The following is a 56,707-nucleotide window of genomic DNA, read 5'->3' on the forward strand; positions in this document are numbered from 1 at the left end:
CCACGCCTTACGGGCCTCGAAGAGCTGGAAGAACGACGCCCGATTGAGAAGATGGCCGTCGCCGAGCCCGCACAGCAGGCACACGATCCGGTCCACGAACACCAGCCCGGCCTCCTCCGCCAGCCGGTGGACGTGACCGGGCAGGTCGACCAGCTCGCCACGCACCCGGTAGGGCCGCACCGTGATCGCCACAACGCCGCCCGGCCGCAGCAACTGCACACAGCCGGCCAGGATGCGGCCGAACCCGTCCAGCAGGTGCGGGAGCTGCTGGTGGGCCAGGTTGGCGCGATCGTGCGAGTAGCGCTGGTTCCACTTGCGCACGCCCGGCTCGCCGGTATCGCGGGTGGAGCGGATGTGCCCGTGCGTGGCCGCCCCGTACGGCGGCGAGGTGAGCACCAGCGCTGCCCGCCCGACCAGGTCGGGCAGCAGCTGGGCGATGTGCCGGGAGTCTCCGGCCACCACCCGCCCTACGCCGGGCGCCCCCTGTATGCGGGCGTGGCCGAGATTGGCGACCGCCAGGCGCGCCCACTTCTCCTCGTACTCCACTCCCACGGCGTGCCTGCCCAGATGGGCAGCCTCGACCAGGGTGGTGCCGATCCCGCACATCGGATCCACCACCAGCTCACCGGAGGCGGTGTAGGTGGCGATCACTTTGGCGGCGATCGAGGGCAGCATCTTGCCTGGATGCCGCATCGACTCCGGCACATACCGGCCCCGACGCTGAACCCGCGACGGCTGCTGACCCGTCGCCCAGACCGATGTCGTCACCTCCGTCATCAGCCCTCACCCCCGACCCGCTCGGCGCACCCGGTGGGCTCGGTGGCGCCAGGGGCGGTGAACAGCAACACGTCCGCGTGCACCCGGGCACTCGCCGGCAACCCGGCGCACTCCGGCAGATCCTGGACCGCAGCCAGAGCCCGGCGGGAGAGATCCGCATCGATGCGCTCACCGCGAGCGGGATGCCGCAGGGCGATGATGTGCTGCAGATACACCAGCCCCGCCTGCCGGGCACGGGCGATGATCTCGGGTACCGGATCGGCCACACCGCCTTCGCGGTACAGGCCGGTGATCACCACCAGATGCCCGCCCGGTTTGACCAGCCCTGCCGCACGAGCGACATTGAACACCTCAGGTTCGATCTCGGGTTCGGCCTCAGAGTCCGGTCGGCCGGGGGCGTGACCCACGGGCTGCTGGCAGGACTGCTCGGCTACGACCAGCCCCGCGCTGCCCGCGAGATCAGCCAGCACCCAGGCGTCATCGCCAGGCTCGGTGACGCGCAGGTCGGTGACCTCCAGGTCGTAGCCGGGATGGGTGCGGGCCAGGCAACTCCAGGACACGCCCGCGCGGGCGACGTCGGTGAAGACGGCCACCGGCAGGCAGCCCGCCGTCAGCGCGGCCGAGACGAGCTGATGATCGCTCGCGCCGAGATGGACCACGGTCTCGCCCAGCCGCGTACACGCCGCGACCAGGTGGCGGGCCAACGGGCCGCTGACCGGATGGCAACAGCCCGCCCGGCAGGTCGCGGCCGATTCGGTGTCGGCTGCCGTCAGCCACACCGACAGCGGCAAATGCCCCTGGCCCGCATCCTGACCCTCCCGGAACAGCCGAAGACCGGGCTCGCCGGGCTGGGCGTTGGGTCCGGACGCGATGGACGAGGAGCCGGCCGGGGCTGGCCCGGGAGCGGCAGAGGAACGGGTGGACGTGGATGCCGTTGAGGTTGAGGTGATGATGGGCTTGGTCATGTGGGTGTGGCCCAAAGTGCCGGGCCACCGATCCCTGTCACTATTCCAAATACCTGCCGCGAGAGCCGAATTCGGACAGGCCCTCACGTAAAGATTCGGCAAGACCAGCGGTGTGCGGGTCCCGCGCCCACGGCTGGACGCCACCGGCCAGGACAGCCCGGCTCCTCATCCACAACCTGTGGACAAGCGTTGCCGGTCAGCCCCTGGCCAGATCGCCGGCTGTCTCGCCTGGAACGCTCACGACCGTGCCCCACCTGCGCAATTCACCCTCCGCACCCAACTGGTCACGCCCATAATGGTGCGGCGTGCGGGTCGGATGCTGGGAGGGGGTCCGGCCCGTACAAACGAGTGTGCCAACCCGGCGTACCGTCCCCTCCGGGCCTGCGCCCACACTCCCGCACCTCCTCCCTCCCACGCACACCCTGAAGAGAGTTTCCGCAGGTCACAGCCGTCTCGGACACTTTCCGGGCAACGCTCGTCACCGGCTCCACCACGGTCGGCCGTCCTTAACGAATGCCACCTAATCTGGGAGGAGGACACCCCGAGACGTGTCAGCGGGAGGCGATCTGCATGCCGAGCCAGAAGGACGAACTGGCCGAACGCCGCTTCGCCAAGCTCGTCGATCAGGTCAAGGCGATGATGTCCGCCAGCCTCAAGCCGGAGTACCGCGGCTTCTACGGCCAGCTCGTCCTCACCCGCGAAGCGGTCGCCGAGCTGGGCGAGGTGGCCGAGGTCCGGCGAGCCGCGCGGGCGGCGGGCCGCCAGCTCGGCTGGAAGGCCCGGACTCATGTCACCGACGACGGGACGCTGTTCATCATCGATGACCGCGACGCGCCCCAGGAGATCCGGGAACTGGCGGCCCGCCGTTGCGCCGAGGCCGTCTCGTCCGTCATCGCCAACGCCCAGGCCGAGGGCCGCATGCTCCGCACCAGCGAGCCCAGCACTCTCCCCACCCGCCTGAGCGACCCAGACGAGAGCCTCTGACCGGCCGCGCTGCAACCCGAAACCGGCAGAGGTGAGCCAGAACCCACACGGTGCGCTTCGGTCCACCCGGTTGACGCAATCTTGACCCGAGACTTCGGCCTCATCCCGTTACCGCAGGTCAAGACCGCTTCCGGGGGCGGCGTCATGGACCGTACCTGTCTTCAACCCGACACGCGCAAGCCCGTCATTCTGGCGTTTTCGCAGGTCATCCATGGTTTCGGAGCGTGACCCCAAACTGGCGTGATCTTTGCCGCGCCCGATGTCTGATCATTTCCTGCCCGATTCCTGTCCGGCCTCTCTGGCGACATGGCGACGTCCGAACCGAACGCCTCATCGGGAGCCTCGCCATGTCTCACCCATCGGTCCACCTCGCCACGGACGCCACCACCAAGCCAGCCACCACCCGCACGATCCTGACCAGCCCGGCCGCCGACCGCGCCGACCTGAACGGTGCGCCCACAGCCCGCTCGGCCGAAGCGTTGCCCACCATCGACCTCGACGCGGACACCACGCAGCCCAACGAGGCGCCCGACAGTCTCGGAGGCAACTCATGCAGCCGGGGCGGGTCGCGGCCGCTGGATGTGGCCGAGCACGCCTTCACCCTGCTCATGCGCGGCCCCGCCCCGCTCTCGCTCGACGGCGCGCTGCTCGGTCATGGGCTTCCGGCCCGGCCCATCCCGCTGAACGAGCTGCAGGCGATGCTGCTGCACCCGTCCTGCTCCCGCACCACCCGTGACCACGTGTGGCGACACCTCATCAGCCAGGCCCGCACCCACCGGGGAGCGTGGATGGTCGCCGCCGTCGCCCTGGCCATCCCGATGCTGCGCCGCCTCATCACCGCCCTCGCCGACAAGACCGTGGTCGAGCGGGTCGACCGCGAGGACCTGGAAGCCGACGTGCTCACGGCCTACATGGAGGCCCTGTGCCGGGTGAACCTGGCCTGGTCACACCCGCTGCTCCGGCTCTCCCGGCTGACCCACATCGCCGTCGTCCGTGCCCACGCCATCGACCGGCCCGGCCCGCTGGCCGACCCCGACCTGTCCGACCGAGCCGACAGCGGCCAGCAGCCGCTCACCTACCCGGCCGGCCACCCCGACGTGCTCCTGGCCGAGGCGGTCGCCCAGCAGATCATCACCGAGTTGGAGGCGGAGCTGATCTGTTGCACCCGGCTGGAGGGCGTGTCGCTCAGCTCCTACTGCCGCCGCCGCGGCCTGCTCTACTGCGCCGCGCTCAAGCGCCGTCAGCGCGCCGAAACCGCGCTGTACCAGGCGCTCCAGCGCGGCGACCTGTAGCGATCGCACCGGCGGTCGGCAGCGAGCAGCCAGCAAAGACTGCGCAAAATCCGCTGGCCCTCATGTCCTAACTCGGCCTTTCACCCAGGTCTTTTAACCACTGAGAAGGCAGCGCGGAGGACGCCGCGGCTCCGGCAGCGAAGGCCTGTACCTGATCACCGGTCCCTGTCACCCGGCCCAGCCCACCAGCACCCACCCGCTCAAAGGAGGACGCCCACCGGCCCCGCGACCGGACCCGGCACCTCCGCGCCGCCTCTCACCCGCACCGCCACCACACCCGCCCCACCTACGCACCCATCGACACCCAGCCCGACCGACACCCTGCCCGGGAGGCAGCCGTGATCCCACGCACCCGCTCCACCACCCGCAAGGCCCTGCTCATCACCGCCGTCATCCTCGCCACCGTCACCTGCGGCACGCTCGTAGAACTCGCCCTGGCGCACTTCGCCCAAGCCACCACCACGACCACCACGGCCACCGTCACGGCCCTCGCCGCAGACGGGGAGGGCGCCGGAAAGGGCGCGGGCTCGCTGAACCAGGTGATCGACAACCTGCGCAACGTCATCATCGGCCTGCTGGTCGCCCTCGCCACCCTGTTCCTGACCGTCGGCGGGGTGCGCTACATCCTGGCCGGCGGCGACCCCGGCGAGGTGGAGGCGGCCAAGAAGACCCTGCGCTACGCCGCCCTCGGCTACGGCATCGCCGTGCTGGCGCCGCTGCTGGTCACCGTCCTCAAAGGCATTGTCGGAGCTTGACCGTGACCCGCCACCCACCACCGCGCCTGCACGGGACGGGCACACTCCCGGCCATCGCATGGCGTGGCATGGCGCAGCTCCTCGTGATTGTCGCCATCACGTTCACCGCCATGACCACGTCGGCTGTCGCAGAACCCGAGCCGCCCGTGCCCTCCCCCACGGCCAACTCACAGCCCGCACCGCCCATGCCCGCGCCGAAACCGGCCTCGACGCCCACGGCACCGACCGGACCGATGCTGACACCACCAGTCCAGCCGATCCCGAGCACCGGGCCAACGTCTCCCGCATCACCTGCGCAGCCGACACCGAAGCCGGAGCTGCAGCCGGGCGGCGAAGCGGAGGAGTGCGGCTGGCTGGACTTCGGCTGCAAGATCAACCGGGCGTTGAACGGCTGGTTCGGCTCGATCGTCACCGAGGCCATCCAGCCCGCCTTCCAGACCGTCGGCACGCTGCTGCTGTCGGCGCCGCCGCCGTCCATGGTGGAGCGGGTTCAGGAGCTGTCCGCGCATGTGCGGGTGGTGGCCAATGCGCTGCTGGGCCTGTTCGTGCTGGCCGGTGGTGTGATCGTGATGGCGTACGGCAGTGTGCAGACCTCCACCACCGCCGCCGAGGTCGCACCCCGCCTGGTGGTCGCCGCGATCACGCTCAACTTCTCACTCACCGTTTGCGAGTACGCCATCGAGCTGGCCAACGGCCTCGTTGCGGCGCTGCTCGGCCAGGGGGTGGACGGGCGGCGGGCCGGCGACCTGATCGCCAATAAGCTCACCAACCCGATCGGCCAGTTGCAGAGCCCGCAGATGTTCCTGATCTGGATGATCGGGCTCGCCGTGGTGATGGGCCTGATCCTGGCGTTCATCGCGATCGTGCGGGTCGCGTTGCTGCTGTTCCTGATGATCGCGGCGCCGCTCGCGCTGCTGTGTCACGCGCTGCCGCAGACCGAGCACATCGCCCGCCTGTGGTGGCGCGCCTTCACCGGCGTCCTGATCATGCAGGTGCTGCAGGCGCTCGTGCTCATCTTGGCGTTCAAGGTGTACTTCACCGACGCCACCGACGCCTTCGCCACCCCCGCCAGCGACCCCACCCTAGCGGCGGTCAAACCGGCGGTGATGCGGGCGATCGACACGCTGGTCCTGATCGGCCTGCTGTTCATCCTGATCAAAATTCCCGGCTGGGTGGCCCGCTCGGTCTGGCAGAACGCCCAGCCCCAGCTGCTCAGCCGCCTGGTCAAAGCGCTGATCGTCTACAAGACCCTCGGCCTGGCCAAAACCGCCCTGACCAGAGGCGGCCGGGCCACCCGAACCGCCACGAAGAGCGCGAAGACCGCGCACCGCCATCGCCGCCCGCCCGGCACCGCTGCAGCAGGACGGCGCGCTCCAGCAGCGCCCCGGCCGCGTAGCGGACCACGAGGACCACAGCCGACGGGCGGCTCCACCACGGGAGGAACACCACCGGTGAACACGCCCACCCCGGCCGGACCGCGCGGCCACCAGCAGCTCCAGCTCCCCCTCAATCTCCCACCTGCTGCATCGCCATCGGGATCACGGCGAGCAGGATCCGCCACCGGGCGAGGCCATCAGCTGGCGTTGCCGTTCCCGGTCACCCGCGTACCGCGCCCGCCCACACCGCCCACACCGCCCACACCGAGTGGTCCATGGATCCGGCCGAAACCGCCCTGGGCGCAGCCGATGCTGCCCGGCATGCCCACCCGAGCGGCCCGGCCCCGGCAACTGCACCTCCACCTTGACCCGCCACCCAGCCGAACCCGCAGGAAGGACGGCCGATGAACGAATCCGAACCATTGATCACGACCATTCCCGCTGATCTCCATGCCCCTGACAAGATCGTCTATGGGCTGAGCTTCCGGCAGATTCTTATCGTCGCCCTGACCGGCGGTATCGCCGCCGCCGTCTACTACCTGTTCCACCAGCTCCTGCCCATCGTCATCCTGGCGGCGATCGTCCTGCCGCTCGTGGCGCTCGGCTTGAGCATCGCGCTCGGGCGCCGGGACGGGCTGAGCCTGGACCGCTTCGCCCTGGCCGCCCTGCTCCACACCCGCGCCCACAAGAAGTTCGTGTCGGCGCCCGAGGGGGTCGCCGAGCCGCCCCGGTGGTGCCGCCTGCGGGGCACGCTGCCCGCCCCGCTGCGGCTGCCGGTGCGGGCGATCCGCACCGACGGCGCCCTCGAACTGTCCGACGGAGGGGTCGCAGTGCTGGTGGAGACCAGCACCCTGTCCTTCCACCTGCGCACCACCCGCGAGCAGGCGGCCCTGGTCGGGGCGTTCGGCCGGTGGCTGAACTCCCTCGAAGCACCCGTGCAGATCCTCGCCCGCGCCCGCCCCGCCGACCTGACCGACCTGATCGAGGCGGTCGAACACCAGGCAGAGGTGCTGCCGCACACCGCCCTGGCCGCAGCCGCCCGCGAACACGCCGACTACCTGGCCGAGCTGAACAGCTCCCGCGACCTGCTGATGCGGCAGGTACTCGTCGTGCTGCGCGACCACCCGACCGCAGGTCGGAGCCGCCGTTCGATACGCCGGAATGCCTGCGCGGCCGTCGTCCTGCGCCGGGCCGCCGAGGCCGAGCGCAGCCTCGCAGCGCTCGGCGTGGCGACCCGCGTCCTCGACGCCGACACGGCCAGCCAGGCACTGGCCGAATGCCTCGACCCCGGCGGCCGGCACCCGCTCGGCCAGGCCCTGCCCGACGAACTGATCACCTCAACCACCGGGAGCACGCCGTGAAGCTACGCCGCCACCACCGCAGCCATGACCACCAGCCCTGCGCTCTCACCCATCCGGGGTCGGCGCACGTCGGCGCCCGGACCCTGACCCTGCCCAGCGCCGTCTGCGCATCGTTCACGGTCACCGGCTACCCGCGCGAGGTCGGCGCGGGATGGCTCGAACCCTTGCTCACCTACCCCGGCCACCTGGATGTGTCCCTGCACATCGAGCCGATCCCGCAGCAGGTCGCGGCGATGCGGCTGCGCCGCCGGCTCGCCCGCCTGGAATCGGCCAGCCGCTCCGACGCCGCCCACGGCAGACTCGCCGACTTCGCCGCCGAGGCCGCCGCCGACGACGCCACCAGCCTGGCCGACAGCCTCGCCCGGGGCCACGGCCGCCTGTTCACCGTCGGCCTCTACCTCACCATCCACGCCCCTTCGGAGCCGGAATTGGCCGCCGAGGTGGAGCGGGTCCGGGCGCTGGCATCGTCGCTGCTGCTGGATGCGCAACCGGCGACGTTCCGCGCCTTGCAGGGGTGGACCACGACGCTGCCCTTGGGCGTCGACTCCCTCAACAGCACGCGCACGTTCGACACCACCGCCCTGGCCGCCGCCTTCCCCTTCACCTCACCCGACCTCGCCACCACCGTCGGCGAAACCGGAGTGCTGTACGGGCTGAGCGCCACCAGCAACGGCGTCGTCGTGTGGGATCGCTACGCCCAGGACAACCACAACTCCGTCGTCCTGGCCCGCTCCGGCGCGGGCAAGAGCTTCTTCACCAAACTCGAGGCCCTGCGCCTGCTCTACCAAGGGGTCGAGGTCGCCGTCGTCGACCCCGAAGACGAATACGCGCGCCTGGCCCACGCGGTCGGCGGCACCTGCCTGCACCTCGGAGCCAGCGGCGTGCGATGGAACCCCTTCGACCTGCCCGCCAGCCACGGCCCCCACGATGACGTGCTGTCGCGGCGGGCCATGTTCCTGCAAACCCTGATCGCCACCATGCTCGGCGGCACCCCGCTCACCGCGCAGACACGAGCGACGCTGGACTCGGCGATCATCGCCACCTACCAGACGGCCGGGATCACCCGCGATCCCGCCACCTGGAGCAGGCCCGCGCCGCTGCTCGCCGATCTGGTCACCACGCTTACCGGAAAGACGGCCGGTCAGACCGGCGCGGACCTGGCCGCGCAACTCGCCCCCTACGTGAGCGGCTCTTACCGGGAGCTGTTCGACGGCCCGACCACCACCACACCAGCCGGACATCTGACCGTCTTCTCCCTCCGGGACCTGCCCGAGGAGATGAAAGCCGTCGGCACCCTGCTGGCGCTGGATGCGATCTGGCGGCGGGTGGCCAACCCGCGCGACCCCAAGAAGCGCCTCGTCGTCGTCGACGAGGCCTGGCTGCTGATGAAGGAACCCGAAGGCGCCCGCTTCTTGTTCCGGATGGCCAAGGCAGCCAGGAAGCACTGGGCCGGGCTCGCCGTCGTCACCCAGGACGCCGCGGATCTACTCGGCTCGGAGCTGGGGCAGGCGATCGTGGCCAACGCCGCCGGCCAGATCCTGCTGCGCCAAGCGCCGCAGGCCATCGGCGCGGTCGGGGACGCCTTCGACCTGACCGACGGCGAGCGCCAGTTCCTGCTCACCGCCGAGCGCGGCGAAGCGCTCCTGGTCGCCGGCCCCGCCAGCCGAGCCGCCCTGACCATCGTCGCCTCACCTTCTGAGGCGGCGCTGGTCACGACAGACCCGCAGGTCCTCGCCGAACTCGACCGACACGATCAACATCGCCCGCTGCAAGCGCACGCTGCGCAACCACCCGGCCCGCCCGGTTCCGCCGAGACCACCACCAGCAGCCAGGACGACAACGAGGAGAGCGACCCGCTATGACGATCAACCCGGCACCGAGCCAGGACGGGCCGTGCCTGCTGTGCGGCATCGACGAGCGTGATGTTCACGAAGCCCTGGACTTCCTCACCGAGCTGCCCGCCCGCCTGCCCGAACTCACCCTCACCTACGGCCCCCGCCTCGCTACGGCCGTGGGGGTGGTGTGGGCCGTGGCTGCTGTGGCGCGTCACCTGCTCGGCTGGCTTCGTCACGCCGACATGACACCCCAAGCCCGGCTCATTGACATCTCCAGCCCGCCGCGCAGCGATCCCGAAGGCGCCGTGGTGCTGTGGCGCCAACTCGTCGGCCTGCTCCGCCCCGCGTGGAAACGTGCCTTCGCCGGGCAACCGCACCTGGTGTGGGAATACCACGGCAGCGACGCCGGAGTCCGCATCCGCCTGTGGGTACCCGGCACGATCCCGGCCGGAATCGTGGAGAAGGCCGTCCAAGCCGCCTGGCCCGGCGCGACCACCACCACAAGCCCCGCCACCTCCCCCCTCCCGATGAAGACGGAGGTCGCAGGCGGGCGACTCGTCCTGGCCGCGCCCGAGCACTTCCCGCTCAAGACCGACCACGACCACGACCCCATCCGCTCCCTGCTGGAAGCCATGAGCGGACTCCGCGAAGGCGAGCACGCCGTCGTGCAGGTGCTGGCCCGCCCGACCACCGGCCGCCGCCTGCGGCACGCCTACCAGGCAGCCGCCCACCTACGCGGAGGAGGAAGCCGCCACACCCTCGGCCGCGTCCTCGATGAGATCCTCCCCCTGCCCACAGCCGCCCGCGACCACCACCACACCAGCAACCTGGCCCGCGACTTCCCCGAACGCACCGAACAGATCCGCACCATCCTGGCCAAGGCCGGTCAGCCGCGCTACACGATCGCCGTCCGCTACGCCGTCGCCACCAGCCACCAACCCCTCTCCGCCCACGCGCTGACAAACGCCCGCCCAGGCGATGCGACTACTCCTCATCTGGTCCGTGGATGGCTGCGAGGCCACGCGCACACCCTGGCAGGCGTCTTCGCGCTGTTCACCGGCGGCCACCAGTACCTGCGCCGAGCCCGTCTTTGGCGGCCCGGCCGCACGATCGGCTCGCGCCGCCTCGACGGCGGCTACCTGCTGTCCGTCGCGGAGCTGGCCGCGCTCGCGCATCTGCCGTGGGACATCGACGCGCCCGGCATCACCCGCGCCGGAGCCCGCCCGGTAGCGCCGTCCCCGGCCGTACCCCGCACCGCGCAGGGCGGGGCCGCCCGCATCCTGGGCGACGCCGACAGCGGCCCACCCCGGCCCGTAGCACTTCCCGTACGGGACGGGCGGCATCACACCCACGTCCTGGGCGGCACCGGCGTCGGCAAATCCACCCTGCTCGCCAACATGGTCCTGGCTGATGCAGCGGCAGGCCGGGGTGCCCTGGTCATCGATCCGAAGGGTGACCTGGTCACCGACATCCTCAACCGGCTCCCGGAGCGAGCCGTCGGCAAGACGGTGGTGTTCGACCCGCAAGACGCAGCCCCGCCACCGTCGATCAACATCCTCGCCGGGCATGACCCTGCCTTCGCCGTCGACTCCGTCGTGACCATCTTCCACCGCTGCTTCTCCACCGCCTGGGGGCCACGCGTGGACGACCTGCTCCGCTCCACCTGCCTCACATTGACCAGCGTCCTGGGCCGCAAGGCGACCCTGGCCGATGTGCCCCGGCTGCTGACCGACTCGGCGTTCCGTGCCCGGACCACAGCCGAGCTGCGCGATGAGCTGCTGGCCGGGTTCTGGGACTCCTACCAAGCCCTCACTCCCGCCGGGCAGGCCACCGTCATCGGCCCGGTGATGAACAAGCTCCGCGCCGTCCTGCTGCGCCCGTTCGTGCGGCAGGCACTGGCCAGTCCGGAGACCACGGTCCCCATCGGCCAACTTCTCGACCGAGGCGGGCTGGTCCTGGCCCGGCTGCCTAAGGGCATCTTGGGTGATGACGCGGCCCGGCTGTTCGGCTCCATCCTGCTCGCCCACACCTGGCAGGCCGCCACCCGCCGCTCCCACCAGGCCGAATCGCAGAGGCCGGATGCCTCCCTGGTGATCGATGAGTGTCATAACTTCTTGAATTTGCCCGGCCACGTCAACGACGTGCTGGCCGAAGCGCGCGGCTACCGGCTGTCTCTGGTACTGGCTCACCAGCATCTCGACCAGCTTCCCGCCGATCTGCGCGAAGCGCTCTCAGCAGATGCGCGCAACAAGGTCTACTTCAACGCCTCCCCAAAAGACGCAGGCGAGTTGAAGCACCACACCGCGCCGCTGATCAGCCCACACGACCTCACCCATCTGGGCGCCTACCAGGCCGCCGCCCGCCTCATCATCGACGGCCAGCAGATCTCCGCCTTCACGCTGCGCACCCGACCTCTGCCCGCCCTGGTTGAGGGCCGAGAGGCAGAGATTCGCCAGGCATCTCACCAGCGGTTCACGGGACTGGCGGTTGCCCGGCGAGCAGGCCAGGCACCCGAACCAACCGCAAGCAGAGCGCCCGGCCCTCCCCCGCGCGACGTAGACCCCGGCGCACCCTCAGCCTCCACCCGTCACTGACCGACCCACGCCCTAGTCCGACTAGTCCGACCACGTCACGGAGGTTCACCATGTCCGACAAGCCCTGCGGTTGCTCGTGCACCTGCCAGCCGGCCAAGCAGCCCGCCACCCGGACAGCGGCGGCTCGCAAGCTGCCCCGGTTCACCATCCAGCCCATCCCGGCAGCCCAGCCCCGGCTCGATCACACCGCGTTGATGATGCTTGCCGCGCGGCTGACCGAGCGCGACTACCAGATCCTCGAGCACCTGCACCGCCACCGCGTCCTGACCACCCACCAACTGCAGCGCATGTTCTTCACCATCGCGCAGGCGACCCGCGCCCGCATGACCATCCTGTTCGAGCTCAACGCCGTCACCCGCTTCCGGCCCTGGGCCGGATACGGCGCGGGCTCGGCCCCCATCCACTGGGCCCTCGGCAAAGCCGGAGCCGCCGCCCTGGCCGCCCGCCAAGGCATCACCCTCAAAGAACTCGGCTACAACCCCGACATCCCCGTCGCCGTCTCCTCACGCCTGGCCCACCAGATCGGCGTCAACGACTTCTTCTCACACCTGCACAGCCATGCCCGCCACACCCCGCAAGCCACCTTGAAAGCCTGGTGGTCAGAAAGGCAATGCGCCACCAAATGGAGCGACCTGGCCCGCCCGGACGCCTACGGCTGCTGGCACGAGAACGGCCGCCAGATCGACTTCTTCCTCGAACACGACACCGGCACCGAAACCCTCAAACGCGTCGCCGACAAGCTCCACGACTACCGCAACCTCGCCGACGCCACCAACCACACCACCCCGCTCCTGTTCTGGCTGCCCAACCCCACCCGCGAAACCAACCTGCGCAAACTCCTCACCGGCAGCGACCTCCCGATCGCCACCGCCGTCCACACCACCCACGGCGACGGCCCCGCCGGACCCGTCTGGCTGCCCATCCCCTCCGGGGCGGGACAGGCACGCATGCGGCTGGCCGACCTCGACAACGGCTGGCCCCATCTCGCCCTCGGCCGAAACTCCCAACAGCACACCGCCGCCGACGACAACTACGACGAATTCCTCGACAGCATCTTCCAGGAAGACAACAAGAGCAGGTGAAGACCGCCGCGGCCGGCGCCGCCCTCCTGCTGCTCATCATCTGCGCGTTCATCGCAGCCGCGACCAGCATCCTCACCGGCTCCGGGACACCCGGCGGCCTGGGCTGCGCGATCACACCCGCGACAACGAGCAGCACAGCGAGCGAGCCGATCGCGGCCGGTGCATCGACCGGCGTGGCCTCTACGCTGACCTTGGACATCGAGCAGCAGACCCACGCCACCCTCATTATCCAGATCGCCATAGAGCGCGGCCTGCCCGCGCGGGCAGCCGTCATCACGGTCGCCACCGCTCTGCAGGAGTCCCAGCTACGCAACTTGCACTACGGCCACCTCGATTCGCTGGGCCTGTTTCAGCAGCGCCCCTCGCAAGGCTGGGGAACCCCGGAAAAGGTCCTCGACCCTCGATACGCCATCAGCATCTTCTACGATCGCCTTGTCAAGGTGCCCCGCTGGGAGCAGCTCCCGCTCACCCGGGCCGCCCAAGCCGTCCAGCGCTCCGGCCGCCCCGACGCCTACGCACCGTGGGAGCCCCTCGCCCAACGCACCGTTGACGCCCTCACCGAGACCTGCGTCCCGCTCATCCCCGGCGAGCACATCGCCGCCGTACTCGCATACGCGCACGCCCAACTGGGCAAACCGTACCTTTGGGGCGCCGAGGGACCTACCGCCTTCGACTGCTCCGGGCTGACCATGCGCGCCTACCAAGCCGCCGGAATCAGCATCCCCCGCGTCGCCGCCGACCAATGGCGCCACGGCCCACCCATCCCAGCCGGTCAGGAACTGCCCGGGGATCTGGCCTTTTTCCACATGGATGCAGACGGCCCCGGACACGTCGGCCTCGTCATCGGAAACGGCCAGATGATCCACGCACCCAACCGGCGCAGCGTCGTCAAAATCGACAGCTATCAACGGCGGGACTTGATCGAGTTCACCCGCCCCACCGCCCACGCCGTCACCAGCCAACCCGACCCCCGCTAACCGCAGGCCACACCCCGCTGCAACGCCGCTAGCGCCGTTAGCACCGACCCCCGGGACACCTTACGGCCGCCATACAGCCCTCACGGGCCGTGGACAGCCGCCACCGCATCCCGGGGCCACAGCCACGGCGGATCGCGCGGGCTGACGGACCCAACCATGGCTGTCACCGCACCCGCCAGAGCGTCATCCAGCACCGGCGCGGTACCTATCCGGCGGGTGAGCTGCTCGTTTCTTCCTGCAACTCGCAGTCACGCAGAGGAATGTGTCCGATACTGTCCGGGAACATCTCCATGGGTTCGCAGGTGAAGGAGGCACCTCGTGTGCGCGATGCGGTTTGCCCCGTCCCAGCTCGTGGTCAGCCTCTCCTACGACCTCAACAACCCGATCAAGATCCGAGCCAAGCACAAGGTCGCCGGCATGCTCCTGCTCGACCGCGACCACGCCAACCGCCTCGAAAAAGGCTGGAACGTCCCCGGCGCCTACCTCCTGCTCGACCGCCCCGACACCCACGGGCGGTGGGGAGCCTACGTCGGCAAAGCCACCAACCCCGGCCTCCGCAACCGCGTCCTCCAGCAGCTCAAGGACCGCGACCACTGGTACCGGGCGCTGCTCATCCGCTACGAATCCAACGACGACGAAACGCTCAACAGCAGCGAAGCCGGATGGCTCGAAGGGCGCCTCTACGACCACCTCGCCAAGGCCAGGCAGGTCGATCTGCGCAACCGCAACCGGCCCCAGGACCCCACCCTGTCCGACGACGACGAGACCAGCCTCATCGACTACCTGCTCCCCGTCGAGTCCGTGCTCCGGCTTATCGGCCACACTCTCTACCCCCGCCCAGCAGGTGCCCCCGACGGCGGCGGACCTCTCGTCAAAAGGATCAAGTCCAGGCCCGAGGCGAACAAGCCCGCCCCCCACCTCAGCCCGTACCGACCGACCCCCGACACCAGCCCGCCGTTGGGCCCGGTAAAAGACGTGAAGGAGATCATCGCGCAGATCAAGGCGGGCACCTATGTGTATAGGGGAGCGCTGAGCCGCTAACGTCATGAGACCCGGTGGTGGAGGAGGTGTGCCCCGGCCAGCGCACTTTTCCTGTGCTGGACGGGGCGCACCCCCTATGCCACCGGATCAGGCGCTACCGAACATGTCCTCGTCCGTCGCCTCTCCCTCTGTCTCTTCCTCGTCGTCCTCTTCGCGGTCGAAGATCCGGCAGGCGAGCTCCTCCTCTTCCGTGAGAACCACGGCGAACAGCTCCTCAACCCCGAGGGAAAGGGCCCTGCACAGGCGGTGCCAGCCGTCGATGATCAGCATGCCGCCGTTCGGGACCGTGGCCATGATCAACGGCTCGGACAGATCCACCTGGGCCGCGTGCTCGGCGTCGATGGCGACCAGCTGAATCATGCCCGCCCACCACCGGGTTTGGATCCGCCCATCCGGGGCCCGGCCCTGAGTGAGCTTCTTGGCCTCGGTGATGTCCCAGCGCCAGCCGAGCATCTGGAAGACCTCCACCCGCGTGCTATCCCGGTCCGATCCGGACCTGCGGGCGGCCGGTGGCTGCGGCGCGGTGGGCGCGGGCTCGCCGGTGCTCGTGCTGGTGCCGTTGTGGTGGGGGTGGGTCATGCCGTGGTCTCCTGGCCGGTCGAGGCACTCGGAGACTGCTGCGCGGAGCAGGCCGGCGCGAGTATCTCGGCTTGGGCGAGGAAGATGCGGGCGGCGCCTTGCCGGATGAGGGCGAGGCTGTGGTCGAGGTGGGCCAGGGCGAAGTCGAGTTCGCCGTTGCGTCCGGGTGCACGTGTGGTCACGTTGGGGTCTGGTGGGGTGGGGTCATCGAGGTACGGGGTGATCCAGGAGACGAACCTGGATACGGCCTCAGCCGGACGCACGCCTCCGCCCTCGGCGTACTCGATGTGCCGGGCCAGCAGCCGCCACCATGTGCACAGGGTCTGCGCGCGCAGGGTGGTGTAGATCTGCTCGGCGCTCAGCCGCTCACCCCGGCCAAGACGCCGGACGATGTCGTCGAGGTGCTGCTGGCGGGCGCTGCGGGCCTGCTCGATGACCGTCTCCAGGGCGGCCGGAACCTTTCCTGAGGGTGCGGCGGGGGCTGGATGCTGCGGGGAGGTGTTCATGACATGGGTGTCCCTTCGGGGGTGTCGCCAGCGCCGGGATGCGCTGGCGGGGTCGGGTGGCCGGTCATGGCCCCGCCACCGTCGAGGCGGGCGGGGTGGGGCTGTCCGGTCGGGGGTGGTCGTGGTCCACGGGCGTGGTCGCGATCGGATGGGCGCTCTGCTGGATGAGGTGCTGGGTGAGCAGGTGGCCGCTGTCGTGAAGGAAGTCGCGGGCGGCCATGCGCGCGGCGTGGGCCAGAGCGTGATCGAACAAGGTGCCCGGCCGGGCCACCGGAGGCTCCCCGGTGAGGTAGTGGCGGGCCCAGGAACGCACCCGCCGCACCGCGTGATCGGAGGTCAGCTTCTTACCGGTGATCTCCTCATCGACCAGATCCCACCAGGCGCGCCATGCCTGAGCGTGGGCGGCGGCGAACACCTGCTCACCGCGCAGCCGTTGCCCGTTCTGCAAGGCGAAGATCGCCTTTGCCGCTGCCGTGTAGAAGGCGTGGCGGACGGCGGTGATTTTCTCGGAGGTCAGCTGCTCACACGAGCGCCGCGCCGTCTCATCCTGGGATGCGGTGCCGTCCCGGGCGGGAGGGGTGCTGCTCGGTTCACCGGGCAGAGGGCCGGGCGGGTAGCGGTGATCCATCGGGTGTTGTCCTTTCGTTGGGTGACAGCGGACCGTTGAGGGTGAGGGTCATGGGGTGGCCGCCCGGCTGACGGCTCGGCACATCGCCCCGCTCGAGCCGAGCAGGGCGCAGACCGGTGAGGCGGGCAAGGGGGCGGACGGTGGGACGCGCCCCCGCACACGCCGTCACGGGCGATGTTCCGAGGCCGAGGTCCGCTCGGTCGCGGTCGCGGGGCTGCCGGTGTCGGCCGGGCGGGTGTCGTGATCGGAAGGCAGGGCCAGCGCCTCGGCGAGCTTCTCGGTCGCGTCCAGGAACGCCCGTGCGCCGCCCCGGCGGCACTCGGCCATCGCCAGGGCGAACAGGCCGCCGTTGGACACCGGGCGGGCGTTGAGCAGCAACTCCTGAGCCCGTTGCCGCACGGCCAGCAGCGCGGTCGCGCCGTCAACGGTGTCTTCGCGGCCGTGGGTGAGGTCGGTGACCTGCTGCCACCACGACATCCGCTGGTAGGCGTAGGCGATACGGGCCAGGTCCTTGTCGTGCAACGTGCCCTCCTCATCGAGGCAGGCGATGCGGTTGAGGGCCTCGCTGAGTTCCCAGCGGGCGGTGTTGGCGTGACGGACGGCCTGGTCTTCGAGTCGGCCCATGACGATCTCCTTCGTGGTAGCGGTGGATGACGTACGCGGGTGGGTATCGGCCCTGGTTGAGGCTTTGGGTGGGGCCCCGGCCCGGCCCGCCGCGAACCCCGGGGATCCGGGGCGGGCGGCCGGTGTGACCGGTCGGGGGTTGGCCGGTGTGGTGTCCGGTACGGCCCCCGTGCGGGGGCGGTACCGGACACCGGCGCTGTGGGCGCTGTGGGTTAGGCGGTGGCCAGGAGCCGGAACGCGCGGGCCTTGAGCTTGGCGTTGTCGTGGTCGTCCAGCAGGGCCCGCTCCGCCCGCACCGTCGCCACGTCGCGGCTGCCGAACACCGGGCTCTTGTGATCCAGCCGCTCGGTCACCGCGTTGTAGGCGGCCCAGCGCGTGTTGCGGATCGGCTCCTGCGTCGGGGCCTGCGCGAACAGGTACTCCAGCTCCCGCATGGTCAGGTCGTGATTGCGCTTCGCGAGTTCCTTGGCGTCGGCCGGGAGGGGGTGGAGCCGGTTGGCGAACTGCCGGAACTCCTTCACCTCCATCGGCATGGCGAGGAGTTTCTCGGCCTCGGCGGCGAACGCTTGCCCGTGCTTCCAGGTCAGTTTCAGCGCCTCCCGCGCCTCGGCGATGCGCCCGGCCACGTTGCCGGTATGCCGGACGGTGAACTTCGAGGCGTGGTTAGCGAGCGCGGCCCGTTCGGTGTTCGCGCACACCACCCGGACCGGGGTGGCGACGGTGACGAACGACCCCCACCCGTCATGCCGGGAAAACGCCGCCAGATACAGGTCGACCTGGTCGAACCCGCCGACCATGAGCGGCTCGGGCAGCCGCATCGTGACGAACACCCGGCGTCCGCCGTTCAGCGACCCGCCCGTGTCGAAGATCGCCCCCGATTCGTCCACCAGCGTCTGCAGGAACCCGGTGACGTCCTCGTTCTGCAGGACCTGATAGTCCCTGCCGACCCGGCCGAGCCGTTCGGGCGCTCCGGTGACCGGGTTGGTGCGCACCACCAGGAAGTCCTCATGCGTGACGACCGGCAGGCCGGTGTCGGGGTCGGTGACCTGGCCGACCGGCACCTTGCGCACGTTCCACCCGGCGAGTTGGGCGTTGGACAGCAGGTCCTCGGCGGTCATCGGGCCGGGCGCGGTGTAGCCGAGCCCGTGCCAGCCCGGCTTACCGGCGGCGGCGAACCCGGCCGAACCGTTGGCGAAGACCTCGATCTCGTGAGCCATGACAGTTCCCTTTCTGATGTGCGGTGCTGATGCGTGGTGGTGATGTGTGGGCATGCGAAACAGAAGCGATGGGGTGTGGTGGGGTCCGGTCCCGCCGTGTCGGGGGCCGGTACGCCGGTGATCAGTGGGTGACAGGGGGTGTCGCAGCCCGGCGCGGGGCCGAGGCGGCGGGTGGGGCGGGCCGGTTGGGGCGGCCCGCCCGCACCCCGATCAGTCGCGGTGGGTGTCGGCCCTCACGGTGTTCTCGGCGTCAGCGTCGGCGGGGACAGCCGGAACCGTGGCGGGGGTGGCGGGGGTGGCGGTGGGGGCGAGGGCGAAGCGGCGGGGCCGCTCACAGGACAGCACCGCATCACCGAGGTTGACCAGCCGGTCCAACGCGTTGGCCACCGCGCCGGACGAACGGTCCAGCGCCCGCCCGATCTCATACGGGGTGAAGTCCTTGTCCGGGAACTCGATCAGGTGCGCGTGCACCATGTCTCGCAACGCGCTCGGCCGGACCCCGTCTCCCGTACCCGCGCCGCTTGCGGCGCCCGGCCGGGCCGCCGCCGGGCGGGCCGGGGCGGCGGTGGTGCCGGTCAGCACCGCCCGGGCGTTGCGGTGCGCCGAGGCGACCTTCGTTATGGCCATTTCCAGGTACCCCAACGCCATCACGGCGTTCCCCTCGCCCTTTGCCGAGATCACCCCGCCGAACAGTTCGATCAGTTCCGTCAGGTCCGCTCGCGCCTGCGCCCATGCCGAATCATCGTCCACCGGCTCAGACACCGGCTCGGACATGTCGGTGTCGGGAAGCGAGTCGTGTTCGCCGCCCGGCTGGTCTTCTGAGCCCTGACCGGCCGTGTCGTCGACACTCAGACCCTCCGGCTGGCCGCCCGGCTCCTCAGCCAGGTCCGCCTCGTCGGTCGGCTCCTCCGCCATGGCGGGGTCGGCCGAAACGATGGGTGACAGGAGCGCCTCCTCGTCCGAGGCGGGTACCGCCTCCGTGTCCGGGGTTTCCGTGTCCGGTGCGGTGATCGCGGCGGGCGCGACATCCGTCGGAGCCGGAGCCGGAGCCGGGGCCGGGGCCGGGGCCGGGGCGTCGGCGGTACCGGTCGGCACGGGGGTGTCGATGGTGATGGGGAACCACCGGTCAGCGGCGCGGCCCCGCGTCTGACCGTCATTCACTCCCGGCTCACGGCGGGCGCACCCCTCGGTCTCGAACTGGTTGAGGATCTTGCCCGCCACCATCCGGTTCAGCCCGGCCGCCGCCCCGATCACCGTGGCCGACGCGCCCGGCTCGGCGGTCAGCGCGGCCCACACCGCCGTCACACGCCCGTCCTCGTCCGTGGCGGGGCCGGTGTCCGGAGTAGCGGCGTCGGGGCCGTCAGGGGCCGTCACAGGCGCGGCGGCGGCGGGAATGATGACGGCGGTTTCCGCGTCAGCGGGAACGGTTTCGGTGACGGTCATTTCCGGGGTTTGAATAGCCATTTCGTGACGCCCTTTCCGGTGGCATCATCGGCCCCGTCCGGGCCGGTGCTTTTCGTTTGCGTCACGACCATCCCTCGCAAGCAACGCGGACGGCAAGTCGACCGGGCCATTTTCTATGTCACCCCAACGGCTGGAGAGGCTGACCTAACAAACCAACCACTGATCTGCGGAAACATCTCGCGAGAAGCCCATGGGATCGGCTTGACATGAGACGCGCGTCCAGCTCTTCACCTATTTCACCGGACGACGGAAAACGATGCCCGAATGCCCGAATACCGCGCGAAAGAAACTGCGGGGTTAATGCGCATCGCGGTTGACAACATGGCTGGATCGAGCGTCCATGGAATGAGGCGGTAAACACCGCCGGTCACGGCACCGGAATAACACGCCGGGGAAATCGAAAGGCACCGCATGACACACGCCAACACCACCACCGCCCGCCGTATCGTCAGCCCCCGGCACGCCCGCGCGCTCATCGACCACGGCCCCGGATGGGCGATCATGTGGGACGACCGCGACGTTCAACCCGTCATCGTCCGCCCCGAACGCGGCGACGACGGCAGGCTCCTCGAAATCTGCACCTACGAGGAGCTGTTCACCCTGGGAGGCTTTTGCGACCCCGGCGAAGACGCCCACGCCTGCCAGGCATGCACGCCGAGGGCACAGCCCGACTTCGACGTGATCGCCGCCCACCTGACCGACACCCTCGGCGACGTCTACCTCGACCGCGCCGACATCGCCGCGTGCATGCCCCTGACGCTGCCCTACACCCGCGCCCTCGCCGAACACGGACTGAACCGCAGGTTTCAGGGCGTACGGCGCGCTCATCTGTTCGATCAGCTTTACCGCTCACCTGATGGCCACCTCATCGAGCTGACCATCCCCCTGCCCACCACATCCGATCATGTCCCCGCGTCCACGCTCACGATCGAGTGGGCCTACCTGTGCACCCACTCCGCCGCCCCCGGCAATCCCGGCCCGGACCCCGTCGCCCCGGCCGACACCCCGCCCGCCGACATCGCCGCAATGATCGCCACCCACCTCGCCATCCACCCACCCGCATCCACCACGGACAGCATGGTCAGCACGGACAGCGCTGACATGCCCGGCACGCCCATCCCCGCCTGACCGGGCCAACGGGGAAGGGAACGGCCCCGGCACCGCCCCTACGGCGGTACCGGGGCCGCGTGTTCCCCCCGGGCCGGTCAGCCCGCGTCAGCGAACCCGTACCCCGTGGCGTCATCCAACGCCGCCAACCCCAGACAATCCCATCCGCACGGTTCCCCCGGCCCCGCATCACATCCCTCACACGCCCGCGACGGGTCAGCCGGACGGAAGACGTCGATCACGCCGCCGGGTAGATCCGCCGTGCCCGCCACGTACCGGGCCGGGTTCAGCACCACATCCGTCGACCGGATGTCAGCCGCCGCAACCGCCATGAACTCGCCGTCGAATTCGCCCCCACCATGCGCCATTTTCTTTCACCTTTCGCCTTTTTCCCGCTAACATTCTTATTTTATCTCGATAACGCCGCCACCTATAGCGCGCGGGACTTTTCTAGCGGCTATTAAGGTAAAGTTTTCCGGGAGGCTTCCCGGCGCCACGCGGGACGCCTCCCCGGACGCCGCACGGGCCCCGGCCGGGCCGCCCCACCGCACATCAGCCATCACGCGACCACCCCAGACGAAGACACTGCTCGCCGCTCAGGCCGAGGTCAGCGCGGGAGCCGGCCACGCGCCAGGCCACGGGCCGGCCGGATGCTGCTGGCCAGCAGCAGAGGGAACAGGAGAGGGAAGAGGTAAAAGAGGGAGACAAACCAACGGGTAGCGCCGTCAGGCCACGAGAACACACGCTCACACATATTCAAAGGACTCGTCCTTAGACGAGTCGGGCCGCCCACCGCACTGTCCGAAACCGGGAAGACCTGCGAAAACAACACCTGTGCGGGGTAGCGGCCTTAATCGCGGGAGGGAACGCCACCCCTATTTCCGGTACGGAGATCTACCCCCATCCGACACGCCTCCGCCGCCGCCGCCCATACCCCGATAGCCCACGCGGGACCCGAGGTTGACGCAGCCACCTCCCCAGCCCCGGGGGTGGTTCGCCTCGCCTCCGACGCGAGGCGAGCCCACCCAGGTCCGCCCGCCCAGCACCCCCTCCCCGCCGGACGGGCGGAGGGGTATCAACGCCCACCTGCACCCCAGGTGTCAAGCCCGCACCCCCGCCCGTCACACCCGACGCCCATCACCGCTCAGGCGGCAACGGCAGCGGCCACCACCGCTGCGGCAGGCTTGGAGCGGACCCGCCGATGACGCGGCCTGGCCCCGCCAGCAGGAAGCCGGTCGCGGCCCGCCCGTCTGTCGCCTTCCCCGGCCCGCGTTTCCAGCCGGGAGCGGTCCCGCCGCCTACCCCACGACCACCACGACCACCCGTACGGCCACCACCCCACCCGCGCCCCGTCAGCGGCAGCAACCGCCCACGTGCCCGTCCCCGACCGTTCAGCGGTCAACGCCCCCGGCAGCGGCGCAACCGCCGCCACAGTGCCGCTCAACCCCGTACCGGCACCCCCACACACCCCACCACTACCGGTGTCAGTCGTCCACGCCGAGCCCGATGACGGCGACCCGCTCACCCCCGCCCAGCCCACACCAGGCCCCGCCACCAACAGCTCGGCCAACCTCGGCAGCACCGGGCCGAGCTCTGACACACCGCCCTCGACCAGACCCAGCACAGCCATTCCGGACCTCGATGACGGCCCGGTCACGTTCGGCCCGGTCACATTCGGCTCTGGAGGGATGGAGGGCAGGGCCTGACGGAGTTCCTGCGGCCCAGCCGCGCTGATCACCACCTGCTTGCCCCGCATCGCGAGCCACCGATACCCCACTACCAGGAAGGCCCAATCCGGCCAGTCCCGGCGCAGCCCGGCCACTGCCTGCCGTGCCCACGGCTCCTGACCGAACGCGGACGCCTGGCCCGCCCTCTGCCTCACCACCTCTCCCGCACGCACACGGAAGGGTCCAGGCCAACAACCGCCTCCCCCCTGCCGGAGCCCGGTCTATCCACTGAAACCGGAAGACCACCCACCAGGCCACCCGGCTCTTCACCGCAGACCCCCTCACAGCCCACTGGCGACAAGCCGCTACCGGCGACGACACGTCCCGCTTCCTCGGCGACCCCACCGGAGCCCACCGGCATCGGCTCGCGCGAACCGCCCGGTTCTGGCTCTCCCGCACCAGCAGTGGCCGCAGTGGACGATGCGGCCACTGCCGGTGCGGGCGCCGCTGGTGCGGGCGCCGGAACCGGCTCCCCGGACAGGGCCAGCTCGACCCACACCGCATGCCCGGTACTCGCATCACCCGCAGCCCCAAATCGGACCGCCAGCTCAGCCACCCCGGCCAGCCCTCGCCCGTGCTCGGCCAGCCCCAGCAGCGAACCCGGCCTCTGAGAGAAGTCCGGAACCGAACCCCCGCCCAGGTCATACACCACGATCCGGGCCACGCCCGCCCCGCGCAGCACCTCCACCACGAAGAACCCCTGCGCCCGTCCCGAACACGAATGACCCGAACATGAGTGGTACAGCGCGTTGGCGACCAGCTCGGCCGTCACCCACTCCGCGTCCTGCCTCCGGCCGGTGTCCGCCAGCAACTGGCCCACCAGACGACGCGCCGGAGCCGACTGATCCGCCCGCCCCGGAAACGCCTGCCGCCAGGCCATCCCACCCCACACCGGCCGAGAGCCGAAGGTCGACATCACCAGTCCCGGCGCCAGATCCGGGAACTCCTCCCCACGCGGCTGCCCGTGCGTACGCGGTGCGAGCAGGCGACTCGACTCGCTCGAAAGTGTGTACTGCGTGCGGTTGTCCATGCTGGCCGTCCCTTTCCGGTCCCGCCCCGGCCCGTCCGGGAGCGGCCAGCACCATCGCCCACCTCGCCGCCCCAATCACACCCCCAACCGCAACCCCATGCCCACCCCGCCCCCGACCTGTGGCCATGCCGCGAACCACCCACCAACGGTCCCCATGACCGCCCGGACGATCACCCCACATGGAGACTGGAGCCCCTCCCCAGAGCCCGCCTACCGTCCCCGCACCACACGCACCCATGGCGGTCCGCGCGCCATAGGAAAGGGGATGTCAACGCATGTCCGGAACCGGATACCAGACACTGCTCGACTGCCGCCGTCGCAGCCGATACCTGCGCCAGCACGGCTTCAGCATCGACCAGATCGCCGTCATCCTCGCCCTCGACCACCCCGCCACACCGCTACGCCTCTACCGCCACGCCGCCGGACTCACCGCCGCCCAGGTAGTCACCGCCTTCCACCACCTCTCTGACACCACCGGCGCGGGACTGCGCGAATCCCGCCTCTACGAGCATGAAAACTGGCCCGAGACAGGCCGGCGCCCCTCCCTCTACACCCTGCGCCTCCTGGCCCGCATCTACGGCACCCAACCTTCCCACCTGCTCACCCCCGCCATGCTGGCCACCTACACCCCGCGCGACCAGCAGGCGCTACACCGAACAGTTGGATAAGTCCCCTGTCAGAGCAGGAGCTCCCCGACGCCCGCTTCTCGCCAGCAGGATCGACGGGCTAACGCACGAATCGCTCATACACCTGCCGCGCCTGCGGACTCGGCACCGCGTCAATCTCCGCCAGCCGCTCCCGCAGCAGCTCGAACGAGCGCCGTACCGCAGGCAGGCGCCCTAGTTCGCCTTGAACCGACATCAGCAGACACCACAACGTCTCGCTGTACGGATCGATGCACTCGACCGCCAACCGCAGCACGTCCACCGCCCGCCCTGGATCATCGGCCCGCACCAGCTCGGCCATCCGCTCAGCGGCATCCGCCGCCTGCCGCTGAGCGGCCTGCCGCAACGGGAGCACCCACAGATCATCGCGCCCAGCCAGCAGCGGCCCCCGGTACAGGGCCAGCACCTCATGCAACGCCGCCACCCGCACAGCGTCCTCGACCGCGATCGAGGCCAGCTTGCACGCGTCCTCGAACCGCCAGAAGTCCGCATCGAACGCTGCCGCCGGCAGCAGTCGCCGCTCCCCGGACTTCAGCACGAACCGTATGCCAGACGCACAACCCACCGCCTGCCGCATCGCCCGGTTGATCTCCCGCACGGCCGAATCCAACCGGCGCCCGCCAACCTCCCCCGGCCACAGCGTCTCGGCAATCCCCTCCGCCGAAACTCCGTCCCGCGACACCGCAAGCAGCGCCAACAACTCCCGGGCCTCGGCACGACCGAAACAGACCTCGGCCCCGCCATACGACAGCCGCGGCACCCCCAGCACCTCGACCTTCGCCTTACCCGCCGCCGCTACGAAACCCGATCCCAGCCTGGCCAAAACGCTTGATACGAGGGGCACCTCAGCCTCCGTTTCCGCCTCTGAAACCGCCGAGCGAAAGCCGGGCTGGTCAGGCTGGGACGGAGTCGCCGCCATATGCTCACCGCGGTCGCGCTTGGCAACCGACTCCGCCATCCCGCAGGTGACCGTAGGCGCCTGCACCTCAGCGAATGACAGGACAACCGCCGAGGATGCTTCGATTTCCTCACCGTTGCGACCATCGATACCGCGTGGACAAGCAGCACCGCCAAACAGACCCGCAGCAAACGAGCTCGCGCCCGCCTGCGCCGACCAGGGCCGGAGCCGACCGATAAGCGCAGTGGTCAGGACCATGAGCATGAGCCCGAATGCCAGCGCGCCACTCAGCGGACCCATCGCCTCAGACCGAGACTGCGACCGCGGTCTCACCGCATCGACCAGAGCGGGCGCAGAGGAACCCGCTGTGGGCACAGGAAACGGTGTCGAGGTCGATGCCAAGGGCGTTTCCGATGGAGCTGGTGATGGGGGGACCGTCTTGGACGATGGCTGCCTACCGTCCTTGTGTGGGTGTTGCTGACGGTGGCCCCTTGTCTGACGATCTCGGTTCAAAACCCGAGCCCGGCCAGTTTCTCCGCTGCTCTGAACAGGCGGTCGCGGTTCGGGATCCCGCCTGCGAACTTGGGCTGGGTCGGCTTTAGGCTGCTTTATCGTCGAAATCACATCGCGTGGCTTCGACACCTTCTGCGGTTCAGAAGTAAGCGTGGTATATGCCGGATTGCGCTGCGACCGCGCCAGATACTTCAGGAGATCCGAAAGGGCCGGCATTCGACCTTCCACCAGGTCGCCATACACCAACGCACACACCTTCTTGATGTCGTACACCTGCTGTGGTACCTGACCCACGGCAGGACAGTAAGGCCTCGCATTGACCGCACTGGCTGGTGAATTCGCGGCCCACACCACCGACGCCGCAACCACTGCGCCCAGCTTCTTCACCACATCTCCTACGAGCTGCCGCCGCATAGTGCCTCCCTGCCGCTCATGAGCCTTCGCACTGATCAGACCGTGCGCGGCCCTTCGACAGGGGTGGTGAAACCCTCCACGCCACCTACTGACCGAGGCGACGGCGTCCAGGGCGGCGAGAACCCCCATGACAGCGGGCTCTCCGGCGCAGAGCACGCGATGGTGAGAAGTCACCATCGCGCGGAACCACCCATCACCCGACACGGCAAGAAGGACCGTCACGGAGAGCCTCGGCACCATTACTCTCTGATCGGAGGTGGCGGTGGACGGACAGGATCAGGTCAAAGCGCAGCGCCTATTGGAAGGCGTCGTCCCGGATGAGATTTTCGTGTCGTACTCCATACTGCTCACGGAGGGCGGCTGCCCAGAGGACGACGCCGCGTCCCTGCTGGGAAGCAAGGAGCACGTCACGGAGCTTACGGCTCGCGGGATGGCGCATCGCCGGCCGGACGGCCCCGCGATGCCGCCACGCCTTGTGCCCGCTCCCCCAGAACTCGCGTTGCAGGGCGTCCTGACGGATCTCTCACGCCGTCTCGTCAGTGATCAGGAGCGGCTGCTGGCAGGACACAAGCGACTGAGCGAGTTCCACCAGACGCCGACCGCGGCATCCTCAAACTCGGCCATGGACCGGCTTGTGCACATCGTCACCGACCGAGACGAAATCAGTTCCCTGTCCTACGCACTGATCAACGCCGCGCGGCACGACTGGCTCACGCTGGACAACTACGTCCTGGAGGCGCCCGTCGAGGACTCCACCGGGTACGTACCGCTACCGGTCTTCGAGGGCCAGGTGCAATGCCGGGCGATCTATGAGACCCGCTGCGCAGAGCATCCGATCGGCGCCAAGACGATCGAGGCTGCGGTCGAAGCCGGGGAACAGGCGCGGCTACTGCCTCGCATCGGGATGAAGATGAAGCTCGCAGACGAGACAGTCGCGCTTGTTCCCCTGACACCGACAGGCATGGGAGGGGCGCTGCTTGTACGCTCCCCCGTCATCGTCGGAGCGCTACGGGAGTACTTCGAGCTGCTCTGGGAGAAGGCCATCCCGTTCGGCAGCGCGAAGGCCGCCGCCCCGCTCACGCCCGGGCAGTTGCAGGTGCTCAAGCTGCTCAACCAGGGACTATCCGACGAGGCGATCGCCCGGCGGATGGACATCAGCGTCAACACCATGCGCAGACACTGGACCGCCATCCGCGATGAACTCGGCGTGGAAACCCGCTTCGCCGCCGGAGCCGCAGCAGTACGCCGCAGCTGGATCGACTGAACCCGAAAGGTCTTGCCATGCCCGAATACCTGGACTTTGTTCCCCAGCAACGATTCCAGCCCACCCTCGCGTTGTCCCCGGACGGCCAGCTAGTCGCCTATTCCAGCCACGTCTCCGGGCACTACGACCTGTGGGTGGTTCCCGTCGCCGGTGGCGAGCCGCGCCGCGTGGCGGGCTTCGACGATCGCACTGTCCGCCAGATCGCCTGGACACCCTGCGGCAAGCGGCTGGTCTTCACCGCCGACGAGAACGGAGACGAGCAGTTCCGCCTCTACCTCGTCGCCTTGGATGGCAGCGGCCTGACCGAGGTCAGCTCCGGTCCGGACTGTCAGCGTGTCCTGGCCACCTCGCCGTTCGACCCGACCGGCCGCTTCCTGGCCTACACCGCCAACGACCGCGACCCCGCTGCCCAGGACCTCATCGTCCACGACCTGGAGACCGGCGAACTTCGCCGCTTCACGCCCCCTGAAGGGGTCGCCTTCGAGGCCGTCAGCCTCTCCCCCGACGGCCGCTGGCTGCTGGCGACCGGGTTCCGCTCCAACACCGACATAGCCGTCTACCTCACCGACCTGAGCGACCCGGACGCCAATCCGGTCTGCCTAACGTCCGCCCTGGGCGAGGGTGTCTTCGAACCCGGAGTCTGGGCGCCAGACTCCAGCGGCTTCCACCTGCTCACCGACCACTGGAGCGAGTTCACAGCCGCCGCCTTCTACAACCTCGCAGCCCGTTCCCTGCAGCCCATCGCGCGCCCGAACTGGGACGTCGAGGTCCTCGACGCCGCCGCCGGAGTCCGCATCTGGTCCGTCAACGAAGGCGGCAGCTCCCGCCTGCACGCCGACCGCGATGACAGCCCCATCCCGCTGCCCGACATCCTGCCCGGCGTCATCTCCGCGCTGTCCCTGGCCCCCGACGCCTCCTTCGCCGTCATCCTGATCAACTCTGCAGCGAGGCCGGCGGAAATAGCGGTCGTGGACCTGGCCCGCCACGAGTTCCGCTACCTCACCGACACCCGCCCCCCGGCCCTGCACGTCATCGACCCCGTCGCCCCCGAGCTGATCACCTACCCGGCCCGCGACGGACGCGACGTCCACGCCCTGCTCTACCGCCCGGACGGCCCCGGCCCGCACCCGGTCCTGCTGTTCATCCACGGCGGCCCGGAATCCCAGGAACGCCCCATCTACGCCCGCTCCGGCCTCTACCAGCATCTCCTCCACCAGGGCATCGCCATCCTGGCCCCCAACTTCGCCGGCTCCACCGGCTACGGCACCGCCCACCAAAAGCTCATCTACTGCGACTGGGGCGGCATCGACCTCGACGACCTGGACCACGCCGTCCAATACCTTCACACCCTCGACTGGACCGACCAGAACCGCCTGGCCGTCATGGGATCCTCCTACGGCGGCTTCGCCGCTCTGTCCTGCCTGGCCCGCCTCCCCTACCCCTGGGCCGCGGGCGTCTCCATGTGCGGTCCGAGCAACCTGCTCACGCTGGCGAAGGCCTCCCCTCCCACCTGGAAAACCTTCGTCGCCACCGTCCTCGGTGACCCCGACACCCGCGCCGAACACCTCCTGCAGCGCAGCCCCGTCACCCACGCCGACAACATCACCGCTCCCCTGTTCGTTCTTCAGGGAGCCCATGACCCACGCGTTCCCCAGGCCGAATCCGACCAGATCGTCGCCCGGCTGCGCGAACGCGGCGTCCAGATCCGCTACGACATCTATCCCGACGAGGGCCACGGCTTCACCAACCGCGCCAACGAGCTGACCGCCTACGAAGCCATCAGCGCGTTCCTCCACACCCATTTGATCGCTACCACCGCCGACCGCCCCGAACCGCTTCAGGTGGGCTGAAAGTCCCACCGAAACAGGGCCTCACCCGCAAGAGGGGACCGCCTGACGCGTACTTTCTGCCGACCCAGGATGCGGCCCCAACGCGACGTCGGGGTCATCCGGTAGACCGCATGGAATATCACTCCCATGACTCGTCCACGCAAGATCCAACAAGCAGCGCATCCGAAAGGTCGCGGTTACGCTACGCACCGTAACGATCAGGAATATCGGGGAGCCGAGGATGCCCGTACAGGTTGAACGACCGCGTGGACGAGCCCGCACCCGAACTCTGCTGACGGTGGGCGGAGCCGCCGCGGCCATAGCTGCCGCGATAGCTCTCGGCAGTGCTGGAGTGTTCGGTAGCCGGCCGGACTCTTCACCTCATACCGTGGACACTCTGGCAGGCGTGCCCGCCGACCATGTCCCTGCCTCTGGCCTTATGCAGCGCGGGTCCAACGTCCCATCCGACGACACCAGATCCTCGCACCGGAAAATCGCAGAAGCAGACGAGGTCAGCGGCGGTGCCAAAGGTGTCAACGCGGCCAGGAACCGAACGCACGTCGATGAGCCGCATGCGCTCCACGAGCTCCCGCAGCGACCTGCGCTGGCCGCCCCTGCTGCCAACCATCGCCCTTCCCGACCGGAGCCTCGGCCGAAGCGTGCTGCGAGCCACCCCCACCACGAGCACCCGACGCCGCCCGGACGCGGCACGATGCCATCGCTGTTGGAGATGCAGTGCGACGAGATGTTCCCCGCTCACAAGCAGGAGTTTCGGGTGCGCAACATCGCGTGCCATAGTCTCCTAGGTTCCTGAACACTGCCGCGTCCGAGTACCGAACAGTGCTCCGGGTTGTCCCGGGTGGCTGATGAGTTTTCGGTGTTGCCGAGCGGAGCCTGTGACGGTTGTGTCACGCTGCAGGTTCGGATGGTCGAGCGCAGCCACTCCACAGAGGGGTGGTCACAGCGACCAGCGCAGGAGGGAAGACGTCCTGATCGAGGTGACGGCGCTCCTTCTGCGCCGCACCGAGCTGCAGCCAGCGCTGGTGCGGCGATCGCCTGGACGGATCTTCGCCGCTCGGCAATGCGAACGCCCTCGTACACGACGTGCCCCAAGGAGCTGACTGTGCCAATGCTCGTTGCTCACATCCGAGCAATCGGTCACTGCGAACTCTGCTCTCGTGCTGGCTTGGGGGTGCCCCGTGGCGATCAGTGACGCGGACATTTCAAGCGCGCTGTCTGCCTACCTCGGGCGTTACCCGGACGAGGCCTCGCTGCTATCTGAGCCGGTGCAGCTGCTGTCGCAAGGTGGGGACTTCTCCTCCCGGCGGAATTTCCAGATGCATGTGACTGTCGGCGCGCTACTGGTCCGTGGCGACAAGATTCTGCTGGTTGAGCACCTCTCGTACGGGATCGTGTTGCAGCCCGGTGGCCACCTCGAACCGACCGATACCACGTTGATCGACGCGGCAGTGCGCGAGTTGACGGAGGAGACCGGTGTCGATCCTGGCCAGGTTTTCCCCTCGTCCGAATCGCAGACCCCTGTCTACGTCGAGTACGGCAGGGTCCCGGCCCGACCGGAGAAAGACGAACCGGATCACTACCACCTCGACATCGGCTATTCCTTCGTGACGGATGCGGACGCAGGGCGCATCCAAGAGTCCGAGGTGAAAGGTGCCGCCTGGTACCCGCTTGCCGTGGCTGAGCGCCTTGTCGGTCACCGTATGGCGCGAGCGGTCAGCGTATCGGCCCGGACCAGCTGAGCAGCCTGTCGAACGTCTCCGGGCGGTAGCCACGCCGGTCGAGGCTTCGCCGTCGGCGTTCGGCACCTTGTCGAGCCGAACACGAGGGCTTCGACGGGCGCAGCCTAGCTGTGGGGGTCACTCACTCGAAGGATGGTTTGACCGTCCGGTCCCGGCTCCGTTTCAGCTCGAAGAAGCCGTCGGTGCTGGCGACCATGACGAGGCCGTCCCAGAGTCGACCCGCAGCCTCACCACGAGGGGTCGGTGTGACCACGGGGCCGAACAGGAACGTGCTGGCGATCCGGAGAACGGGTGTCCCGACATCGAGTCCGACCTCGTTGAACGCCTCATGGTGTGAGTCCCTGATGAGCTGATCGAACTGCGTGCTGGCAGCGGCTTCAGCCAGCGACTCGGGTAGGCCCGCCTCTGAAAGGGCTTCGCTAATCACCGTGGGATCGTCGCGACGTCTTTGGTTGTGCAGCCGGGTGCCGATAGCGGTGTACAGCGGCCCAAGGACGCCGCGACCTCCGTACTCAGCGGCTGCCGCGCAGACCCGCACCGGACCCCATGCCTTCGTCATCAGGTCCCCATAGTCCTTGCTGAGTCCCTTGCCTTCGCGCTGAACGAGGTTCAGGTAGGCCAGCGACATGATCCGCCAATCGGCACGCACCGGCCGGATCTGCTCAACCTCCAGAAGCCAGCGGGAGGTGATCCATGCCCACGGGCACAGCGGATCGAACCAGAACGGAACCGCCTCGCGATCCGGCTGTCCTGTGGTCATCATGATGAGCACCGTCCTGTCTCCGACCGGTTTCGCATGTGCCATCTCCCATCGGAAGTTAGATGTCGAACAATCCGCCTTGGGCAGGCAGGTTGCACTTGGCCGTGCGTCCCGCGATCTTCACCAGAGCGGCGAGGTCGCTGAGCTGACCATCCTCGTCCGCGGCGCTGACGAGCCGGAGGAACACCTGCGCGGTGACATCGACATCGGCGGCTGCCCTGTGGCGATCCGCCGGCTGCTTGATGGAGAAGTGCGCCAGCAGCGTGTCGAGTTTGTGGTTCGGCAGGCCCGGGATGAGGTGCTTGGCGAACGGGATCGTGTCCAGAAAGTCAAGGTGGGCCAGCGCTGGGCAGTGTGCGCGCTGGTTGTAGATGAGGTTGGCCTCGGTGGCGGCGTGCTGAGCCACCAGCAGGTACTGCCTGCCCGCAGCGAACCGACGATCCAGTGCGCTCAGCACCTCGGCCGGACCAGGAGCCTGCCCGACCTGCTCGGGGGCCAAGCCGGTTTGGGCCGTCACAGCCGGTGTCACGGGGGCGAACGCGGGCGGCCGGATGAGGGAGGCACTCTTGCCGACCATCGTCCACGCCCCCTTCTCGTAGCGGAGGGCGAGAACGGCGACCTCGATGGGTTGGGCTGGGTAGCCCTTGGGGGTCGTCGCCTCAAAGTCGATCACTACGAATGTCGTCGCCAGGAAGGCGGGGTCTTCCGTCAAACCGCCCATATGTCCACCGTTCTCGCGGATGCCGTGGCGTCGCCAGCCTGTCCCCGCCACGTTGAAGAGCATGGCCGGGGGCCAGCCGTCATGTGCCGTCATTGACCGATGACGCGGGCAACGGCCTGCGTGGCGGCCTGTAGGTTCGGCGCATTCCAACGGCGCTCGCCCGTCCATGCCTCACTCAGGGACCGGTACAGGTCTGACATCACTGGCAGGAACTCGGGTGGGAGTGGTGTCGGCTGCGGCCACTGGCTCCTGGGAACGCCGTCGGCGATCAACCTGTTTACCGGTATTTCGAGCCCGTTGTTCACGTACCAGTTCCGCAGGACCTGCTTGCCGCAGTGCATTCCATAAGCCATCAGGCGACTTTCGTCCGGTGTCCCAGGACTGTCGGCCAGCACGATGCGCGCATCGCTCGACAGCAGGTATTCGACCTTGCCGTCAGCGTGACTCAGTCCGAGCTTGTGTGCGTGCTCGGTCAGCACCTTGTTGACCTTGACGGTGGTGTCGCGCATGGTTCGGAACTGTTCGTCGCTCAGGTCGGCGAGGCGCTGGGCTTCGGACCCGCCGATGAACCGGTTGACGTCTTCAAGCATCGTCGCGTACTCGATGAGTGGATGCTTCAGCGTCTCGCCGACTGCGGGGATACCGCAGAGCCCGATCTCGGCCGGTGTCAGTGCGCCGGCTGCGAGGCGGCGGTGAACGGAGCTCCCTTGCGGGAGTTCGTTGCGGAAGAGGACCTGTACGGGAATGAGGTAGTTCCCCTCGCCCAGAGTGAGCGGCCCGGCGTCTGGGTGCGGGACACGCGCGAAGTCGAACTCGATCCGATTCGGCGGGATCACCCGGCGGAAATGGGTTGCCACGCCTGCCGCCTCCAACATCATGAAATTGAAGGCGGCCATGTGGCAGATCGCCTCGCCCTTCCCGGGGATCTGGTCGGGCATCGGACCGAAGTGGAACACCGTGTAATTGTCCGTGTACTCGAAGCGCCCGACTCCTTTCCTCGATGTCGTAGGAGGTTCGATGACCTCAAGGTTCTTCGTGGAGTGGAGGACGGGCATCATTGCTCTCCTGGTGCGACGTCTACTGTGGGGGCCAGGTGGCCGTCCATCAGCGTGATCACGTGCATGCCGGCGGCGCGGGCGGAGATGACGCCGTCGGGAGCGTCGTCGACGGCAAGGCAGCGGTCCGGCGGGACGCCGAGGCGTCGGGCAGCCGCGAGGTACAGGTCAGGGGCAGGCTTGCCGAGAGTGATGTCTTCTCGCGTGACGACGGCCGCGAACTCCCGCCTCAGGCCCAGAGCGTCGATCCCGGGGTGGACGAGGACTCGGCTGGCGCCCGAAGCGACAGCGCAGGGCAGCGCCATACGGCGTGCGGTCTGAAGGAGCGAGACGACGCACCCTATGGGACCGATGTCGTTCACGGTGGCCAGCAGGTTGGTGCGACTGTGTCGAATGACCTCGTCGTATGACACCTCTTGGCCGCCAGGTAGCGCGGCCAGAAGGTCGTGGATGGACAGGCCGATGTGTCGGACATACCAGTCGTGATCCAGGTCGAGGCCGTGTGGCTGCAGCGCCGCTCGCAGCGCCTGTTCATGGCTGGGCGTCGTGTCGGCGAGGGTTCCGTCGAAGTCGAGGATCAGGGCCGCGATGCCGTCGGGGATCGCGGGCGCGCAGTTCCTCTCCGCAGCCGGGCCCGGACACGTCGCGAGAAGGGTCGTCTCGTTCATGCCGGTCCGGATCCGGCGCGGTGACCACAGCACATGCAGCGGGCTCTTGGGCCCTGCCACGGCTCGCGCATGCAGCCCAAGCCGGTTCCCGTGTCGTTGACCCACACTCGGATCAACTCAGCAGCCTCGTGTTCGTCGACGCTGCGCCGATCGACGACCCGGTAGCGTGTCGGATCAGTGGCGGCGAGCCGCTCGTAGAGAGCACATGCCTCGCGCATGAACGTGGCCTGCTCCGGCGTGAAGACACACCGGTCGCGCCGTTGCGCGCGCACAGCAGCCTCGTGAGCGTTGTCGGTAACGAGGATGGTCAGGTCGGGGAGCGGCCGATAGGAGGACGCGAACTCCCGCAGGGCGGCTGCCATCACAAGGGCAGCGTCCGGGTCGTCGGGATGCAGTTGCAGAGCCTGGCACACCGCCGTGGTGTCGACGCTGCGGCCCTCGATGACGGCATGCCCGCTGGACAGTTCGGGCATGAGGCTGTCCAGGTCATGTCGCTTGATGGCCAGCAGGAGCAGGGCCTCGGCCATGGGAGTGCCCCCGCGCAGGAACGGGTCCCCTCCGCTGGCCTCGCGCAGAGCACAGAGCAGGGCCTTGCCCAGTCCCCGGCGCTCATCCGTCCGCTGGGAGAACGCCTCCAGCATGAGCGGCTGATTATCGAGGGCTTCTACGGCGCGACTGGTCAGATACGTCTTGCCGACTCCCGTGATGCCCTCGACGGAGATCAGCGGGCCGCGGGTGCAGGAATGAACTACGGGTGTGATCGTCATGCGGCAGGATCCGTTCGGGAGCGAGGGCCGACCAGCAGGGCCGTTCCCGTCGGGCCGGGTTCCGGGGGATTGGTCATGTCGTCCACGCACTGGCCTCTTGAGCGATGACGGCGGCGTAGCGGTCAAGTCTGGTCTGTGTGTCGTGCTCGGTGAGGAGGATGGCGAGCGTGTGCTCGAGGATCTGGGCGGCGCCGCGGCACGGCCTATTGCGGCCGGTGAACATGGGCCGGGCGTCGCAGGGGACGAGCCGGAAACTGCCAGTGGAGTTCGGCACTCCCCGCTGCGCGAGGTGTTCGGCGAACGCCCGAGGGTTCGGCAGGCCGATGTGGAGCAGCGGGGTGAAGCCGTTCCACTCCTCCCGTGTCTCTGGTGCATCAGCGACCAGGCCAGGTGTGTGCTCTAGGGCAAGCAGTAGGTGGCGGGTCTGTGCGCGGCGTAGTTCGACCAGTTTGGTGAGGCGGCGAAGGTTGGCCAGAGCGATCGCGGCGAGGGGGGCGGCGAGGCGGCAGTTGGTCGCCAGGCGGCTCAGCGGTACTTGACCTGGAGGAGCTGGCTGCCAATGGCTGCGGAACGCGGTCGCGTGCTCCGCCACGTCGCGGCGGGCGGTGAGCAGAAAGCCGCCCTCGCCGCTCCAGAGGATCTTGCCATCTTTCATGCTGAAGCAGCCGACGGTGCCGACTGTGCCGGCTCGCTGCCCGTCGCGTACAGTACCGGCGGCCTGTGCCGCGTCCTCGATGATGACGAGCTCGTGCTCGGATGCGAACGCTGCCAGGGCCGCCGGGTCTCCCATCCGGCCCCAGAGGTGCACCGGGATGATCGCCCGAGTCCGCGAGGTGACCTTACGGGCTGCGTCGTCATAGTCCAGGTCCAAGGTGGCCGGGTCACTATCGACGAACACCGGCGTCGCCCCGAGGGCGTTGAGGGGCGCCACGGTCATAACGACGGTCAGGGCCGGCACGAGAACTTCGTCGCCGACGCCGATGCCGCAGGCGAACAGCGCGGCATGCAGGGCCGCAGTGCCGGAGGCGACTGCGACGGCGTACGGGACGCCGAACGCCTCGGCCAGTTCGCGCTCAAGCAGTCCGGCGACCGAGCCGCCGCTGGGGTCGGGCATCTGCTCGAGCACGACGGCGAGCTGCTCTACAAGTAGTTGTGCGCCGCTGTAGACCGAGGGGAGCGTCATCGCGAAGTCCTGGTGTTCAGCAGTTGCGGCATGTCGAGCACGAGCGGCCACATGTTCACGCAGTCTCGGCTGAACAACGAGCAGTTCGTGCACGCGGGCCGGTCGGCGAAGAGCGTGCGCGCGTCGGCATCACGGATGCTGCGCCGCTGTTCGGGCGGGGTGGCGGCGATCCGGCGGTCGGACGGGCAGTCCCAGACCGAGCCGTCGGGCTGGATGAAGAACAGGCGGGCGCCGCCGAAGCAGTCGGGCACGTGCCCGCTCTCCTGGGTGGAGATCGCGGCGACAAAGCGCCGTGCGTAGGAGGGATCGGGGAGCGCCAGGCTTGTTGGTTCGTCGTAGAGACGGTGGAGCTGGTCGGCCACGGCCGGTACATCCCCAAGGCGGTGGGTCAGCTCCGTGAAGAGCGTGTGGTCGGGCGTCAGGGAAATCGGCTGGGGGACGTAGTAGTCCACGCCGAGCTGGTCGGCCAGGCCGGCCATGTCGGTGATCTCCTGTGGGCGCTCCCGCATCACCACGGTGTAGATGCCCACCCTCGGCCTGTTCTGGTCGCCCCGGGCATTCAGCAGGGCGCGGATACCGGACAGGACATCGTCGTAGCCGAAGCGGCCCGACCGCGAGGGGCGCAGCCGATCGTTGGTATGCGCGTCCGCGCTGTCCAGGGAGATCGAAACACCGTCAACGCCAAGGGCGAGGAGTCGTTGGGTCACCTGCGGGCGAGTGAGCGGGATCCCGTTGGTGGCGATCACAACCTGACAGCCTGCCTGCTTGATGAGTTCGATCACCTCCAGCGTGGGGGGCCAGTCCAGCGGTTCGCCGCCGGCGATGACCACCCGCTCGATCGGCGAGTCGGCCAGGGTCCGGGCGAACGCTTTGAGCACCTGGGACGGCAGGTCGGTGCGGGACAGGTGCGATAGGACACCAAGCTCGGTGGGTGGGGCCTGTTGGTGCTCCTCGATCGTGCCGAAGTAGCAGTGAGGGCAGGTGAACGCGCAGGGCGAGCGCAGGCCCCAGAGCAGGGTCGCATCACGCGGCACGGTAAGCCTCCCGCTGCTTCATGAGGTTCTGTACGACCCTGCCCATCGCATCGGCGACAGCCTGGGCGGATCGCCCAGCGGTGTCGATCACGGCGTAGCGGTCAGGCTCGGCGGCAGCCAACCACGTGTAGAGGGTGTTCGCTTGCTCGATCACGCGCCGATCCCGTGGCGACAGCGTCCGTCCGATCCGGTCGGCGAAGCGCCGCATGCACACCTCCAGGTCGCCGGTCAGCAGAACGGTGGCGTGGGGCGGGGGCCGCCACCACGACATGGTCGAGAGGACGTGTCGTACGACGTACGCGGGAATAGCCTCAGGCGCTTGTTCACAGAGGATGGCGGCCTGATAGACGGCGACGGTGTCGACGCCGCGGTCCTCGATGACCACCTCGGCCGTCGTCGGGTGGACGGCGAGGCATTCGACTTCGCGGATCTTCAGCGCGAGCAGGGCCAGCGTTTCCGCGACTGGGTGTCCCGTGCGCAGACATACCTCGTCATCCGCGGCCAGAGCGGAGATCACGCGTCCGGCCAGGGTGTCGCTGGCCTGGTCGGTGAGTTCGTCCAGCAGCAGACACCGCTCGCCGAGATGAGCGGCGAGCGTCCGGGCTGCGGTGGTCTTTCCGACGCCGTTGATGCCCTCGATGGTCACCCACAGCGGCCGGTGAGGGGCGGGTTCACAGCGTGGCGCGGGGGCAGCGGCGGCGTTCACGCGGGCCTCCGGCAGACGTACAGCAGCTCGGTCGCCTTCTTCGGCACCGACACCGCCGAGACCGTGTCCAGTAGTGCTCCAGGGACGCGCGCGGCGAGGTCGCGGTACCAGTCTGCCGCGCCCTGCCCGTACCGTTCGGTGAGCTCGTCGGCCACCGCGTCTGGCTTGGGCGGCAGCAGGCCCATCACGTCCTCGACGACCAGACCGGCGTCGTCGACGACCTGCTCCACCTCCCGTCGCGACCACTCGTAGACGTGGACGCGGTACTGCAGGGGACGCGGCGGCGGGCCGAATGCTTGGGGTGTGGACAGGAACAGCGTCCCGCCGGGTGCGAGCGCCTGAGCTGTGCTGCGCAGGCTACGCGCGCCGAGTTCGAAGGGCAGGTGCTCCAGCGCCGAGGTGTACAGCGCCACGTCGAAGGCGGGAAGCCGCGGCCAGGATTGGGCCACATCGCACTCGACGAGTTCGACCGGGAAGAGTCCTCCGTAGGTCTCGCTCAGGAAGGTGATCCGTTCTCGGGCTTCGTTGAGGTTGTCGGGGCTGATGTCCAGTCCGACGTACCGTTCGATCTGCGGTGTGTACCGGCACAGCAGCGGCAGTGCCAGTCCACGACCGCAGCACACGTCCAGCACCTTCGCGCCTGGCGTGCACCGCTCGGCGACGATGAGGTGCTGCATCAGGTTCATCAGCCCCGAGGCCTTGGTCTCTCCGCGGTGCAGTGCCGTGTAGAAGTCGTCCATCTGGTTGGTGCTGTAGGGCCCCATCATGGGAGTCCCGGGTCGGGTGCGGAACTGCTCGGGAAGTTGATCAGTGCTCGTGCTCATCGTGGCCTTCCCAGGGGAAGATCACCCATCCGCGGGTGATCGCGCCGATGTAGGTGACCGCAGCCGGAGAACGGCCGGTCCAGTTGTCCTCGTTCACCGCGCACACCGCGGTCCGGACCCGGTTGGCTCCTGCGTCGGCGGCCAGTCGAACTGTGGCGGAGAGGGTGTGCCCGGTGCCGGCGACGTCGTCCACGATCAAGACGTCGCGGCCGGTGAGGTCGCCCAGCGAGGCCGGGTTGACGGCCACGGGCTGCGCGGTCTTCGCGGCGTTGGTGCTGTCGTCCACGGTGTGGGTGACCTCCACCGCGCGGACATCCCGCAGCCGGAGCTTGTGGGAGAGCCAGACGGCAGGAACGGCACCACCGCGCAGGACTGCAACGAGGGTTTGAGGGGCGCCGTCCTCCTGGATCGCTTCGGCGATCCGGCTGACCAGCTCTTCCATGCGGGGCCACATCAGGTGGGTGATGCCGGAAGGCGCCACCGTTCCGGTACTGGTCGCCATCACGCTGCCCCTCGCACGTCGGCGGTGGAGAGGGTGAGGAACTGCTGGGAGAGCAGCGGATCGGTCTTGAACCGGCCTCCGGCCTGCACGGTGGAAGTGCGGGCCATCTCCATCCGGACGCCGCGCATGCTCATGCACAGGTGTACGCCGTGCACCGTGACGGCCACGTCCTCGCTGCCGATGGCTGCGGTCACCTCGTCGGCGAGCTGGCGGGTGAAGCGTTCCTGCATCTGGAGGCGTCCGGCGTAACGTTGTGCGATCCGGCCGAACTTCGACAGTCCCAGGACGGTGCCGTTGGCGAGGTAGCCGACGTGCGCGTCCAGCTTCATCGGCAGCATGTGGTGTTCGCAGAGGGACCACACGCTCAGCCCTCCGACTACGACCAGTTGGTCACTCGCGTGGGTTTCGGTGAAGCAGGTCGCCATCGCCGAGGGGTCCGGCGACAGGAAGCTGCACCACCAGGCCGCGACGCGGGCCGGCGTGTCGAGCAGGCCCGCGCGGTGGGGATCCTCTCCGAGAGCGATGAGCAGTTCGCGGACGAGCCTGGTCACGCGGGGTGTGTCTACCGTCGGACCTGGAACGTCATTGGTCGGCTGTGCTGCGGCTCGGCCGGGGTGCGCCGTATTGGAGGGCCGCACGCCGTTCGTGGTCATGTTCCGTCCTCGCTTCCAGGAGTCGTGCCGGTAGCCATGGAGGGGCGGCTTGTCACAGGCAGCGGGCGTGCGCGAGTGGCCGCACAGCGGTTACCGACCACGTTCGTCACCCCACAGCAGGACGTGCAGGCGCGGCGACAACGACCAGCCACGGGCGATGACCGCTTCACCGAGCGCCTGGGCGCCGCCCAGCACGTCGTCGGGGGTCACGCCTTCGGGCATCACCCACACCTGCTTCATGGAGAAGCGCTCAGCGATCTCCGCGATTTCGTCCAGGTCAGCGACATCGCAGGCGACGAACTTGAACACGGCGCGCCCGCTGGCCACCAGTGCCTCCAGGGCGGCGGCCTTGATGCGCATGTCGGCCGGAAGGCCGGCGTTGGCCAGCTTGGGTGAAACGTTGAAGTGCAGTCCGTCCACCAGCAGAGCCGGATTGGGGGCAACGGTGCCGTTGGTCTCGATCTCCACGCGGCGGCCTGCCTGCAGCAGCGGCTCGGTGAGCGCGGGCAGGCGGCGCTGCTGCAGCAAGGGTTCTCCACCGGTGATGACGATCAGCGTCACCGGGTGGTCCAGCGCCCACGTGACCAGGTCGGTGACCAGAACGCGGTCGCTCTGCTGCCGTAGGTCGAAGCGCGTGGTGTCCCACGTGTATGGCGTGTCGCACCAGGTGCATGACAGGTTGCAGCGGGACAGGCGGATGAACAGCGCGGGCTGGCCGATGCTGGATCCTTCGCCTTGCAGTGTCGGACCGAAGCGCTCGGCGATCAGGAGCGTCGCAGCGGGGGAGGGTGCGGACATCGTTGCGGCAATCACGTTGTGGCTCCGACTGTGCAGCGTGCCCACGTTTTCGGGGTCTCGCTCACGGTGACCGCGACCAGCCGCCCTGCGATGACCGGCTGCACCTGGTCGAGGAACCACCTGACCAGGTGGACGGCCAGCAGCTCCGAAGTCGGCTCAACGTCGAGCACCTCGTTCAAGTCACGATGGTCGAAGTGTTCAGCGAGGTAGGCGCCGAGAGGTGACAGGTCACCGAAGTCGGTAACGAAGCCCGGGCCAACCAATTCGTCGGCGGTGAGCTCGACAGTCACCTGGTAACTGTGGCCGTGCAGGCGGCCACACTTGTGCCCGTCATGTAGCCCGTTCAAGCGGTGAGACGCCTCGAAGGTGAAGGTCTTGCCGATGGTCAGGCCGACTTCGCCCGGGCCTCGCAGATCATGGTGCGGCCCAACGTGGGCTGGGGTAGGGCGAGGTGTTGTCATCATGCTTTCCGTTCTGCTGCTGGCCGTATCACGGCGGATGGCGGCGTGAGGCGGCTCGTGCTGCGGGGCGGCTTGTGGCCTTGGGGTGAGGGGGTGCCGTAACGCGATGCGGTGGCGACCGGGTTCTACCTTCTTTTCGCAGGGTTGGGATTGTGCTGTTTGTGCGCGGCGCAGGAAGGGCCCGCGCACTGCGGGAGGGAAGGCAAGCGGGCGAGCCGGCGCAGGGCGGGCAGCAGCGGAGCGGTCCACCACAGCGCGGCGGCGGCGAGGATCATCAGCGGCGGCCCGGCCAGGCCATAGACGTCGAAATACTCCTGTTCCCTGCGCCTGTACGCCCGATGTCGCGCCCGACAGCTCGCGCACATTTCTCCCGGGTCGCGCTCGGCGATCAGGACCTTGGAAACCAGCGCCGGGCGGATGCCCAGCAAGGTGAGAGGCCCCCATACCAGGCCGATCCACTGGATGATGGTCACGACGCCACCCGGCGCTTCCGCTTCTCGTGGCGGTAGTGGAGGTGACAGCCCACCAGGTGGTTCCACATGAGGAGGGCTTTGAGGTGCGGGCCTCTGCCGGTCTCCATGCGGTTCCCGTCTCTGCTCCACCGAGTCACCACGCCCTCGGGGCCTTCGTGGAGCAGCGTGTATGCGCCGCAGCATGAGGACTCCTGCACCCACACGAAGACGTCCGGTCCGGGCATGTACGGTTTCCACTTGACCTGCACGTCGATCACTTCCGGGTGGCGCGACGGCCGGACACGGAGACCGGGTGTGGTTCGGCCAACCGTCGCGCCTGCTTACGGGCCCGCAGGCGATGAATCGAGCCGCGCCCCGCGGTGTTCCACGGGGTAGCGTCAGAGGATCGTGCTGAGCTTGCGCCAGTCGTCGCCGGGCCGCCGGATCTCGCCCAGGTGCTCCGCGTCGCGCACCACGTAGCCGTCTCCGTCCCCGATCGCAACGCACTCCAGGCTCGTGCCCTCGACCGGCTCGAACCTGTCCTCGTCAACGTCGATGTCGTGCAAGTGCACCTTGTCCGACGGCTGCTCTCCCCCGCCGGACCTTCTGCGGAAGTCGTCCCCGGCTCTACGGATCTCTACGGCCGGGCGGTCCTTGTCCCGGACGGCGTAGTCGTCGCCGTCCGCGATCGGCGCGTACTCCAGGCCCGTACCTTCGAGGTGCGCGAACTTGGACTCTTCCACGTCCATCGCGTACAGGTCGGGCTCGATCTGCCTTGCTTTGCTCACCATGGGGGTTCTCCCTCGGCTGGTCTTGTTATCACCGGGCGCCAGGCCCGGCCTGATCTCCCCGACCCGTCGAAGCGGCACGCGACGACGGCCCGGGGAGGCTTCACGTGCGACGACGGGTCGTGTTGCGGATGATCACCGTCTGATGGCTCAATTCCGCCATGAGGGCGACAGGGTTACCTCGTACCAACCGCGGCCGCGCCCCGGCGGTCAGCATCTCCGCCGAGAGCTGCCAAGACGGCGCCGCCCGCCAGATCCAACCGTTCGAGGCGCGTTCGTAGGAGATCGTCCACTGCGGGTAGGTGAGGCGGAGTACGGCGAGCTGACGGTCACGCATGCCCAGCGCAAGCCATGCCGCAATCACGGTCGAGGCCATTTCACGAACCACCGGGATACAGCACCGAACCGCCCGGCTTGCGCTGGATGCGCGTGATCAGCCGGGAGCCCAGATGGTCAATAGATCTCGCGGGGCCGAACCGCACCGGCCTAACGTCCTCCATCACAGCGGACAAGCGGGGGACCGTCGTGGCGGAGGTGTTCACCGTGAAGCGCAGACCACGGCAATCCAGGCCGTGTCGAGAGCGGCTTCGGCCGTCCCAAGCCGTCCACGAGTAGAAGCTTTCTGTATCCGGGTGCACACATTCATAACAACGCTGAGTAACAGAGCGCGAACAGGTGGCGTTGGGGGACACTGGGGGACGCGAGCGCGTCACCATCCCTTGATGAGGTGCGACGGCATGACCGACGAGACTGGCCTGCCAGCCTGGGCCGAACGCATCCGACACGAGCGCCGGCAACGCGGCTGGTCTCAGAAGCAAGTGGCTGTTCACCTGTTCAAAGCCGCCGGCGATGAGATCGCTTTGGCGGAGTTCGAGTCGGTCCTGCGGAGGGTTAAACAGCACGAAGCGGGCAAGGGTCGTCCTCGTGATCCGTATCCCCTTCTGTACTGCCGCGCTTTCGAGATGTCAGAGGCTAAGCTTTTTGAGCGTCCGGCGTTGCCGGAGGTCATCACCGATGAAAGCGCCGACGACGACGCGAACTCGGTCTCCTCACCCTCCCTCCCTTGGCTCTGGGAAGCAGGACCGACAGCCGATGCCATCTACGACATCACCAAGAGCGACCTCATGCTGAACCGTCGCGAAGCGGTCAAGGCGCTGGCCATCACGGCAGGGCTCCCGCTCGTCGATCCGGTACAGCGCTGGCTCACACACCCCTCCCCCGTGCCCTCCTCGTCCGAATACAGCGGACGGATCGGATCGGACGAGGTCGCCCAACTGGAGGAGGCGGCGAACGTCTTCCGCACATGGGATGACCAGCACGGCGGCGGGCTCGCCCGTAAGGCCGTGATCGGGCAGCTCAACGAGGTGGCCGACCTGCTGCGCGACGGCCACCCCCACGAGGTGAGCGTGCGCCTGTTCCACGTGATGGCGCAGCTTGCGAAGATCGCCGCCACCATGTCATGGGACTGCGGCATGCAGACCGCGGCGCAGAAGTACTACGTCATGTCTTTGCAGGCGTCCACGCCCGGCGAGGACAAGCCGTTCGGCGCGAGCGTCCTGGCGTCCATGGCCAGGCAACTGCTGTACCTCGATCAACCGCAGGACGCGCTCGAGCTGATCCGGCTCGCCCTGGACGGAGTCAGGTCCACGGCCACTCCCCGGCTCCGCGCGATGCTGCACACCCGAGAGGCGTGGTCGTACGCCAAAATGGGCCGGCCCGAGTCCTTCAAGCGCGCCACGGGCAACGCCGAGGCAGCATTCAGCGAGATCAGTCCCCACGACCCCGACCCGGACTGGATCACCTACTTCGACACCGCCGAGCTGGCCGGGGTGACCGGCGGCCGATACCTGGAGTTGTCCCACCACGACAGCCGATTCGCCGGTGACGCCCTCGGCCACATCCGACGAGCGGTGGCGCTCCGGCAACGTTCCAGTATGCGCAGCCTCGCGCTCGATCAGGTCGGGCTCGCCTACGCTCACTTCATCAGGGGCGACCTGGACGACGCTGTGACCGTGGGCAACGCCGCAGCGGACACCGCCGGGCAAGTCCAGTCCGACAGGGTCAGAGTGCAGCTTCGCGAGTTCTATCTTGAGATCGAGACCCGGAAAGATCCCATCATGGCTCCCCTGCAACAGCACATCCGCGAGACGCTGGCGCGCTAGGGACCGACGCTCAGGAAGGACTTGATGATGCGTATCGGCGTGACCGGCCACATGAACCTGACCCCGGCGGCGGAGCTCCTCGTCGCCGACGCGCTCCGCGCGCACCTTGCCTCGTTCACTGGCGAACTGGTGGGCGTGTCCTGCATCGCTCGTGGCGCGGACAGCCTGTTCGCTGACGCGGTACTCGCAGCCGGCGGATCGCTGGAGGTGGTGCTGCCGTCACGGGACTACCGGCAGGCCAAGGTGAAGCCGGATCATGCCGAACAGTTCGACCGGCTCATGGCGGCGGCGAAGACCGTCCGTCTCATGGACTTCGACCACGCCAACCGGCAGGCGTACGAGGCTGCGAACGAGGCAGTCCTTTCATCAGTCGATGAGCTGGTGGCCGTCTGGGACGGGCAGCCCGGTACCGGCTCGGGCGGGACGGCCGAGGTCGTAGCGGAGGCTCGGGAACGCAGCCTTCCAGTGACCATCATCTGGCCCGAGGGTGCTGCGAGAGGATAGTCCCACTCAATTACTTAGTCGGTGTGGCAGCAACTCCGGAGACAGTGCAGGCCAGCCACGCTGTCCACCAGCAGGAGAGTAGCGTAGTCCGGACAGTGACCGGCGGCGCCGACAAGCGCCACCTGATCGTGCGGACCTCGTTCCGGCAAGAGGCCATCCCCGAGGACCAGCTCAGCCGCATCCTGGCGTCGAACGCCACCCTGAATGGCCTCCTGGTACCGGTCGCGTACGCGGCGACGGGCCCCTCGCCGAGGCCATCGGCGTACGGGTCGTGTCCTGGCGGGGTGCGGCGGAGTCTTGTCCTGGCTGGCGCCGCCATTGTCGCATGCGTACGGGAAGCGTGGCGGCTGAACACCGGAGACCTTCCAACAGGTGTCCGCCACGGCCAGAGCCTGCAGCAGGACGTTGGCCGCTATGCCGATCAGCAACGCTTCAGAAATCGCTGCCAGGCACAGCATCAGGCCCACGCGAGAGGGTGGGAAGGTCAGGACGGTGATCGACTAAGTAGGCGGCCAGCTCTGATGCGGACGGTGCGGTAACGGCGTGCAGTGCGGACGAAGCTCATGATCGACCAACTGCTGCGCCAGGTACACCGGCTGGCCGCGGCCAGCCGGAGATGCTCTACGGCTACCGACAGGCTGGTGAGCCGCCGGAGACGGTGAACCTGCCGCAAGCGACCAGCTGAGCACTCATATAATGATCAGATACGGCATATTTGTCGGCACGAGCCGCGATCTTGCCGCACCATTGGGGGCGTCAAACCACAGAGCAAGCCCCTTCGATACGTCATGGAGCGGTGCAGGCATCAGCGAGGTTGCCTCTTGCGTCGACGTCACTGAGCCGCCATGTCGATCGCAGCCTCGTAGAAGGCGTCAGCGAGCGCCATGATGATTCCCTTGATCGCGGGCCCGTCGGTGAAGAAGTAGTTGGCCATGGTGTTGTGCGCTTCTTGGTTGTCGGAGATGACCTCGGTGACAGCGGACTGGAAGTCCTGCGACTCCATGAACTGCTTCTTCGAGTTCACCCGGGTCTGCTGAACCAAATCCGGGTCGGTGAGCAGCCGCTGCACGAGCCCCTGCACGAACTCCCGCACCTGGGACTCAGCGAACGACTGGGCGCCGAAGAGGTCGTTCATCTTGTCGATGACGACCTGGAGCGCGACGTATTTCGGCTCCTTCTTGGCACCGGTGCCGGCTGCGCTGATTCCCTTCAGCTCGCCGTCTCCGGTCAGCGAAATGTCGACCGCGATCCTCTTGGTGTGCTTCACCCCGACCAGGACCACGTCCGAGAGGTCGACGTCGGCGCTCCACGAGGTTTCGGCGATGACCTTCTCCAGGAGCCGGAGGAAGATCGAGAGCATCTCCAGGTACGGGTCTCCATAGTCGAGAATCTGACTCATGAAGTCATAGAGCCGCACGTAGGTGGAGACGTCCTTGCGGAAAAGGTCGAGGGTGTTGAGCGTGACCTTGTCCTCGGCCTCGATCGCCGCCGCGTACCGTCGTCGGAAGTCGTGCTGGGCCGGGCTGATGGCAGCCGAGAGCGCGTTGTTGCCCTTGCGGGTTACCCACAATTCGGCGACCTGGCGGACCTGTTCCTCGGTGTAGATCCCCGCCTGGGCGAGCTTGTTCGCCAGATGGATGACAACGTACGGGTTGGTCTCGGTTTCAAGGCTGGCGTTGGTGAAGTAGGGCTCGAAGGCAACCCTGATGTCGTCGGGCTTGTTGGCGAAGTCGATGACGAACGTCTTGGCCTTCTGCTCCCCGTCTGCGGTGCGGTGGGTGCGGTTGAGCCGAGAAAGCGTCTGCACGGCGGTGACCCCGGACAGCTTCTTATCGCTGTACATCCCTGAGAGCAGCGGCTGGTCGAAGCCGGTCTGGAACTTATTGGCAACGACCATGATCCTGTACGCGTCACCCTTGAACGCCGCAGCTAGGTCGGCGCCCGCTCCGGGGTTCATCTTGGCCTCGGTGAACTCGTCGTCCTTCGACGGCGTCGGCCCCCAATCCTGGCTCCACTCGTCGTTCTCGGTCATAGACACCGACCCAGAGAACGCGACTAAAGCCCGGTAGTCATACGAGGGGTCCTCGGCGGCCCGCTTGGCAATGTAGGCGTCGATCGCCTTCCTGTACTTCACCGCAGCCTTACGCGAGTCAGTGACGACCATCGCCTTCGCCTTGCCCTCCAGCAAGTGGGCGACATTGGCGTGGAAGTGCTCAACGATGATCTGCACCTTCTGGCTGATGTTGGTCGGGTGCAGCTGCACCCACCGCATCAGCCCCTTGCGCGCAGCCGACTCCTCGACCTCGCCACCATCGCCGCTCCCGGCTTTGCCAGCGATCTTCAACGCGGTGTCGTAGGACTGGTAGCCCTTGAGCACGTCGAGGATGTAGCCCTCCTCGATCGCCTGCTTCATCGAGTACAGGTGGAACTCACGCGGCTCGCCATCCGAACCCTTGCGGCCGAACAACTCCAGGGTCTTGTTCTTCGGCGTCGCGGTAAAGGCGAAATAGGAGATGTTCTCCGACTCAGCCCGCTCGGCCATCTCCGAGGCCAGGACCGCCTCGACGTCGACCGAGCCGCCCTCCTCGATCTCCTTGATCTCCTCGGCGGTCAGAACCTTTCTCAGCTTCGAGGAGATCTGCCCCGACTGCGAGGAGTGCGCCTCGTCCGCGATGACAGCGAACCGCTTGCCCTTCAGGCCGGAGTCGGTCCGGATCTCGTCGAGCGCGTGCGGGAAGGTCTGCACCGTCACCGCGATAATCAGCTCACCGTTCTTCAGCGCCCGTGCCAGCAGGCCGGACTTCGACTTTGCACCGGCCTTGCGCACGTCCTCGGGGCTGATCGTCGCGACGATCTTCCTGCTACCGTCGATCTGCCGGATCGCGTCCTGAAGCTGCCCGTCGAGCACCGTGCGGTCGACGACCACGATGACCGAGTCGAAGACCTTCTCGTCATTGACGTGGAGCCGCGCGAGACGGTGCGCCGTCCAGGCGATCGTGTTCGTCTTCCCCGACCCCGCGGAGTGCTCGATCAGGTACCGCTGGCCGACGCCCTCCTCAGCGACGGCCGCCACGATGTTCGTGACCGCCTCCCACTGGTGGAACCGGGGGAACAGCATGCTCGTACGACGCACCGACGTGCCGGTCGCGACGTCCCACTCCTCCTTGGTCTCCACGATCATCAGCCGACCGACGATGTTGAGCCAGGCGTGCTTCTCCCAGACCCGCTCCCACAGGTATGCCGTCGCCGACCTCCCGTCCGCACCGGGCGGGTTCCCAGCACCTTCCTCGAAGCCCGTGTTGAACGGCAGGAAGTGCGTCTTCTCACCCTCCAGCCGGGTAGTCATCGCTGCTAGGTCGTTGGAGACCGCGAAGTGAACCAGCGCCCGGTGGCCAAACGACAACAGCGGCTCGCGCCGGCCGTTGGTCAGCGGGTTGCGTTCCTTGCGGTACTGCTGAACCGCCTCGTCCAGCGACTGGGTGAAGTCGGTCTTCAGCTCCACCGTCGCGACCGGAAGCCCGTTGACGAAGAACACCAGGTCGATACTGCGCTGGTCGGCGGTCGAGAAGTGCACCTGCCGCATCACCCGTACCCGCATCGCCGCATACTCGGCGTTCGTCGTCGCGTTCAGCGTCGTCTCGGGGCGGAACTGCGCCATCTTCAACCGGCCACCGCCGATGTACTGCACTCCAGTACGCAGGATGTTCAGCATCCCGCCGCCATGCTCCAGCGGCTTGTCGAGTGCCGTGGTCAGCACGTCGAGGAACTTCGCCCGCGACCCCGCTGCCTTCAGCGCCTTCTCGTACGAAGACTTCTGGGTCGCCTCCAGCCACGCGAACAGATCCTCGGGGAACAGCGCCCGCTCACGGTCGTAGCCGGTGTCGTTTGCCGAGTACAGCCAGCCATGGGCCGCGAGGTACCCGCAGATCTCGGTCTCGAAGACGACCTCGTTGTGGTCAGCCATCATAGGGCTCCTCGTACGTCGATCTGACCTGTCACCGCCGCCGTGATCAGCGCCGAGCGTCGCTCACGAGCGAGCTCGAGGAACCGCTCCGTCTCCGCGATTAGCTGATCAATCTTGGCGGTCTCACCGTCCAAGTGCGCAACGATGCGGCGCTGCTCATCCACAGGAGGCAGCAGCATCGGGAGGTTCACGATGTCGGACTGGCTGATATTGAGCATCGAGTTGCTCGCGCCGGTCGCCTCCAACTCGATCAGATCACGCCACCTGCGACTTCCGAGCACTGCCACTACGAACCGTGCATCGGCTCGGCTCTCATCGAGCGAGAATGCGTAGAGCTTGTCACACAGCATGAGCCGCGGGAAGTCGCCCTCGACCACTGCCGCACTGCCGACCAGTTCGCGGGTGTTGGCGCGCGACACGATGAGGTCGCCTCGAGTTACGACAATATCCGGGCGCGGGACCTCGTCCTCCGGCAACTCCTTGTTCTCCGTCGGACGGAAACGACCGCCGTTTGCCGCTCCAGCCTTGAGAACGGCCCACGTCTCGACACCATCGGCCGGCCACGAGTAGCACTGCGGGCTCCACCCCTGCCGAACCGATCGAATGACGTGCTTCAGTCGCGCCCCGCGGGTAGCGACGATGGACACCGCCTCCTCGACCGCCGCCAGGCGACGCTCGCGGAGCATCTCGATCAGGCGCTGCTGCTCCCCGACGAGCGTATCGATGCGGGCGGTCTCGCGGTCGAGGTAGTCGGCGATGACGCGCTGCTCGTTGATTTCTGGAAGGAGCACGTCGATCGTCCGAAGGACGGTAAATGGGACCTCGGTCGTGCGAATGCCACCGTGCTCACCTCCGGCTGAGATGCCACGCTCACGTGCGATGAGCTCGCTGGTGAACCACGAAGACTTCATAAGATGGACGATGTAGCGCGAATCCATGCCCTTCCGAGGACGCATCACTTCGTAGTGATAGGTGACCAGGCCATCCTCATAGGCGATGCCCATCGCGCCAGAGCGGATCTTCATCTTATTGAAGACGACGTCCCCTTTGCGGCACACCTTGTAGGCGTCGAGCGACTCTGCACGTTGAGGTGCGTCTGTCAGCTCGCTACGTCGCACCACGCCCTTGGTCTGCGACACAGACATGAGCGGGAGATCAACGCCAGGGATCCGCTCATCGATCTTCTGCATTGCTGCGCCGAACCGGGTCATCCCTCGACCTCCCGCAGGAGGTCTAGAATCTTCGCGACCTGCTTCTCCAGGTCAGCGTCGATCTCGGCAAGTGGCCGCGGCGGGACGTACTGGTAGAAATGGCGGGTGAAGGGGATCTCGTAGCCGGTCTTGACCTTGGCCCAGTCGATCCAGGCGTCCGGGACGTGCGGCTTCACCTCGGTGTCGAAGTAGGTCTGGATGACCTCGACCTTGCCTGCCGCACCGGCCGTCGAGCCGCCGTACGTGAACGGCACGGTCTCTGTGTCGCGCTTCTTCGGGTCGGGCTTAGGCTTGCCCTTGCCGTCGACGACCGGCTGCCCGTCCTCGTCGAGGAGGGGGCGCTCGACGGTGATGGTCCAGTAGCCGAACTCGTCGTTGCGGAGCATCTTGGAGTAGTCGGGGTCGGCGTCGGCGAAGTCGGCGTACAGCCGGACGACCTTGGCTCGGTCTGCGTCGCTGATCTCGCGGCCCTTGGAGCCCAAGTTCTTGCGCATCTTGGTCCAGAACGATGTGCCGTTGATGAGCTGGACTAGGCCCCTGCGATCGGGGTGCTTGGTGTTGTCGAGGATCCAGACGTAGGTGGCGAGGGGGGTGTTGAAGAACATGTTGGTTGGCAACGCGACGATTGCCTCGACCAGGTCGTTCTCCAGCAGCCACTTTCGAATGCTCGACGGACCGGTCTCTGCGGCCCCGTTGAAGAGCGGCGAGCCGTTCATGAAAATCCCGACCCGACCGCCGCCATCTTCTGGGGCGCGCATCTTGTGCACCAGGTGCAGCAGGAACAGCATCTGCCCGTCCGAAGTAGCGGGCAGGCCCGGCGCGAAGCGGCCGTAGGGGCCGGCCTCGTTCCGCTCCTTGGTGACGGCCTTGGCGTACTGCTTCCAGTCGACCCCGTATGGCGGGTTGGACATGCAGAAGTCGAATTGGCGGCCCTTGAAGGCGTCGTCGGTGAGCGTGTTGCCGAATGCGATGTTGGACGCGTCGTGGCCCTTGGCAAGCAGGTCAGACTTGCAGATCGCGTATGACAGCGGATTGTACTCCTGACCGTACAGACTCAACCGGGCGTCCGGGTTCTGTGTGAGCAGGTGATCCTCGGCGAGGGCGAGCATGCCGCCGGTGCCAGCGGTGGGGTCGTAGAGCGTACGGACGATGCCCGCCTTGGTCAGAGCGGCGTCATTCTCGGCGAAGAGCAGGTCGACCAGCAGCCGGATCGCGTCGCGCGGCGTGTAGTGGTCACCAGAGGTCTCGTTCGCGGCCTCATTGAACTTGCGGATGATGTACTCGAACGCGTCCCCCATGTCGGCGTTGGACACAACATCGGGGTGCAGGTCAACGGCGCCGAAAGCCTTCACGATCTCGCGCAAGAGACCGGCCCGCTCCAGGGCGATGATCTGCTTCTTGAAATCGAAGTACTCGAACACGTCGACGTCGGCGGAGAACCGATCGACGTAGTCGACAAGGTTATCCTCAAGCCCGTCTGCGTCCTTCAAAAGGTTGGCGAAGCTGTACTTCGAGGTGTTGTAGAACGGTCGGCCAGTCTTCTTCTTGACCTCGGTCCGGAGCCGGTTCGGGTTCTCGTATGCCGCGGCCAGGTCTCGGACGGTCTCGCGGTCCGGCTCTAGGATGCAGTCGAGGCGGCGAAGGATCGTGAACGGGAGAATCACGGTCCCGTACTGGTTGGGGCGGTAGGGACCCCGAAGCTGGTCGGCGATCGACCAGATAAAACTACCGAGCGTACTCACAAAGCTCCTTACGGAATCGCTCAACGTGCCTGGTTGCGTAGGCCCCCGGTTACCGTCCCCGAGTGGCAACGCGCCCGCTGACGGGGCGCTATAGACCTATCTTCGCGCACCTCAACCTCCTGCGTACCCGGGACTCGGGTGGAGCTCCCGGCCCACCCGCACCGTAGCGGAGGGGTCCGACGAAAGCGCCAGCAACGACACCTACGAATGGCAGCCTCGGTGCCACCGCAAGGCAATCGACAGTCTCAGGCGACGCCCCAGCTTCGCCAGTGATCTCTTCCACCTGGCCTACCTGCGCAAGCGAGACAACCCCAACAGGGAAGGGCGCCTCTTCCTACTCCGCTGGGTCCATAAGCGCGCTCCCGTTCGCTACAGCGTGATCGTGGCCGCTACCCGACCATCGGCCGGTGACGAGCCAGAGTTCATAATGCAGCAGCCATTCGCTTGTCCACGGCAGGATGGTCGTGGCGAGGTACATGCTGTCGTTCCATTCCCCGGGCAGGTGGAGACAGAGATCGCCGGCAGGGTAGACGTGGGGGAGCGCGGTGGCACACGGGGGCAGTTCCAGCTCAGGGTCGACGACGATCACCCGGGGGCGTGTCCGATGCCGGTACGTCACCTGCACGGTGTAGACCTGGCAGATCGGTGCCGGCTGCAAGGTCATACAGCACCAGAGCCGGCCCTTGTGTACGCGGGTCTGGGCGTGCGGCAGGACCGCGTGAATCGCCGCGGCCTGCCGCCCCAGATTAACCGCGCGGCGCGGGATGCTGGCCATAGAAGGTGTTTCCGCCTGTACGAGGACCGGTCGCAGTCGGCGACAACCTGCCGGTCCGGCCAAGTCGCAGGTCACCGCTGCTCTCGCCGATCCGGGCGGCGACCCGCTCAACGGAGGTGTGCATCGCCTTCCGGTCGAACGACTCGGTGAGGCGGGTGAACACCTGCCGGTACCCCTCGCCCTCCATAGCGGCGAGCTCGTCGACGAGTCTCCTGATCTCGTCGAACCACTGGTAGAACGCTTCCCTCCGCTCGGGGTACTCCTTCCACTTGTCGGTGAAGTTCTCCTCTTCATGCGCCGGGTTGGGCACCCACCAGATGCCGTCGTGCTGCGTGATGAAGCGCGGCATCCCGTCCAGGACCTGACGCAGGGCGGTGAACAGATCGACCTCGTCCTGATAGGCGCGAGCGGCCAGGGTGGTGACCAGGATCGACGGCGGCCGGTTGTCGGGGTCATCACCGAACATGATCATCTTGTGCCACTTCAGAACCTGGACGACCCGCTGGAGCGTGGTGCGGACCGGCCACGCCGGAACGTCCGCAACGCTGGGGTGGCCCTTGGCCTCCAGCGCGCGCCGCGGCCTGGCCTGCTCCCGGAACCACGTGGCGTATCCACGGGGGTTGCTGTGCTGCCATTCCACCAGGTCCTTGTCGGTGAGGAGGATCCCAGTGGGTGGGTGATCGACGTCGGCGATGGCGGGTAGGACGTCCAGATGGAAGCCGGTGTAGACGAGTTGCCAGCAGCGGCGCTTGGACTCGATGCGGAGTGGACCGTCGGTGTGCCCCTGGCCGATCTTCCACCTGCGGTAAGCAGCCAGGTGGTCGCCGACCCGATCCTTGAGATCCTCCTGGGAGATGTTCTCCTTGGCCAGCGGGAGCCAGCACACCGAGTCGATGTCGTATTCGCCCGTCGGCCGGTCGGGACGGACGACCGTACCCAGGAGGAAGGACCCCTGCGGGTAGATCCTCCAGTTGATGCCGCCGTTGTCGGCCAGCCAGGCGCCGACCTCTTCGTAGCGCGCGACGGCTATCTCATCCAGGTGCGGTGAGATGTCGAGGACTTCCACAGCGCCGTTGATCAGATCGGAGAGCATCCCCGAGAGCGTGTCGAGCTTGGGTGACTTGGTTTCCATGATCATCCCTCACGTGCGGGGTAGTACGGGGCGAACACCGGCGCGCGGTGATCGCAGAAGAGCCGGTGGACAGCAGGAGAGGCGTCCCGGCTGACGTGCCCCGCGAGTCCGTAGAGGATCTGGATATCGACCTTGTCGAGCGCGACAGCACCGGTGGGGACGGTCGGGTTGATACGAAGCACGTTCTCCTTGCCGACAAAGTGCCGGGCCTGCTTGGCGGCGCTCTCGCTCTGCGCCCGCATCAGGATTTCGACGGCGCCGCCAGCCCAGGGCAGCAGCCCGCCACGATCGAGGCGGCGATGACGGCTGCGGGCCTCGGCGGTGGTGCCGAGACTCAGCACCCGGATGGACTTTAGCGGGACATTCAGCGGGCCCACCGCCTCGGTCAGCGCCACCATCGTCGGATTGTTGGCCCACAGGCCGCCGTCGACGAGGCGGGCGCCGTCCAGCAGCAGGCCGGGCAGGTAGGTCGGGGCGGCCGAGGTGGCGAGAGCGACGTTGACCGCGCTCTCGCGCCAGTCGCGCTTCAGGGTCGGCAAGTGGGGCGTGCGGAAGAGGTAGACGTCGTCACCCGCGAGGTTGTAGCTGGTGATCACCAACCGTTTGGTGCTCTCCCCGAAGGTCCGCTCGCCGAACACCTCGGCGAGCGCCAGCCGCAGCGGTTCGGTGGCGTACTTGGCCCGCACCAGATGACGCACCGTCCGGAGCCTGCTGCGGTTACGGAAGATCCGCGGCCCGTGCTCGATGTAGAAACGGACGATCTCCTTGGCCGGGACGCCCAAGCCGAGCCCGAGGGCGATGATCCCACCGGTGGACGTGCCCGCGATGAGATCGAAGTGGTCGACGAGCCGGGTGTCGAGGTCCTCCTCGAGCCGAGCCAGCACCGCGGCGGTGTACATACCGCGAAAACCCCCGCCGTCGAGGGACAGGATCTGGAAACGCTCCATCGGCACGCCCGACTCCCCGGGTACGCGATCTCGAGGAGGCCGCCTCTAGCGGCTCTCCACTATCAACAGTACTTAATACCACAACAGATTCTTCAGAATGGACTTCACCCCAGATGACGTAACCTTTTACACGGCAAACACCCCCGACCGGCGGGTGGGCCAGGCGATCCGACATGATGGGACAACAAGATCGGGCAAGGGGACTGAGATGAGCACGCAGGCGTTCGACCGGACACGCCTTCGAACCGCACGCGAACTCGCCAAGTGGAGCCAGGCCGAGCTCGCGACTAAGGCGAAGCTGACCCCCGCCGCGATCAGCCAGTTCGAGAGCGGTGCCACACGGCCCAAGCCCGAGACAGTCGTGGCGCTCGGCGAACTCCTGGACATGCCTGTCGAGTTCTTCTACACCCCTATGTCCGACAGCCACGAAGGCTTCTTTCGGAGCCTTCGCAGGACATCCGTCGTCGACCGTCGCCACGCCCGCGCAGTCGGGCAGGTCGCCCACGACCTCGTCCTACACGCCGCCGGGGCTGCCATGTTCCCCGCCCACACCGTTCCCATGCTCCCCGCAAGCGGCCTGGATGCCGGGGCCTCCGAGATCGAGCAGAGCGCCGCGCACGTCCGGTCGCTGTGGGGTGTTGCCCCTGGGCCGATCAGCGACGTCGTAGGTCTCCTGGAGATGCACGGAGTGGCGGTGATCAGGCTGCCCCTCGGCAACACCAATGTTGACGCTTTCTCCCTGCCGTTCGCCGACCATCCGGTCGTCGTCCTCAGCACCGACAAGAACGACCGCGCCCGATCACGGTTCGACTGCGCACATGAATTGGGGCACCTGATCCTCCACGGCGAGCAGATCTGGGGCGTCAAGGAAGTCGAGACCCAGGCCCACCAGTTCGCCGCGGCCTTTCTGATGCCCGCTGAAGACATCATCGACCAACTGCCGAGTAGACCCGATTGGCCCGTGCTATTCGAGCTCAAGCGCCGCTGGCAAGTCTCCCTAGCTGCGCTCCTCATGCGGGCCAAAACACTTGGAAAGATGAACGACCGCGCCTACCTCACCGCCGTCAAGACGATCTCGGCTCGCGGATGGCGACGGGTCGAGCCTGTCCCGCTAGGGGCCCCCGAGCAGCCGTCCTCGCTCCTCGCCTTCCTCGGTTCTCCGGAGAGTGCTAAAGCCAGGACGTTCCTGCCGGCCAACGTCGTAGACCAGATCTACCGGGCATCGGCTGCTTAGTCCTGCTTCGTGGGCGACGGTAATGGCCTTAATCCGTAGGTTCCGGGTTCGAGTCCCGGGCGCCCTATCTACCCTGACATGCAGCTCTTCCCACTCTTGATCAAACAAGCATGAGGTGGGTCATGGGTCACATCTGGGACGGACCAGCACGACGGGAGGTGGTGAATCCAGGTTCAATGGGCCCGTTCCCGGACTCATCGACGCCCACGAAGATCCCCGTTTTCGCTCCGGCGTACAGAGACACCGTGGATGCGCCATGCATTCAGTGCCGCCAACATGCCTGATGTGCCGACAGAATCATCATGGGGCTAATTCCATCCTGAAATCGCAGGTCATGCCCCTTGTCTGAGTTTGTTTGGCGGTGTTCGGGTAGGTGGTGACGCCTGATCATGGTGGGTGA

General features: G+C 67.8%; 51 protein-coding genes (1 of these 51 only partly in view). 18 read left to right on the forward strand and 33 right to left on the reverse strand.

The window, feature by feature from the left end:
• Together AB0I15_RS43255 and AB0I15_RS43260 are read right to left on the reverse strand one after the other, a co-directional pair.
• Positions 1-777, reverse strand: partial view of a DNA methyltransferase gene (locus tag AB0I15_RS43255; protein ID WP_358109770.1) — the 5' portion only. It extends 120 nt beyond the left edge of the window; only the first 777 of its 897 coding nucleotides appear in the window; its start codon is at positions 775-777; its stop codon lies off the left edge, out of view.
• Positions 777-1,742, reverse strand: a complete 966-nt coding sequence (locus AB0I15_RS43260; protein WP_358109773.1) for a hypothetical protein — start codon at positions 1,740-1,742, stop codon at positions 777-779. The genes AB0I15_RS43255 and AB0I15_RS43260 overlap by 1 nt, the downstream gene beginning before the upstream one ends.
• 570 nt (positions 1,743-2,312) lie before the next feature.
• Between AB0I15_RS43260 and AB0I15_RS43265 the strand changes: the two genes are divergently transcribed.
• The 10 genes from AB0I15_RS43265 to AB0I15_RS43310 all read left to right on the forward strand — a co-directional run bounded on the left by AB0I15_RS43265 (position 2,313) and on the right by AB0I15_RS43310 (position 15,039).
• Positions 2,313-2,726: a hypothetical protein gene (locus AB0I15_RS43265; protein WP_358109776.1), complete on the forward strand. Its 414-nt coding sequence runs from the start codon at positions 2,313-2,315 to the stop codon at positions 2,724-2,726.
• Positions 2,727-3,073: 347 nt separating this feature from the next.
• Positions 3,074-4,018, forward strand: coding sequence for a hypothetical protein (locus AB0I15_RS43270; protein ID WP_358109779.1), 945 nt, complete (start codon positions 3,074-3,076; stop codon positions 4,016-4,018).
• A gap of 338 nt (positions 4,019-4,356) precedes the next feature.
• A complete protein-coding gene (locus AB0I15_RS43275) occupies positions 4,357-4,773 on the forward strand; it encodes a pilin (protein WP_358109781.1) in 417 nt (138 codons plus the stop codon).
• A gap of 233 nt (positions 4,774-5,006) precedes the next feature.
• Positions 5,007-6,557 carry a hypothetical protein gene (locus tag AB0I15_RS43280; protein WP_358109784.1) on the forward strand — a complete coding sequence of 517 codons (1,551 nt, stop codon included), beginning with the start codon at positions 5,007-5,009 and terminating at the stop codon, positions 6,555-6,557.
• On the forward strand, positions 6,554-7,510 hold the full coding sequence (locus AB0I15_RS43285) for a PrgI family protein (RefSeq protein ID WP_358109787.1): 957 nt from the start codon (positions 6,554-6,556) through the stop codon (positions 7,508-7,510). Before AB0I15_RS43280 ends, AB0I15_RS43285 begins: the two co-directional genes overlap by 4 nt.
• Positions 7,507-9,372 carry an ATP-binding protein gene (locus tag AB0I15_RS43290; RefSeq protein WP_358109790.1) on the forward strand — a complete coding sequence of 622 codons (1,866 nt, stop codon included), beginning with the start codon at positions 7,507-7,509 and terminating at the stop codon, positions 9,370-9,372. Before AB0I15_RS43285 ends, AB0I15_RS43290 begins: the two co-directional genes overlap by 4 nt.
• Positions 9,369-11,939 (forward strand): type IV secretion system DNA-binding domain-containing protein, encoded by a 2,571-nt coding sequence (locus AB0I15_RS43295; RefSeq protein WP_358109793.1) that lies wholly within the window; start codon positions 9,369-9,371, stop codon positions 11,937-11,939. Before AB0I15_RS43290 ends, AB0I15_RS43295 begins: the two co-directional genes overlap by 4 nt.
• A gap of 50 nt (positions 11,940-11,989) precedes the next feature.
• Positions 11,990-13,021, forward strand: a complete 1,032-nt coding sequence (locus tag AB0I15_RS43300; protein ID WP_358109796.1) for a replication-relaxation family protein — start codon at positions 11,990-11,992, stop codon at positions 13,019-13,021.
• On the forward strand, positions 13,018-13,998 hold the full coding sequence (locus tag AB0I15_RS43305; protein WP_358109799.1) for a C40 family peptidase: 981 nt from the start codon (positions 13,018-13,020) through the stop codon (positions 13,996-13,998). Before AB0I15_RS43300 ends, AB0I15_RS43305 begins: the two co-directional genes overlap by 4 nt.
• Before the next feature lie 327 nt (positions 13,999-14,325).
• Entirely contained in the window at positions 14,326-15,039 is a 714-nt protein-coding gene (locus tag AB0I15_RS43310; RefSeq protein WP_358109802.1) for a hypothetical protein, read from the forward strand.
• 87 nt (positions 15,040-15,126) lie between these two features.
• Here AB0I15_RS43310 and AB0I15_RS43315 read toward each other — a convergent pair whose 3' ends face one another.
• The 6 genes from AB0I15_RS43315 to AB0I15_RS43340 form a co-directional block, all read right to left on the reverse strand.
• A complete protein-coding gene (locus AB0I15_RS43315; RefSeq protein ID WP_358109805.1) occupies positions 15,127-15,618 on the reverse strand; it encodes a hypothetical protein in 492 nt (163 codons plus the stop codon).
• The gene (locus tag AB0I15_RS43320) at positions 15,615-16,124 is read right to left on the reverse strand and encodes a hypothetical protein (protein ID WP_358109808.1); all 510 of its coding nucleotides are present in this window, start codon (positions 16,122-16,124) and stop codon (positions 15,615-15,617) included. Before AB0I15_RS43320 ends, AB0I15_RS43315 begins: the two co-directional genes overlap by 4 nt.
• A 64-nt stretch (positions 16,125-16,188) precedes the next feature.
• Entirely contained in the window at positions 16,189-16,752 is a 564-nt protein-coding gene (locus AB0I15_RS43325; RefSeq protein ID WP_358109811.1) for a hypothetical protein, read from the reverse strand.
• Between the two features lie 165 nt (positions 16,753-16,917).
• Positions 16,918-17,376: a hypothetical protein gene (locus tag AB0I15_RS43330; protein ID WP_358109814.1), complete on the reverse strand. Its 459-nt coding sequence runs from the start codon at positions 17,374-17,376 to the stop codon at positions 16,918-16,920.
• A 212-nt stretch (positions 17,377-17,588) separates the two neighbouring features.
• Entirely contained in the window at positions 17,589-18,593 is a 1,005-nt protein-coding gene (locus AB0I15_RS43335; RefSeq protein ID WP_358109817.1) for a DUF932 domain-containing protein, read from the reverse strand.
• Between the two features lie 210 nt (positions 18,594-18,803).
• Positions 18,804-20,036: a hypothetical protein gene (locus tag AB0I15_RS43340; protein ID WP_358109820.1), complete on the reverse strand. Its 1,233-nt coding sequence runs from the start codon at positions 20,034-20,036 to the stop codon at positions 18,804-18,806.
• Between the two features lie 432 nt (positions 20,037-20,468).
• Here AB0I15_RS43340 and AB0I15_RS43345 point away from each other — a divergent pair, with 432 nt between their 5' ends.
• A complete protein-coding gene (locus AB0I15_RS43345; protein WP_358109823.1) occupies positions 20,469-21,185 on the forward strand; it encodes a hypothetical protein in 717 nt (238 codons plus the stop codon).
• Positions 21,186-23,042: 1,857 nt separating this feature from the next.
• Here the strand turns inward: AB0I15_RS43345 and AB0I15_RS43350 are convergent.
• Entirely contained in the window at positions 23,043-23,921 is an 879-nt protein-coding gene (locus tag AB0I15_RS43350) for a hypothetical protein (RefSeq protein ID WP_358109826.1), read from the reverse strand.
• A 275-nt stretch (positions 23,922-24,196) separates the two neighbouring features.
• Between AB0I15_RS43350 and AB0I15_RS43355 the strand changes: the two genes are divergently transcribed.
• Entirely contained in the window at positions 24,197-24,589 is a 393-nt protein-coding gene (locus AB0I15_RS43355; RefSeq protein ID WP_358109828.1) for a hypothetical protein, read from the forward strand.
• Positions 24,590-24,647: 58 nt separating this feature from the next.
• Here AB0I15_RS43355 and AB0I15_RS43360 read toward each other — a convergent pair whose 3' ends face one another.
• Positions 24,648-25,748 (reverse strand): BTAD domain-containing putative transcriptional regulator, encoded by a 1,101-nt coding sequence (locus tag AB0I15_RS43360; RefSeq protein ID WP_358109831.1) that lies wholly within the window; start codon positions 25,746-25,748, stop codon positions 24,648-24,650.
• Positions 25,749-26,673: 925 nt separating this feature from the next.
• Here AB0I15_RS43360 and AB0I15_RS43365 point away from each other — a divergent pair.
• From AB0I15_RS43365 to AB0I15_RS43375, 3 genes are all read left to right on the forward strand, one after another.
• Positions 26,674-27,675, forward strand: coding sequence for a LuxR C-terminal-related transcriptional regulator (locus AB0I15_RS43365; RefSeq protein ID WP_358109834.1), 1,002 nt, complete (start codon positions 26,674-26,676; stop codon positions 27,673-27,675).
• Positions 27,676-27,692: 17 nt separating this feature from the next.
• Complete coding sequence (locus tag AB0I15_RS43370) at positions 27,693-29,525, forward strand: S9 family peptidase (RefSeq protein ID WP_358109837.1); 1,833 nt, start codon at positions 27,693-27,695, stop codon at positions 29,523-29,525.
• A gap of 1,178 nt (positions 29,526-30,703) precedes the next feature.
• Positions 30,704-31,264 carry an NUDIX domain-containing protein gene (locus AB0I15_RS43375; RefSeq protein WP_358109840.1) on the forward strand — a complete coding sequence of 187 codons (561 nt, stop codon included), beginning with the start codon at positions 30,704-30,706 and terminating at the stop codon, positions 31,262-31,264.
• Between the two features lie 121 nt (positions 31,265-31,385).
• Here AB0I15_RS43375 and AB0I15_RS43380 read toward each other — a convergent pair whose 3' ends face one another.
• From AB0I15_RS43380 to AB0I15_RS43460, 17 genes are all read right to left on the reverse strand, one after another.
• The gene (locus AB0I15_RS43380; RefSeq protein WP_358109912.1) at positions 31,386-32,027 is read right to left on the reverse strand and encodes a disulfide bond formation protein DsbA; all 642 of its coding nucleotides are present in this window, start codon (positions 32,025-32,027) and stop codon (positions 31,386-31,388) included.
• 55 nt (positions 32,028-32,082) lie between these two features.
• A complete protein-coding gene (locus tag AB0I15_RS43385) occupies positions 32,083-32,808 on the reverse strand; it encodes a 3'-5' exonuclease (protein WP_358109843.1) in 726 nt (241 codons plus the stop codon).
• Between the two features lie 26 nt (positions 32,809-32,834).
• Entirely contained in the window at positions 32,835-33,803 is a 969-nt protein-coding gene (locus AB0I15_RS43390) for a phosphoribosylaminoimidazolesuccinocarboxamide synthase (RefSeq protein WP_358109846.1), read from the reverse strand.
• Positions 33,800-34,468, reverse strand: a complete 669-nt coding sequence (locus tag AB0I15_RS43395) for an HAD family phosphatase (protein ID WP_358109849.1) — start codon at positions 34,466-34,468, stop codon at positions 33,800-33,802. The genes AB0I15_RS43390 and AB0I15_RS43395 overlap by 4 nt, the downstream gene beginning before the upstream one ends.
• Positions 34,465-35,235: a thymidylate kinase gene (locus AB0I15_RS43400; protein WP_358109852.1), complete on the reverse strand. Its 771-nt coding sequence runs from the start codon at positions 35,233-35,235 to the stop codon at positions 34,465-34,467. The genes AB0I15_RS43395 and AB0I15_RS43400 overlap by 4 nt, the downstream gene beginning before the upstream one ends.
• A 73-nt stretch (positions 35,236-35,308) precedes the next feature.
• Entirely contained in the window at positions 35,309-36,418 is a 1,110-nt protein-coding gene (locus tag AB0I15_RS43405; protein WP_358109855.1) for an aminotransferase class I/II-fold pyridoxal phosphate-dependent enzyme, read from the reverse strand.
• Positions 36,415-37,452, reverse strand: coding sequence for a radical SAM protein (locus AB0I15_RS43410; protein WP_358109858.1), 1,038 nt, complete (start codon positions 37,450-37,452; stop codon positions 36,415-36,417). Before AB0I15_RS43410 ends, AB0I15_RS43405 begins: the two co-directional genes overlap by 4 nt.
• Positions 37,442-38,158 carry a thymidylate kinase gene (locus tag AB0I15_RS43415; RefSeq protein ID WP_358109861.1) on the reverse strand — a complete coding sequence of 239 codons (717 nt, stop codon included), beginning with the start codon at positions 38,156-38,158 and terminating at the stop codon, positions 37,442-37,444. The genes AB0I15_RS43410 and AB0I15_RS43415 overlap by 11 nt, the downstream gene beginning before the upstream one ends.
• A complete protein-coding gene (locus tag AB0I15_RS43420) occupies positions 38,155-38,982 on the reverse strand; it encodes a class I SAM-dependent methyltransferase (protein ID WP_358109864.1) in 828 nt (275 codons plus the stop codon). The genes AB0I15_RS43415 and AB0I15_RS43420 overlap by 4 nt, the downstream gene beginning before the upstream one ends.
• A complete protein-coding gene (locus AB0I15_RS43425; protein ID WP_358109868.1) occupies positions 38,966-39,484 on the reverse strand; it encodes a phosphoribosyltransferase family protein in 519 nt (172 codons plus the stop codon). The genes AB0I15_RS43420 and AB0I15_RS43425 overlap by 17 nt, the downstream gene beginning before the upstream one ends.
• On the reverse strand, positions 39,484-40,137 hold the full coding sequence (gene folE, locus AB0I15_RS43430; protein WP_358109871.1) for a GTP cyclohydrolase I: 654 nt from the start codon (positions 40,135-40,137) through the stop codon (positions 39,484-39,486). Before folE ends, AB0I15_RS43425 begins: the two co-directional genes overlap by 1 nt.
• A 90-nt stretch (positions 40,138-40,227) precedes the next feature.
• Complete coding sequence (locus tag AB0I15_RS43435; protein ID WP_358109874.1) at positions 40,228-40,980, reverse strand: 7-carboxy-7-deazaguanine synthase QueE; 753 nt, start codon at positions 40,978-40,980, stop codon at positions 40,228-40,230.
• Positions 40,947-41,399 carry a 6-carboxytetrahydropterin synthase gene (locus AB0I15_RS43440; protein ID WP_358109876.1) on the reverse strand — a complete coding sequence of 151 codons (453 nt, stop codon included), beginning with the start codon at positions 41,397-41,399 and terminating at the stop codon, positions 40,947-40,949. Before AB0I15_RS43440 ends, AB0I15_RS43435 begins: the two co-directional genes overlap by 34 nt.
• A gap of 122 nt (positions 41,400-41,521) precedes the next feature.
• Positions 41,522-41,869 carry a hypothetical protein gene (locus AB0I15_RS43445; RefSeq protein WP_358109879.1) on the reverse strand — a complete coding sequence of 116 codons (348 nt, stop codon included), beginning with the start codon at positions 41,867-41,869 and terminating at the stop codon, positions 41,522-41,524.
• The gene (locus AB0I15_RS43450; protein WP_358109882.1) at positions 41,866-42,093 is read right to left on the reverse strand and encodes a hypothetical protein; all 228 of its coding nucleotides are present in this window, start codon (positions 42,091-42,093) and stop codon (positions 41,866-41,868) included. The genes AB0I15_RS43445 and AB0I15_RS43450 overlap by 4 nt, the downstream gene beginning before the upstream one ends.
• 153 nt (positions 42,094-42,246) lie before the next feature.
• Positions 42,247-42,639, reverse strand: coding sequence for a hypothetical protein (locus AB0I15_RS43455; RefSeq protein ID WP_358109885.1), 393 nt, complete (start codon positions 42,637-42,639; stop codon positions 42,247-42,249).
• Positions 42,640-42,739: 100 nt separating this feature from the next.
• On the reverse strand, positions 42,740-43,012 hold the full coding sequence (locus AB0I15_RS43460; RefSeq protein WP_358109888.1) for a hypothetical protein: 273 nt from the start codon (positions 43,010-43,012) through the stop codon (positions 42,740-42,742).
• 361 nt (positions 43,013-43,373) lie between these two features.
• On the opposite strand from AB0I15_RS43460, the gene AB0I15_RS43465 reads away from it, so the two are divergent.
• Both AB0I15_RS43465 and AB0I15_RS43470 read left to right on the forward strand, forming a co-directional pair.
• On the forward strand, positions 43,374-44,798 hold the full coding sequence (locus AB0I15_RS43465) for a hypothetical protein (protein ID WP_358109890.1): 1,425 nt from the start codon (positions 43,374-43,376) through the stop codon (positions 44,796-44,798).
• A gap of 24 nt (positions 44,799-44,822) precedes the next feature.
• On the forward strand, positions 44,823-45,302 hold the full coding sequence (locus AB0I15_RS43470; protein WP_358109892.1) for a hypothetical protein: 480 nt from the start codon (positions 44,823-44,825) through the stop codon (positions 45,300-45,302).
• An 832-nt stretch (positions 45,303-46,134) separates the two neighbouring features.
• Here AB0I15_RS43470 and AB0I15_RS43475 read toward each other — a convergent pair.
• The 6 genes from AB0I15_RS43475 to AB0I15_RS43500 form a co-directional block, all read right to left on the reverse strand.
• A complete protein-coding gene (locus tag AB0I15_RS43475) occupies positions 46,135-49,266 on the reverse strand; it encodes a DEAD/DEAH box helicase family protein (protein WP_358109895.1) in 3,132 nt (1,043 codons plus the stop codon).
• Positions 49,266-50,477, reverse strand: a complete 1,212-nt coding sequence (locus tag AB0I15_RS43480) for a hypothetical protein (protein WP_358109898.1) — start codon at positions 50,475-50,477, stop codon at positions 49,266-49,268. The genes AB0I15_RS43475 and AB0I15_RS43480 overlap by 1 nt, the downstream gene beginning before the upstream one ends.
• Positions 50,474-52,219, reverse strand: a complete 1,746-nt coding sequence (locus tag AB0I15_RS43485; protein WP_358109900.1) for a class I SAM-dependent DNA methyltransferase — start codon at positions 52,217-52,219, stop codon at positions 50,474-50,476. The genes AB0I15_RS43480 and AB0I15_RS43485 overlap by 4 nt, the downstream gene beginning before the upstream one ends.
• Positions 52,220-52,553: 334 nt before the next feature.
• Positions 52,554-52,994, reverse strand: coding sequence for a hypothetical protein (locus tag AB0I15_RS43490; RefSeq protein ID WP_358109903.1), 441 nt, complete (start codon positions 52,992-52,994; stop codon positions 52,554-52,556).
• Complete coding sequence (locus AB0I15_RS43495; RefSeq protein ID WP_358109906.1) at positions 52,966-54,126, reverse strand: nucleotidyltransferase; 1,161 nt, start codon at positions 54,124-54,126, stop codon at positions 52,966-52,968. Before AB0I15_RS43495 ends, AB0I15_RS43490 begins: the two co-directional genes overlap by 29 nt.
• Positions 54,127-54,128: 2 nt before the next feature.
• Positions 54,129-55,073, reverse strand: a complete 945-nt coding sequence (locus tag AB0I15_RS43500; RefSeq protein WP_358109915.1) for a CBASS cGAMP-activated phospholipase — start codon at positions 55,071-55,073, stop codon at positions 54,129-54,131.
• A 208-nt stretch (positions 55,074-55,281) separates the two neighbouring features.
• Between AB0I15_RS43500 and AB0I15_RS43505 the strand changes: the two genes are divergently transcribed.
• Entirely contained in the window at positions 55,282-56,307 is a 1,026-nt protein-coding gene (locus tag AB0I15_RS43505; RefSeq protein WP_358109909.1) for an XRE family transcriptional regulator, read from the forward strand.
• Positions 56,308-56,707: the final 400 nt, after the last annotated feature.

This window comes from Nonomuraea sp. NPDC050643 (assembly GCF_040654715.1).
Lineage (GTDB): Bacteria > Actinomycetota > Actinomycetes > Streptosporangiales > Streptosporangiaceae > Nonomuraea.

Coding starts and splice junctions, on each gene's coding strand:
- AB0I15_RS43450 (WP_358109882.1), bottom strand. CDS start 42,093: ATGCCCGGACCGGACGTCTTCGTGTGGGTGCAGGAGTCCTCATGCTGC.
- AB0I15_RS43310 (WP_358109802.1), top strand. CDS start 14,326: ATGCGGTTTGCCCCGTCCCAGCTCGTGGTCAGCCTCTCCTACGACCTC.
- AB0I15_RS43340 (WP_358109820.1), bottom strand. CDS start 20,036: ATGACCGTCACCGAAACCGTTCCCGCTGACGCGGAAACCGCCGTCATC.
- AB0I15_RS43360 (WP_358109831.1), bottom strand. CDS start 25,748: ATGCTCATGGTCCTGACCACTGCGCTTATCGGTCGGCTCCGGCCCTGG.
- AB0I15_RS43260 (WP_358109773.1), bottom strand. CDS start 1,742: ATGACCAAGCCCATCATCACCTCAACCTCAACGGCATCCACGTCCACC.
- folE (WP_358109871.1), bottom strand. CDS start 40,137: ATGACCACGAACGGCGTGCGGCCCTCCAATACGGCGCACCCCGGCCGA.
- AB0I15_RS43460 (WP_358109888.1), bottom strand. CDS start 43,012: ATGGCCTCGACCGTGATTGCGGCATGGCTTGCGCTGGGCATGCGTGAC.
- AB0I15_RS43495 (WP_358109906.1), bottom strand. CDS start 54,126: ATGGAAACCAAGTCACCCAAGCTCGACACGCTCTCGGGGATGCTCTCC.
- AB0I15_RS43295 (WP_358109793.1), top strand. CDS start 9,369: ATGACGATCAACCCGGCACCGAGCCAGGACGGGCCGTGCCTGCTGTGC.
- AB0I15_RS43420 (WP_358109864.1), bottom strand. CDS start 38,982: ATGAGCACGAGCACTGATCAACTTCCCGAGCAGTTCCGCACCCGACCC.
- AB0I15_RS43315 (WP_358109805.1), bottom strand. CDS start 15,618: ATGACCCACCCCCACCACAACGGCACCAGCACGAGCACCGGCGAGCCC.
- AB0I15_RS43335 (WP_358109817.1), bottom strand. CDS start 18,593: ATGGCTCACGAGATCGAGGTCTTCGCCAACGGTTCGGCCGGGTTCGCC.
- AB0I15_RS43280 (WP_358109784.1), top strand. CDS start 5,007: ATGCTGACACCACCAGTCCAGCCGATCCCGAGCACCGGGCCAACGTCT.
- AB0I15_RS43400 (WP_358109852.1), bottom strand. CDS start 35,235: ATGACGATCACACCCGTAGTTCATTCCTGCACCCGCGGCCCGCTGATC.
- AB0I15_RS43350 (WP_358109826.1), bottom strand. CDS start 23,921: ATGGACAACCGCACGCAGTACACACTTTCGAGCGAGTCGAGTCGCCTG.
- AB0I15_RS43325 (WP_358109811.1), bottom strand. CDS start 16,752: ATGGATCACCGCTACCCGCCCGGCCCTCTGCCCGGTGAACCGAGCAGC.
- AB0I15_RS43320 (WP_358109808.1), bottom strand. CDS start 16,124: ATGAACACCTCCCCGCAGCATCCAGCCCCCGCCGCACCCTCAGGAAAG.
- AB0I15_RS43505 (WP_358109909.1), top strand. CDS start 55,282: ATGAGCACGCAGGCGTTCGACCGGACACGCCTTCGAACCGCACGCGAA.
- AB0I15_RS43355 (WP_358109828.1), top strand. CDS start 24,197: ATGTCCGGAACCGGATACCAGACACTGCTCGACTGCCGCCGTCGCAGC.
- AB0I15_RS43470 (WP_358109892.1), top strand. CDS start 44,823: ATGATGCGTATCGGCGTGACCGGCCACATGAACCTGACCCCGGCGGCG.
- AB0I15_RS43385 (WP_358109843.1), bottom strand. CDS start 32,808: ATGCTCTTCAACGTGGCGGGGACAGGCTGGCGACGCCACGGCATCCGC.
- AB0I15_RS43455 (WP_358109885.1), bottom strand. CDS start 42,639: ATGGTGAGCAAAGCAAGGCAGATCGAGCCCGACCTGTACGCGATGGAC.
- AB0I15_RS43390 (WP_358109846.1), bottom strand. CDS start 33,803: ATGATGCCCGTCCTCCACTCCACGAAGAACCTTGAGGTCATCGAACCT.
- AB0I15_RS43465 (WP_358109890.1), top strand. CDS start 43,374: ATGACCGACGAGACTGGCCTGCCAGCCTGGGCCGAACGCATCCGACAC.
- AB0I15_RS43330 (WP_358109814.1), bottom strand. CDS start 17,376: ATGGGCCGACTCGAAGACCAGGCCGTCCGTCACGCCAACACCGCCCGC.
- AB0I15_RS43380 (WP_358109912.1), bottom strand. CDS start 32,027: ATGATGACCACAGGACAGCCGGATCGCGAGGCGGTTCCGTTCTGGTTC.
- AB0I15_RS43490 (WP_358109903.1), bottom strand. CDS start 52,994: ATGGCCAGCATCCCGCGCCGCGCGGTTAATCTGGGGCGGCAGGCCGCG.
- AB0I15_RS43345 (WP_358109823.1), top strand. CDS start 20,469: ATGACACACGCCAACACCACCACCGCCCGCCGTATCGTCAGCCCCCGG.
- AB0I15_RS43300 (WP_358109796.1), top strand. CDS start 11,990: ATGTCCGACAAGCCCTGCGGTTGCTCGTGCACCTGCCAGCCGGCCAAG.
- AB0I15_RS43425 (WP_358109868.1), bottom strand. CDS start 39,484: ATGGCGACCAGTACCGGAACGGTGGCGCCTTCCGGCATCACCCACCTG.
- AB0I15_RS43270 (WP_358109779.1), top strand. CDS start 3,074: ATGTCTCACCCATCGGTCCACCTCGCCACGGACGCCACCACCAAGCCA.
- AB0I15_RS43285 (WP_358109787.1), top strand. CDS start 6,554: ATGAACGAATCCGAACCATTGATCACGACCATTCCCGCTGATCTCCAT.
- AB0I15_RS43500 (WP_358109915.1), bottom strand. CDS start 55,073: ATGGAGCGTTTCCAGATCCTGTCCCTCGACGGCGGGGGTTTTCGCGGT.
- AB0I15_RS43370 (WP_358109837.1), top strand. CDS start 27,693: ATGCCCGAATACCTGGACTTTGTTCCCCAGCAACGATTCCAGCCCACC.
- AB0I15_RS43405 (WP_358109855.1), bottom strand. CDS start 36,418: ATGACGCTCCCCTCGGTCTACAGCGGCGCACAACTACTTGTAGAGCAG.
- AB0I15_RS43475 (WP_358109895.1), bottom strand. CDS start 49,266: ATGGCTGACCACAACGAGGTCGTCTTCGAGACCGAGATCTGCGGGTAC.
- AB0I15_RS43395 (WP_358109849.1), bottom strand. CDS start 34,468: ATGAACGAGACGACCCTTCTCGCGACGTGTCCGGGCCCGGCTGCGGAG.
- AB0I15_RS43480 (WP_358109898.1), bottom strand. CDS start 50,477: ATGACCCGGTTCGGCGCAGCAATGCAGAAGATCGATGAGCGGATCCCT.
- AB0I15_RS43440 (WP_358109876.1), bottom strand. CDS start 41,399: ATGATGACAACACCTCGCCCTACCCCAGCCCACGTTGGGCCGCACCAT.
- AB0I15_RS43265 (WP_358109776.1), top strand. CDS start 2,313: ATGCCGAGCCAGAAGGACGAACTGGCCGAACGCCGCTTCGCCAAGCTC.